The 57,671-nt window shown below is 54.6% G+C and carries 43 protein-coding genes, 3 pseudogenes and 1 CRISPR repeat array; of the genes and pseudogenes, 16 read left to right on the forward strand and 30 right to left on the reverse strand.

Annotated features, from left to right (window positions below):
- From J3350_RS05895 to J3350_RS05920, 6 genes and pseudogenes are all read right to left on the reverse strand, one after another.
- Positions 1-226 (reverse strand): annotated as a pseudogene (locus J3350_RS05895) (hypothetical protein); the annotation flags it as partial.
- 183 nt (positions 227-409) lie between these two features.
- Complete coding sequence (locus J3350_RS05900; RefSeq protein ID WP_080545308.1) at positions 410-628, reverse strand: hypothetical protein; 219 nt, start codon at positions 626-628, stop codon at positions 410-412.
- A gap of 385 nt (positions 629-1,013) precedes the next feature.
- Positions 1,014-1,391, reverse strand: a complete 378-nt coding sequence (locus tag J3350_RS13915; protein ID WP_370569269.1) for a hypothetical protein — start codon at positions 1,389-1,391, stop codon at positions 1,014-1,016.
- A 138-nt stretch (positions 1,392-1,529) separates the two neighbouring features.
- On the reverse strand, positions 1,530-1,886 hold the full coding sequence (locus tag J3350_RS13920; RefSeq protein ID WP_242700159.1) for a hypothetical protein: 357 nt from the start codon (positions 1,884-1,886) through the stop codon (positions 1,530-1,532).
- 305 nt (positions 1,887-2,191) lie between these two features.
- Positions 2,192-3,259 carry a ParA family protein gene (locus J3350_RS05915; protein WP_207686021.1) on the reverse strand — a complete coding sequence of 356 codons (1,068 nt, stop codon included), beginning with the start codon at positions 3,257-3,259 and terminating at the stop codon, positions 2,192-2,194.
- A 945-nt stretch (positions 3,260-4,204) separates the two neighbouring features.
- On the reverse strand, positions 4,205-4,588 hold the full coding sequence (locus tag J3350_RS05920) for a hypothetical protein (RefSeq protein ID WP_242700160.1): 384 nt from the start codon (positions 4,586-4,588) through the stop codon (positions 4,205-4,207).
- Positions 4,589-4,595: 7 nt separating this feature from the next.
- Between J3350_RS05920 and J3350_RS05925 the strand changes: the two genes are divergently transcribed.
- Positions 4,596-5,363 (forward strand): alpha-L-rhamnosidase C-terminal domain-containing protein, encoded by a 768-nt coding sequence (locus J3350_RS05925; protein WP_242700161.1) that lies wholly within the window; start codon positions 4,596-4,598, stop codon positions 5,361-5,363.
- Between the two features lie 180 nt (positions 5,364-5,543).
- On the opposite strand, the gene J3350_RS05930 is transcribed toward J3350_RS05925, so the two are convergent.
- Both J3350_RS05930 and J3350_RS05935 read right to left on the reverse strand, forming a co-directional pair.
- Complete coding sequence (locus tag J3350_RS05930; RefSeq protein WP_207686023.1) at positions 5,544-7,751, reverse strand: glycoside hydrolase family 2 protein; 2,208 nt, start codon at positions 7,749-7,751, stop codon at positions 5,544-5,546.
- Between the two features lie 87 nt (positions 7,752-7,838).
- Positions 7,839-9,329: an MFS transporter gene (locus J3350_RS05935; RefSeq protein WP_207686024.1), complete on the reverse strand. Its 1,491-nt coding sequence runs from the start codon at positions 9,327-9,329 to the stop codon at positions 7,839-7,841.
- A 242-nt stretch (positions 9,330-9,571) separates the two neighbouring features.
- Here J3350_RS05935 and J3350_RS05940 point away from each other — a divergent pair, with 242 nt between their 5' ends.
- From J3350_RS05940 to J3350_RS05960, 4 genes are all read left to right on the forward strand, one after another.
- Positions 9,572-9,988, forward strand: coding sequence for a family 1 glycosylhydrolase (locus J3350_RS05940; RefSeq protein ID WP_370569270.1), 417 nt, complete (start codon positions 9,572-9,574; stop codon positions 9,986-9,988).
- Between the two features lie 79 nt (positions 9,989-10,067).
- On the forward strand, positions 10,068-11,267 hold the full coding sequence (locus J3350_RS05945) for an AraC family transcriptional regulator (RefSeq protein WP_207686025.1): 1,200 nt from the start codon (positions 10,068-10,070) through the stop codon (positions 11,265-11,267).
- Positions 11,268-11,628: 361 nt separating this feature from the next.
- Complete coding sequence (locus tag J3350_RS14070) at positions 11,629-12,021, forward strand: helix-turn-helix domain-containing protein (protein WP_370569272.1); 393 nt, start codon at positions 11,629-11,631, stop codon at positions 12,019-12,021.
- Positions 12,022-12,299: 278 nt separating this feature from the next.
- Positions 12,300-13,910: a recombinase family protein gene (locus tag J3350_RS05960; RefSeq protein ID WP_242700162.1), complete on the forward strand. Its 1,611-nt coding sequence runs from the start codon at positions 12,300-12,302 to the stop codon at positions 13,908-13,910.
- Between the two features lie 306 nt (positions 13,911-14,216).
- On the opposite strand, the pseudogene J3350_RS05965 reads toward J3350_RS05960, so the two are convergent.
- The 8 genes and pseudogenes from J3350_RS05965 to J3350_RS06000 form a co-directional block, all read right to left on the reverse strand.
- A pseudogene (locus J3350_RS05965) lies at positions 14,217-15,331 on the reverse strand (VapE domain-containing protein).
- Positions 15,332-16,154: 823 nt separating this feature from the next.
- Positions 16,155-17,429, reverse strand: coding sequence for an SLC13 family permease (locus tag J3350_RS05970; RefSeq protein ID WP_207686026.1), 1,275 nt, complete (start codon positions 17,427-17,429; stop codon positions 16,155-16,157).
- Between the two features lie 410 nt (positions 17,430-17,839).
- A complete protein-coding gene (ttdB, locus tag J3350_RS05975) occupies positions 17,840-18,466 on the reverse strand; it encodes a L(+)-tartrate dehydratase subunit beta (protein ID WP_097793052.1) in 627 nt (208 codons plus the stop codon).
- Positions 18,466-19,365 (reverse strand): L(+)-tartrate dehydratase subunit alpha, encoded by a 900-nt coding sequence (gene ttdA / locus J3350_RS05980; protein WP_207686027.1) that lies wholly within the window; start codon positions 19,363-19,365, stop codon positions 18,466-18,468. The genes ttdB and ttdA overlap by 1 nt, the downstream gene beginning before the upstream one ends.
- 68 nt (positions 19,366-19,433) lie before the next feature.
- On the reverse strand, positions 19,434-20,702 hold the full coding sequence (locus tag J3350_RS05985; protein ID WP_207686028.1) for an SLC13 family permease: 1,269 nt from the start codon (positions 20,700-20,702) through the stop codon (positions 19,434-19,436).
- 428 nt (positions 20,703-21,130) lie between these two features.
- Positions 21,131-21,751, reverse strand: a complete 621-nt coding sequence (locus J3350_RS05990; RefSeq protein ID WP_207686029.1) for a DUF1847 domain-containing protein — start codon at positions 21,749-21,751, stop codon at positions 21,131-21,133.
- Positions 21,752-21,770: 19 nt separating this feature from the next.
- Positions 21,771-22,415, reverse strand: coding sequence for a GntR family transcriptional regulator (locus J3350_RS05995; protein WP_005940691.1), 645 nt, complete (start codon positions 22,413-22,415; stop codon positions 21,771-21,773).
- 1 nt (position 22,416) lies between these two features.
- Entirely contained in the window at positions 22,417-22,971 is a 555-nt protein-coding gene (locus J3350_RS06000; protein ID WP_207686030.1) for a GntR family transcriptional regulator, read from the reverse strand.
- Positions 22,972-23,301: 330 nt separating this feature from the next.
- Here J3350_RS06000 and J3350_RS06005 point away from each other — a divergent pair.
- Positions 23,302-23,480, forward strand: a pseudogene (locus tag J3350_RS06005) (transposase); the annotation flags it as partial.
- 218 nt (positions 23,481-23,698) lie between these two features.
- On the opposite strand, the gene J3350_RS06010 reads toward J3350_RS06005, so the two are convergent.
- From J3350_RS06010 to J3350_RS06030, 5 genes are read right to left on the reverse strand one after another with little or no spacing between them, the layout of a single operon-like run.
- Positions 23,699-25,528, reverse strand: coding sequence for an amylosucrase (locus tag J3350_RS06010; RefSeq protein ID WP_207686031.1), 1,830 nt, complete (start codon positions 25,526-25,528; stop codon positions 23,699-23,701).
- A 3-nt stretch (positions 25,529-25,531) separates the two neighbouring features.
- Entirely contained in the window at positions 25,532-26,464 is a 933-nt protein-coding gene (locus J3350_RS06015; protein WP_207686032.1) for a carbohydrate kinase, read from the reverse strand.
- A 43-nt stretch (positions 26,465-26,507) separates the two neighbouring features.
- Positions 26,508-27,125, reverse strand: coding sequence for a hypothetical protein (locus J3350_RS06020; protein WP_207686033.1), 618 nt, complete (start codon positions 27,123-27,125; stop codon positions 26,508-26,510).
- Positions 27,112-27,762: a YesL family protein gene (locus J3350_RS06025; protein WP_207686034.1), complete on the reverse strand. Its 651-nt coding sequence runs from the start codon at positions 27,760-27,762 to the stop codon at positions 27,112-27,114. The genes J3350_RS06020 and J3350_RS06025 overlap by 14 nt, the downstream gene beginning before the upstream one ends.
- Before the next feature lie 17 nt (positions 27,763-27,779).
- Complete coding sequence (locus J3350_RS06030; protein WP_207686035.1) at positions 27,780-28,835, reverse strand: LacI family DNA-binding transcriptional regulator; 1,056 nt, start codon at positions 28,833-28,835, stop codon at positions 27,780-27,782.
- A gap of 342 nt (positions 28,836-29,177) precedes the next feature.
- Here J3350_RS06030 and J3350_RS06035 point away from each other — a divergent pair, with 342 nt between their 5' ends.
- The 4 genes from J3350_RS06035 to J3350_RS06050 all read left to right on the forward strand — a co-directional run bounded on the left by J3350_RS06035 (position 29,178) and on the right by J3350_RS06050 (position 34,294).
- A complete protein-coding gene (locus J3350_RS06035) occupies positions 29,178-30,125 on the forward strand; it encodes a sugar ABC transporter permease (protein ID WP_207686036.1) in 948 nt (315 codons plus the stop codon).
- Complete coding sequence (locus J3350_RS06040; RefSeq protein ID WP_097793575.1) at positions 30,109-31,044, forward strand: carbohydrate ABC transporter permease; 936 nt, start codon at positions 30,109-30,111, stop codon at positions 31,042-31,044. The genes J3350_RS06035 and J3350_RS06040 overlap by 17 nt, the downstream gene beginning before the upstream one ends.
- A gap of 76 nt (positions 31,045-31,120) precedes the next feature.
- Positions 31,121-32,794 (forward strand): extracellular solute-binding protein, encoded by a 1,674-nt coding sequence (locus J3350_RS06045; RefSeq protein WP_207686037.1) that lies wholly within the window; start codon positions 31,121-31,123, stop codon positions 32,792-32,794.
- Positions 32,795-32,818: 24 nt separating this feature from the next.
- Positions 32,819-34,294, forward strand: a complete 1,476-nt coding sequence (locus J3350_RS06050) for a glycoside hydrolase family 32 protein (protein WP_207686038.1) — start codon at positions 32,819-32,821, stop codon at positions 34,292-34,294.
- A gap of 97 nt (positions 34,295-34,391) precedes the next feature.
- Here J3350_RS06050 and J3350_RS06055 read toward each other — a convergent pair whose 3' ends face one another.
- Both J3350_RS06055 and J3350_RS06060 read right to left on the reverse strand, forming a co-directional pair.
- Complete coding sequence (locus J3350_RS06055) at positions 34,392-36,446, reverse strand: alkyl/aryl-sulfatase (protein WP_242700163.1); 2,055 nt, start codon at positions 36,444-36,446, stop codon at positions 34,392-34,394.
- Positions 36,447-36,469: 23 nt separating this feature from the next.
- Positions 36,470-37,849, reverse strand: coding sequence for a DUF1254 domain-containing protein (locus J3350_RS06060; protein WP_242700164.1), 1,380 nt, complete (start codon positions 37,847-37,849; stop codon positions 36,470-36,472).
- A 264-nt stretch (positions 37,850-38,113) separates the two neighbouring features.
- On the opposite strand from J3350_RS06060, the gene J3350_RS06065 reads away from it, so the two are divergent.
- Positions 38,114-38,812 (forward strand): LytTR family transcriptional regulator DNA-binding domain-containing protein, encoded by a 699-nt coding sequence (locus J3350_RS06065; RefSeq protein ID WP_207686039.1) that lies wholly within the window; start codon positions 38,114-38,116, stop codon positions 38,810-38,812.
- Between the two features lie 138 nt (positions 38,813-38,950).
- Positions 38,951-44,245: a CRISPR direct-repeat array (repeat unit 20 nt; unit sequence ATTTCTATCCACGCCCTCCG).
- Between the two features lie 182 nt (positions 44,246-44,427).
- On the opposite strand, the gene cas2 is transcribed toward J3350_RS06065, so the two are convergent.
- The 7 genes from cas2 to cas3 are packed head-to-tail and all read right to left on the reverse strand — an operon-like array spanning position 44,428 to position 52,376.
- A complete protein-coding gene (cas2, locus tag J3350_RS06070) occupies positions 44,428-44,718 on the reverse strand; it encodes a CRISPR-associated endonuclease Cas2 (protein ID WP_207686040.1) in 291 nt (96 codons plus the stop codon).
- 9 nt (positions 44,719-44,727) lie between these two features.
- A complete protein-coding gene (gene cas1c, locus J3350_RS06075) occupies positions 44,728-45,759 on the reverse strand; it encodes a type I-C CRISPR-associated endonuclease Cas1c (protein WP_207686041.1) in 1,032 nt (343 codons plus the stop codon).
- Positions 45,756-46,430, reverse strand: coding sequence for a CRISPR-associated protein Cas4 (gene cas4 / locus J3350_RS06080; protein ID WP_370569273.1), 675 nt, complete (start codon positions 46,428-46,430; stop codon positions 45,756-45,758). The genes cas1c and cas4 overlap by 4 nt, the downstream gene beginning before the upstream one ends.
- Complete coding sequence (gene cas7c / locus J3350_RS06085; RefSeq protein ID WP_207686042.1) at positions 46,417-47,265, reverse strand: type I-C CRISPR-associated protein Cas7/Csd2; 849 nt, start codon at positions 47,263-47,265, stop codon at positions 46,417-46,419. The genes cas4 and cas7c overlap by 14 nt, the downstream gene beginning before the upstream one ends.
- Positions 47,266-47,286: 21 nt before the next feature.
- Complete coding sequence (gene cas8c / locus J3350_RS06090) at positions 47,287-49,248, reverse strand: type I-C CRISPR-associated protein Cas8c/Csd1 (protein WP_207686043.1); 1,962 nt, start codon at positions 49,246-49,248, stop codon at positions 47,287-47,289.
- A complete protein-coding gene (gene cas5c / locus J3350_RS06095) occupies positions 49,245-49,967 on the reverse strand; it encodes a type I-C CRISPR-associated protein Cas5c (RefSeq protein WP_207686044.1) in 723 nt (240 codons plus the stop codon). The genes cas8c and cas5c overlap by 4 nt, the downstream gene beginning before the upstream one ends.
- 18 nt (positions 49,968-49,985) lie before the next feature.
- Positions 49,986-52,376 carry a CRISPR-associated helicase Cas3' gene (gene cas3, locus J3350_RS06100; RefSeq protein ID WP_207686045.1) on the reverse strand — a complete coding sequence of 797 codons (2,391 nt, stop codon included), beginning with the start codon at positions 52,374-52,376 and terminating at the stop codon, positions 49,986-49,988.
- Between the two features lie 300 nt (positions 52,377-52,676).
- Here cas3 and J3350_RS06105 point away from each other — a divergent pair, with 300 nt between their 5' ends.
- The 5 genes from J3350_RS06105 to J3350_RS06125 all read left to right on the forward strand — a co-directional run bounded on the left by J3350_RS06105 (position 52,677) and on the right by J3350_RS06125 (position 57,599).
- Positions 52,677-54,161, forward strand: coding sequence for a C69 family dipeptidase (locus J3350_RS06105; protein ID WP_207686046.1), 1,485 nt, complete (start codon positions 52,677-52,679; stop codon positions 54,159-54,161).
- 306 nt (positions 54,162-54,467) lie between these two features.
- Positions 54,468-55,253, forward strand: coding sequence for an LCP family protein (locus J3350_RS06110; RefSeq protein ID WP_207686047.1), 786 nt, complete (start codon positions 54,468-54,470; stop codon positions 55,251-55,253).
- Between the two features lie 75 nt (positions 55,254-55,328).
- Positions 55,329-56,120 (forward strand): YveK family protein, encoded by a 792-nt coding sequence (locus J3350_RS06115; protein WP_207686048.1) that lies wholly within the window; start codon positions 55,329-55,331, stop codon positions 56,118-56,120.
- Positions 56,117-56,848, forward strand: a complete 732-nt coding sequence (locus J3350_RS06120; RefSeq protein ID WP_207686049.1) for a CpsD/CapB family tyrosine-protein kinase — start codon at positions 56,117-56,119, stop codon at positions 56,846-56,848. The genes J3350_RS06115 and J3350_RS06120 overlap by 4 nt, the downstream gene beginning before the upstream one ends.
- A 4-nt stretch (positions 56,849-56,852) precedes the next feature.
- Entirely contained in the window at positions 56,853-57,599 is a 747-nt protein-coding gene (locus J3350_RS06125) for a CpsB/CapC family capsule biosynthesis tyrosine phosphatase (RefSeq protein WP_097793559.1), read from the forward strand.
- Positions 57,600-57,671: the final 72 nt, after the last annotated feature.

Consider the following 57,671-nt stretch of genomic DNA (forward strand, 5'->3'; position numbering starts at 1 on the left):
TCCGCTTGAAATAGATTTCATTTTCGGAGATGTTCACAGTCTCGCTGGTCTGCTCTTTCGGGGCATCATCATACAGCTGTGCGAAAAATGCCAGTGCATCTTCGGGTGGTTCTTCCTCCATGAGCTGCTCGAAAACTCGCTGTTCCTCTGCCGAGAGGTTATTCCATGCGGCTTCCAACTCCTGCTCGTTGGTTGCGTTGACGAAGGCTTCGATCTCTTTTTTCATGGTGCATCCTCCTTTGGCTGCGAAAAGCGGATTTTCAAAAAGTATGGGTTTTCGTGAGAGCAAGAATCGTCCCGTGGCCACAAATTTTCAATTCTTGAAAATTCTTGCCCTTTTGGGACAGCTTCTTGTTGGGGCGTGCCTGCCCCAAACCCTGCTTAGGAGTGAGTGCGATATACTAGGAATTTATTTATTGCTTGCATCGGTTTTGTCGTTTCCCTTTTTCTTACGAGACAAACCTAAACAAAGATGCGTCGAGCCAAGGCAAAGAAATGATGAACCAAGACACAACCATACAACAGCCATAGAATTATCATTTCCACTTATGAAGCTAATAAGTGAAGCCATATATAACAGAGCAGAAGCTGCATAGAATAAGATAGATTTCTTGGTTTCTTTTTTCATAAATAATCGCCTCCACAAATCGATTTGTTGAGTCAATTATACCACGTTCTTTATCGAAATTACACCCTCTACATGGGAGAACTTGGCCGATTTACTGCGTACGTGCGTACCCATCTTCCGTATACACGTATGCGGCGATTTGCCCGAAACGCACTCTATACAGCCGTTCCCCCTCGGAGAGCCCACTACACTTTGCAGACCACAGGGATGAAAGTGTCATAGTGGGTTATTACACTTCCGCAGAAGTGCCTTCTCCTCGCCGCAGACAGCCGGGTGTGCCTTTTGTGAGAGCTTTCTGTGCGGCGAATCTACATCGCCCACAGGCGATGTAAGCAGGGATTCCAAAGGGGCGCAGCACCCTTGGCACACGACTTTGGTACAAAGTCTAGTGTGTTATACCTTTCCAGAGGTGTATACGTTCCTGAAATGCAAAAAGCCCCATACCCAACACCTTAACGGTGCGGACATGGGACTTGATGCTTCCTCGGCCTAGCCGGGTACTCCGTAACCAATCCTGACAGGCAGTTGCCGTGTCATTTTTCGAAAACTGTTTTACGGATACCCAGCAGTCGGGAACGCTCTGTTTCTCTTTGCTGGGGGCATGATGAGCCTGCTCCGCCTGCCATGCAGCAAACTCCCGCTGGCCTTCCTCGCTGTTCCAGCAGGCAAGGATGGCCGGGTAGAATGCCCGTGCCAGACGGTCGATGACTTCATCGGGGTAAGGGGAAGTGTTTGTGGACTTTTTCTTTTTGTTCAAACGCACGCTCCTTTGACTGTCCCACCGTGGCAAAGCCGGGCAAGAAAATCAAAGTTCCAATTTCATGTCAGGCGCAAGGGCGCGGATGCTTTCCGCCCTGCACTTGCGGCTGGTGGCTCGTTGATGGCTTACAAGTGCCTGTCGTTATGCGACTTTTTCATCGTTCAGCATTTCTTCAAACTGTGCCATATACGCCTTGTGCTGCTTCAGGATCTTCGTGGTCTCCACTTTCACATAGGCATCATCAGGCACCTTGGGGAGATACTTCATCAGGAAATCAACATCCTGCTGGATTCGCCGGACGGCAGCTTCCAGCGCAGAATAGTTGATTCCGTAGATGCGTTTCTGCGGAGCAGGGCGCTCCTCCGGGTGCAGAATTTCGTGCACGATCTGCTTGCGGTTCGGAAAATCTGCCCTGGCAAGACGGTGCATATCGGCATCACGGACTTTGAACTGCCCGGACAGAATTTTCTCCTGCATACCGGGTATCATCTGATCCATGATTTGAACGCCCCGCATGAACTTTTCCGAGCGGACAACATAGGATTCGCTAACGTTGTTCCGCTCTGCGATCTGCTTACGAACGCTTGCTTTTGAGGCAGTGGGAGGAATTGTGTCAAATTGACACAATTCCTCCGGGACGGTTTTCTTGGCAGCAGCCGTGTGCTGGTTGTTGCCGTTTCCACCGGGCTTCCGATGCTCCACACTGTACTGCTTTCTAATGAGCAAATTCTTTTCTACTTTTAAATGAAAGTGATATTGCGGAAAATGAGGCTTCTGGATGCTTCTAAGCGAACGCAGATGGATTAAAGACAATTTATAATTGTGTCAATTGCTATAATACATTCAGAAATTTTGTCCGCATTTACTTTTACATTTCGACCATAGATTTCGTAGTAACCCTGTTTCATTGAGGATAGTTTACGTCCAAGATGGGCACATACAACACCAGCAGTATTGAAATCTCGAAGAGGAAGGGAAAATTCGTTAATAAAATCTGACTTATTACAAATTGATTCACTTCGTGTCGTAAAATATTCCGGGTGATTCTGAAAAATCGAAAAAAGAGAAGTAGCTGTGGCATCAGACAAGGCGGCAAAAGCGGTTGCGGGTCCTTCGAATTGCGTCAAACGATTTCCAATAAGCAAATGGATTTTGGGTACGTTGATATTCTGTTCCTGAGCACGTTTAGCATATGTCCAAGAACCATATATCGGATGGGGAGGATTAGTTCCATGTAAGAGTGCAACCATGGCGGATGCTGCTGTTTTTGATGAATCATCTGCGTTGATTGGAACGATTAATCGTTCAGAACCAGAAACCGCTAGCTGAGTATATATGCTAAAACTGGGGTTGGTATCGACAAAGACTATCCAATTTTTTTCATCAGATGATGTAACATGACTGATGAAATTTTTTATAATTTCTTGGGTCCATTTCCAAGGATTTGTAGAAGGGGTTAAAGCTTTCGCTTCAGCTGTTTCGTTTATTGCTGGTGCCATGGGTTCAAGATTTCCATCGCCACAGAGTAAAAAGATGTTTTCGGGAGCGTTAGTATTGTAGCTGCTAACTTTAATGACAAACTCATCTTGCGGAGGAAGTGGAGCCCCTCGTCCGTTTGAAATCACAGTGCTTAAATAACCAACAACAGATTTTGGAGTAGCGGTACTACAAAAATCGATTATCTGATCTTCTCCTGAACTACCGCCGCCCAGAAGCATCATGCTAGAATTTGCCTGTGGACATAAATCAATTACGAGGACGTTTATATCGGGATGAAGTTCGGCGTACCGCATTGCTAGATGGAAGGTGATTGTACTTTTCCCTACACCGCCTTTGTTGTTCCAGATAGCATAGCTGTGAATTAAAGACATGTTAACCCTTCTTTCTGATGTCCGATAAATCCATCGAGTATTTTAGCAGTACTCAAAATAGCTTAATATCCTATGGTCAATAAAAGAATACCACAATTTTTTATGTTGTAAAGGTTTTTGGCATTCTGAGCAGGGTTTGGGGCAGGCACGCCCCAACAAGATCACTTGGAAAACTCGCAAGAGTTTGAGAAGTGAAGTCCCGGATGGACAGGAAATTTTCAAGAATTGAAAATTTGTGGCCACGGGACGGTTCTTGCCCTCTACCGCTACGCTCAAAACCGTTTCTGGGTAATTGTTTCCGAATTGTTAAGGCGCAAAAAATAAGTAAAAGATCCCTGCTCATGTAAGGGAATCACCGTTTGCTCCGAACGAAGTTCCTGCCCCTGTTTTGCAGCGGCGTTGTCCGGCTCGCTCACAGAAAATGTGAGGTCGTGGCACGGTATCACGTTCAGACGGCTTATGTAGGATTCAAGGTACAGTATGAAGAAAGCCGGGCGCAGTGCGGACACTACGTTCTGCTTCTTTCAAACACAAGAATAACACTTTGAGGTTGTGTGGTCAACAACCGAAAACAAATTTTGGAAGATTGAACAACTACATAAGATTTTATTTGTGAAAAAGAAAAATACCGCCCACGCAGCGCAGCGATGATTTTGTCGGGTGAATCGGCGGCAAAATGAATCGGGTGTGTTGCGGGGCGGTAAATTCTTTCGTGGACTTTTCCTCACTGAAGTGGTGGGTCTCACGGTGATAACCAACCACTTTCTGTGGCTGTGTTCAAAATGAACACGACCACATCTTGTAGAGGGTTTCAAACCAATCCACAAGAACGGTGGGATTTAAAAGAAAAATACCACAGTATGTAGAATGCGTCAAGAGGATTTTGAGAGATTTATGCCAGTGAAGTGGAGAGAGTAGGACTTATTTTATCGTGCAATCCCTGCCTTACGCCTGATTGATCTGGCCCAGGATGCCGTTCAGCTGCTCTTCGGTCAGAACGTGGAAATCGATTAGCGTGTTCAGCTGGATTCCCATCATCATGGACAGCGAGGAAGCGTCATCGTCCTTTTTCCCGGTCGCGCCGCCTGCGGCGGAGGCCATGCGCTGCAGGATCGGTCCGATGATCGCAGCACCGACCGGGTGGGTCATGACCTGCTTCAGGGTGGAGGCTGTGGTAAAGTGTACCGGCAGCGGCTGAGCTGCCTGCCATTCCATCCAACCGGTCAGGCGCAGATTCCGGCTGGATGCACCAACACAGATCTGATAAGTGCCGCTTTCTGCATACGGTGCTGAACGGTCTGGACTACGGCGAATGGTGTGAGCGGGCATTACCCCCATGCAGGCGATGATGAACCCCCGCAAAAGCGTGGGTACGGCATATCTGGCTTATTCCGGGCGGCTTCTGGCAGAAATTGCACAGGCTCTGGGCAAGGCAGAGGACGCAGTGCAGTACCGTGACACGGCAGAAAAAGCCCGCCTTGCCTATCGTGCAGCCTTTACGGATAACGGGAAAATCACATCCGACCGGCAGTGTGAATACGTCCGTGCCATTGCCTTTGCGCTGCTGGGCCAGGAGGAGAGCCAGGCTGCTGCGGATACGCTGAACCGGATAGTGGCGGAAAACGGCTATCACCTGAACACCGGCTTCCTTTCCACGCCCTTCCTCTGTGAGGTGCTGGCAAAGTATGGCCATGCGGACACCGCTTACAAGCTGCTGCTGCAGGATACCGCCCCCAGCTGGCTCTATGAGGTCAAACAGGGTGCTACCACCGTCTGGGAGACATGGACGGGCATTGACACCAATGGTCACCCCAGCAAATCCCTGAACCATTACTCCTACGGTGCCATCTGCGGCTGGTTGTTCGGCGGCGTGTGCGGCATCCATCTGGCAGGTCAGACCCTGACCATCGCCCCAACCCCGAACCCTGCACTGGGTTGGGCAAAAGCGGTGTACGATTCCCCGGTGGGGCGTATTGAAAGCGGTTGGCAGTATGCAGGCGATGCCGTGACCTACACTATCACCGTGCCCTGTAATCTGACCGCAGAAGTTGTCCTCCCGGATGGCAGAAACCTGACCTTGCAGCCGGGAACCTATACCCTGTAACGCAAAAATATTCCCCGCAAAACATAACGCCCCGCACCGGAAGGAGTAACCGGTGCGGGGCGTTGTGTTTTATGGGGGACAATGAGGAAGAAAAATGATGAGGAAATGGCAGATCAGAATTTTTGTGCTAGATACTTTGCACTGAGCTGGAAGTTCTTACAATAGGTTCGTTTTATCGAATCACTCCTTGGAAATGCCCTGCAATACACGGTTCAGCTGCTTGATGTCCTCTTCCGAAGTGCCTGCCTGCATCAGCATGGATTGAATGGTCATCCGCTGCATGGCACGCTCCATCATGGCCACCAGAGCCGGATTGTCCTTCACGGCGGCAGCAACGTCTCCGCGGGAAGCAGCGGCCTTTTCCCGGATCTGCTTCAGGATGGGACCGGCTTTCGGGTCTGCCATGGCGACAGCCATGTTGTCCTTCACCGACCAGCAGCTTTCGTCCAGCTCGCCGTCAAACCAGTTGGTCACGTTCTTGCGGTTGTCCATGGCGTAATCCGGGTTGGGGGCGTCCACCTTGTTCACCAGGATCACGCTGCTGTGCTCACCGGAGCGTGCCTCAATGCTGTGCTTGCCGGTAATGGGCAGCTGGAAGGTGAACACTTTGTCGCCCTGCTTGGTCTCCACCAGCTGACCGTCCTTGTACAGCGAGACCTCCGGCAGATTGGAGTAGACCTTGATCTCGGTCACATCCTCGGCGCGGTCCACATAGCGGCTGCCGCACAGGTGCACGAACGGCTCTTTGCTCCAATAGGCCTTGTAGAGATAGAAGGGGTCTTTTTTGATCTTGCGGTCAAAGGTGACAAGTCCCTTCTGGTTCTCGCCGTGCTTGCCGCCCTCATCACGGCCATCGGCGGCAAAATCAAACATATTCCACACATGCGTCGCCCACAGCCAAGGACGGTCGGCAATCATCTTTGCAATGTGCTCGTGGTAAACGCACTGATAACTCTCGGTGTAGTCGCCTTTTTCCGGGTGGCTGCTCTGGTACTGGGGGTTGGCGTCTGCGCCATACTCCGAAAAGCCGATGCAGCGGTCCGGGAAATCGGCATGGTATTTGTCAAAGAACTCGTCGTTCTGCTCCAATTCGCCCAGATACCAGCCGAAGTAGAGGTTGTAGCTGTTCACATCGGGAATTTCCAGAATGGGACTGGTGGTCTCCAGCATAAACACATTTGCCATGGTGGTCTTGCGGGTGGGGTCCAGCTTGTGCGCCAGTTCGTTCAGCAGACGGTGGTTTTCCAGCAGATCCTCGTTGACAGCAGAAGCAGCGGTGATCTCGTTGGACAAGCCCCACACGGCAATGCAGGGGTGGTTGTAGTTCTGGACGATCAGCTCTTCCATCTGGGTCAGGGTGTTGGCACGGCCGTTGGTCATGTGCATGGTGATGTAGGGGATCTCTGCCCAGATAACAAGACCCTTTTCATCACACAGGTCGTAGAAATACGGTGCGTGCTGATAGTGTGCCAGCCGGATGGTGTTGGCGCCCATTTCCAGAATGATGGAGATATCCTCCTCCATCATTTCGTTGGTCAGGGCATTGCCCGCACCCTTACGGTCCTGGTGGCGGGAAACACCACGCAGCGGGTAACTGCGTCCATTCAGATGAAATCCCTTCTGGGGGTCGATCTCAAACTTGCGGCAGCCGAACCGGGCGGAGGTCTCCTCACCATTGTCCAGCTTGGCAGATACGGTGTAGAGGAAGGGGTCGTCCACGCCATCCCACAGATGGGCGTTGTTCAGCGTGAAAACAACCTTTGCGGTGCCCTTTTCCACCGGGGCGGTGAGGGTCTGACCCTCCAGTGCAAAGGTCACGTTCTGTGCGCCCACCACGGCGGCTTCCACGGTGACCTCAGAGGTCTTGGCAGCAAGATCGGTGACGATGGGGGTCACCTTCAGTGCCGGTGCGCCATTAGCGGGCAGGGCAAAGTGCTCTGCCGGGACGATATGCAGGGTCACATCCCGGTAAATACCGCCGTAGAAGGTAAAATCGGCTTTCTGGGGATACACGGTGTCGTTGTCGCGGTTGTCCACGGAAATGGCCAGCAGATTTTCCTCTTTGAGGTGGTCGGTCAGGTCCACCCGGAAGGTGGAGTAGCCGCCCTTGTGCTCGGCCAGCTTTTCACCGTTCAGGTAGACGGCGGCGGTCATGGCTGCGCCATCCAGCTGCAAAACAGCCTTGCCGCCTGCCGGGATGGCGGGCTTTTCCAGTGCCAGCGTATACCAGCAGGTGCCGCGGTAGTAATCGTTGCCGCCGTCCTGACCGTCCACCGCGTTCCATGTGTGGGGCAGGGCAACGGCCTCACCCATAACAGCGGTGGGGATGCCGGGGTTCTCCTTGGTAAAATGCCAGTCGCTCTGATTCAACAGGATGGTCTTGCTCATGGTAAAAACTCCTTTATATTTATAAAAGATGGATAGAATCAGCAAAAACCGAAAGAGAGTATGAGCCCTTTCGGTTTTTGCAGGGTGTTACTGCATATGTTCTGCAATTACTTCATGACGAAGGGCGTCTTTCTTATCAGCGATGCGCTTCTGGACGTTGACCATTTCTTCCTTGGTCAGCGGGCAGCCCGGCATGGCGATCAGGGTGATGACCCAGCCCAGCATCGGCAGACCGTACTTGATGGCAAGGGTCATCCAGAAGATGCCGGAGGTGTAGGCATCCGTGGGCTGGGGCATGGTGGTGGTGTAACCCAGAATGGCCACGGCACCGGTGGCGATGACAGCAGCCACCGAGGTGATGAGCTTGTCGATCAGGCTGTAAGTGCCGGAGACAACCGCCGGGATGTAACGGCCGCTGCGGTCCAGCTCGTAGTCGATGGTATCAGCCATGTAAGAGTTGTTGGAGGTGGTGATGCACATGTTGGAGCCGTTCTGCAGCAGGGTCAGCAGGACGTAAACGATCATGTTCCAGCTGCCGATCACACCGATCTGACGAGTATCGGTAAAGATGAAGAACAGGATCAGCACAGAGGTGATGGCCATGCTGACGCAGGTCCAGGTCACGATGCCCTTCTTGCTGCCTTTTTTGCCTACATACTTTGCACCGAAGGCCGCAAAGAAGATGGAAGGCACCATGCTGATCATGCTAAGGGTGGTAGCAAGACCCATGTTGCCGATGAGGATGCCGTTCAGCATCGTGTTGATGATGGCCTGGCTGCCTACCTGCTGTGCCAGCTTATCGGAAGCGTGGGAGGCAACATAGCACTGCAGGGGCTTGTTGTGTTTGAACACCTCAAGAATATCTGCAACCTTCAGCGGTTCGTGATTTTTGCTGATGCCCTCAAAGTTTTCGGGCTTATCGTAGGCGGAGATGCCGGCGCAGACGATCAGGGTGCCGATGCCGGCAATGATCAGGACGATGGTGCAGACCGTGCTGAGGAAGCCCTGATTGAAGGTGCCGCCGCACTTGGGCAGGATGACGGTGTAGACCAGCATGCTCATGCCCATGGGCACGAAGTAGTTCAGCGCAGTGGTCCAGACACCGATGGTGGGACGCTGGCGGGGATCGTTGGTCATAATAGCCGGCAGGGTCTGGATGGTCATGTTGCTGACGGTATAGCCGATGATGTAAATAATGTAGGTCAAAACGAACACCGGCAGGCCGAAGCCCTTGCTGGAACACAGGTTGAACATACACAGTAGGCCCACCGCTTCGATCAGGTAGCCGCTGATCAGCAGAACGCGCAGCTTGCCGACACGGGTGTTGACGCGGTCGTAGACGAATGCCAGCATCGGATCGGTGAAGGCGTCCAGAATGCGGGCCAGCATCAGGATGATGCCAACGGTTGCAGTGGTGATGCCGTAGCCGATGCTGGCAGAATAACTTGCCATACCGATCAGGGAGTAGACGCTCATGCCCACAAAGGCGTTGCAGGCGTAGCAGATGATCTGCCATGTTTTGGCGCGGCGGTACTGGACGTCGTCTACCTCACTGGCACTGGGTTTCTTTTGGAACATAATGTTTTTCCTCCTTTTTGTGTGAACTGAGTTCTGCTTTTTCTGACACCAGAATAACAGAATGCAATAGGTACTGCCAGACAAAAAATTGGAATTAAGGATAAAAATTCGTGTAGTTCTGACCGCTCAACGAAAAATTTACCAATAACGTGAAAAATTATCCTTTTTGCTCCGCACAGACCTGTTACAATAGGCACAGAGAAAACACGGCTTCTGATAAAAAGGAGAATCATCATGCTGCCATGGAGAATGCACAGGTGTTCGGCATACCCCAGCCGCAGATCTTTGTCAGCGAGCGCACCCCGGAGGGCGCAGAACTGACCCAGATGGAGTATGAGTTCTATCCGCAGGCACTGGAACACGTCATTCGCAAGGTGGCAGAGGAGTTCAAGGGCGACCTGATCGTGACCGAAAACGGCATTGCCACTGCCGATGATGCCCGCCGTGTGGCATTTATCCGGCAGGCACTGGATGGCGTGCAGCACTGCATCGCCGACGGCATCCCGGTGAAGGGCTACTTCCATTGGAGCCTGATGGACAACTTTGAGTGGCAGAAGGGCTATGCCATGCAGTTCGGCCTGATCGCCGTGAACCGTGAAACCATGGAGCGGACCGCAAAGCCCAGCCTTGCGGTGCTGGGGGAGTATTGCGGGGCTTGAGAGGGGGCTCCGGGCATCGGTAGAAAAAACGGCGGAAGTATGATATACTGTTTCTATCAATGAGCCGGAGGGATTACGCATGAATGTTCTCCAGAATATGATGCTGTTTTCCGAGCTTGTCCAGTGCGGCGGAAATGTATATACATGGTGCTATGATGCACAGGGGAAGCTCTTGCGGAGCAACTGCCCGGACGAAGCATTTCTTGCCAGTGCGTTTGAATTGTTCGGCTGCAAACAGCGGATGCTGGAGCATGGGAATCGGAACGATGTACCCGTTACCTTGGGGACGGCATTGGGTCTTTTGTGGGGCACAGCCTTTGAAAAGGAAGAGGGAAAACTGAAGCGTGTCTGGGTCATCGGGCCGGTGTTCCATCGGGATGTGACAATGCGCGGGATCGAGGAAGGGCTGAAATATTACAGCAAGCTGGAGATCAGTGTGGCATGGACGATCCAACTTTACAAAGCCCTTGAAGAAGTTCCTACCCTGCAAAACACCATTATGAACCGCTATCTGCTGATGATGCACTACTGCCTGACCGGGCAGCGGCTGGAGTTGAGCGATGTGAACAGCAGTGCAGCACAGGACGAACGGCTGAAAAGCGATGCGATTCCCCATGACCGGCATAAGATCTGGATGGCGGAGCAGGGAATGCTGCAAATGGTCCGCACCGGAGACCTGAATTACAAGCAGGCGCTTTCCAACAGTATGAGCATGAGTGCAGGCGTGCCGGTGCAGAGCAGCGATGTTCTGCGCCAGAGTAAGACTTCCGTCATCGTGTTCACCTCGCTGGTGTGCCGTGCCGCCATTGAGGGCGGTCTTTCCCCGGAGGAGGCGTACTCGCTGGGGGACAGCTACATTCAGACGGCAGAAGCGGCAAAATCGTTGGATGAGCTGCACCCGCTTGCAATGATGATGTACGATGATTTCATCCGGCGTGTCCACAAGCACCGGACGAACCCGAACCTCAGTATGCAGATCCAGAAATGTGTGGATTATATCGAGATGAATCTGGACAAAAAGATCGTAGCAGAAGATCTTGCTGCCCTGGTGGGCTACACGGAATATTACCTCACCCACAAATTCAAGGAAGAAACGGGTCTGAGCGTCACGAACTATGTGAAGTTTGCAAAGGTCGAACGTGCGAAAGTTCTGCTGAAAAGCACACCGCTCAGCGTCCGGGAAATCTCCGAGCAGCTTGGCTTTGCCACCCGCAATTATTTCAGCGCGGTCTTTCAGCAAGTCACCGGAAAAACGCCCATGGAGTTCCGGGAAACATAAAGCAGAACAGGCATCCTGCGTTACCGTTTGGCGGTATCGGACAGGATGCCTGTTCTGCTATGAAGAAGAAAAATGGGGGAGAATGGCTCAGTTGAGGAACTTCTCGTTCAGGGTCACGCCAAAGTCGTGGGCAATGGCACGGAGGTCGTCGTCGGTGATGGTCTGCCGGATGATGCCGCCGCCCATGGAGAGCACCTTGACGTAAATTTCTGCGCTCTTTTCAATGGTGTGGACCAGACCAAAGGTGATGTCAAAGTCCGGGCCGGAGGCAAACAGACCGTGCTGTGCCCAGATGGCAGCCTGATATCTTCTGTTTTATACCCTGCGTGGTGCGGGGCTCATCGAGCAGGGGGAAAGCCATGTGGTACTCAGCACCGTGGACAGCATGGTGACCACCGGATTGGCTCTCCACGAAATGCTTGCCTTATGTGCACAGAGCATTCTTGCAGAAGCTGAAACCACCAGCGCACGGCAGGTCATTTTGCAGGCAGCGGAGACCCTGCGCAAAAATTACCAGCAGGAACTTTGCCTTGCCGACCTGCTGGCAGAGGCGCACATGAGCAAAAGCTATTTTCTGCGGCTGTTCCGGCGGTATATGGGCACGACACCGTATAATTATCTGGTCAACTTCCACATCACACAGGCAAAGGAACTGCTTGTCCTCACCGACCACAGCGTCAGCGAAATTGCACAGAAGGTAGGCTTTGGGGATGCCAGCAATTTTTCCACCCGCTTTGCAAAAGCCACCGGGTAAAGCCCTCTGCAATACCGCAAAAGTGCGCTGAAGCCGGTGGAGGGGGCACGGTGAGCGGAGGAATTGTGTCAAAATGACACAATTCCTCCGGGTGCTTTCATAGAACCATGGAATGTGAATATTTTGCCTTCAGGGGAGTTCATTTTTTGTGCTGAATCTCGTGAAAAGCGTATAAAAAGCTTGCAATCTTCTGCAAAATGTGATATATAGATTATACGAAACACTGCTTTAAAAGAACACTCCACCGTTCAATGATGTGTAAATGGGAGGTGCCTGCCATGACTGCTGTGATCTATGCCCGCTATTCAACTGACAGCCAGCGCGAGGAATCCATTGAAGGTCAGATCTGGGAATGCACCGCCTATGCGGAAAAGAACGGCTTCACGGTGGTGAAGCATTACATTGACCGTGCCATCTCCGCCAAGACCGATAACCGCCCGCAGTTCCAGCAGATGATCAAGGACAGTGAGCGTGGCATCTTTGACGTCATCATTGTCTGGAAGCTCGACCGCTTTGCCCGAAACCGCTACGACAGTGCCCGGTACAAGACTCAGCTGAAGCGAAACGGCGTGAAACTGGTATCGGCAACGGAAGTCATTTCGGCTGGCCCGGAGGGCATTATTCTGGAATCGGTGCTGAAAGGCTACGCCGAGTATTACTCCGCTGATCTGTCCGAAAAGGTCATTCGCGGCATGACCGAAAATGCTCTCAAGGGCATTTATAATGGTGGCACGATTCCGTTCGGATACATGATCGATGAGACCCGGCATTACCAGCCCGACCCGCTGCTGGCTCCGTATGTAGAGCAGACGTTCCAGAAGTATGCGGACGGTGCGACCATGACTGACCTGCGGGATTGGTTAAAGGCACACAACATCAAAAATTCGATGGGCGGGGAGATGTCCTATAACACCATTGAGCGGATGCTGAGTAATCGACGGTACATCGGCGAATTGCGTTTGCGGGATGTGGTACAGCCCAATGCAATCCCGGCATTGGTATCGGAAGAGCTGTTCAACAAGGTGCAGGAAAAGCTGGCGAAAAATAAAAAGGCCCCTGCCCGTCATAAGGCAGAGGAAAGCTATCTGCTCACCACCAAGCTGTACTGCGGCAAGTGCGGTGCACTGATGTTCGGAGAAAGCGGTGTCAGCCACACCGGGAAAATGTATACCTACTACAAGTGTGCTGCTGCCAAGAAGAAAAAGACCTGCGATAAAAAGGCCGTGCGGAAACAGTGGCTGGAAGATCTGGTGATCAACGAGACCATGAAGCTGGTGGAAGATGACGCTTCCATGAATGCCATCATTGCCAAAGTCATGGAATTGCAAAATCAGGAAAGCACGGATTTGCCCATCTATGAAAAGCAGTTGAAAGAAACGGAGGTTGGCATCACCAATATGCTGAACGCCATTCAGATGGGCATCCTGACCAGCTCCACAAAGGAGCGGCTGGAAGATCTGGAAGAGCAGAGGAAGGAACTGCAAGCCCGCATTGCAGAGGAACGGCTGGCTAAGCCAAAGATGAAAGAGGAGTTCGTCCGGTTTTGGCTGCTTCGCTTCCGCAAGCTGGACATGACCCAGCCGGAGCAGCGGCAGGCACTGGTGGATACCTTCATCAATGCCATCTATCTCTACGATGATAAGGTACTTATTACCTTTAACTATAAGGAAGGTACAGAGACGGTCGCTTTCGGGGAAGCCGTGAAAGCGGAGAAAAGTTCGGATATGAGTGCGCGAGGTGCACCAGATATTGAACGTCAAATCGTAAGATTTGGCGTTCTTTCTTTATGTGAGAAAGCGGCTGCACACTTTCTGCACACCGTTTGCACATTTGCCCGAATCAGGGGCTTTTCTGCGCAAGGTTTGCACAGCCTGCTTTCCTTTGCATAAAAAGAAGAAATTTTAGGCGAACAAGGTTCTCGTCAATTCTCTGCGTTCGTCTGCGTCCATCAGCCGGATGGCTTCAAGGATCTTCTTACCAGAGATTTTTGTTGCCGCCGGCTTTTCGTTTTGCCGGGGCTGAGGTGCTGCCGGGGTCAGGTCTTGGGAATAGAAGTTCGCTTCGATCTTTTCTGCCAGTTCTTATCTTTTTAAGGTTACATGGTTACAGAAAGAGAAAAACGTAGCAGCCATGCGGACTTTTCGGTGCAACTGCAGCGTAACCGAATCTGTAACCAAACGTGTAACCGCCGTTCATCAGAAGGGAAAGCCAATCTGCGGGGCTTCCGCATCCGTTATTTCGGAGAAATTTTCAGCCCCGGTTTCGGGGCTGGTTACGCGCTCCCAGCCTTTCTGAACGCCGTACTTCGGGTAACGCTTGGCGGTTTCGTGAGCCTGCCAGCCTTGGATATCACCGCGCGAAATTCCTGTGTTCATGATCTCGCAGATAGCACGGGTCTCCCACTCTGCCGGGATATTGGTGTTGCTCAGTGCTTCCGCATAGAGCTGCTTGGAACACACCCGGTCACCTGCGTAGTCCTCCAGAAAGGCGTAAATCATGCCAGCCTGTGCATCCTCCTGCATAAAGTCCTGCTGATGGGCTTGCAGGGTTTCCTGCATAGCGGGGCTGAACGCCAGCTTGTAATTACCGCTGTTGTAGATGGTCATGGCTTCTGCCCAAAGCTGGTCGATATAGGTGCGAGATTCCTCCTCATTGTCCAGAATGTGGACTTCAGCCAGTTCCGCATCCACCGGGATGGGAATAAAGCGGCGGTTTCCTGTGCGGTCACGGGGCAAAAAATCCTGCCGGTTGGTCGTGCCAGCAAAGACGCACTGGCGCAGACGGTCGGCAGGATGGGTCTCATAGGGAACTTTATAGGTTTCCTTCTGCTTGCTGAGGAAACTCTTGATTTCCTCGATGCTCTTAGCATTGGCGGTGGCGATCATCTCCGACATTTCAATAATCCAGTGACCTTGCAGCTTGCGGTACACGTTGTCATCGTCCAGCCGCCGCAGGTCATCCGAGAACCACTCGTCCTTAACGGCCAGCAGACGGAAGAAGGTGGACTTCCCCGCACCTGACCGCCCACCAGACAGAGCATGGTTTCAAATTTGCATCCCGGCTGGAATACCCGCTTGATGGCTCCCAGCAGGAATATCTTCATAGCTTCGCAAGTGTACTCGTCCTCCGCAGCACCGAGAAAATGGTGCAGGACGTGGGAAATCTGCTCGTTTCCATCCCATTGCAGGCCGTTCAGGTAGTCTCGGATGGGATGGTAGCGGTTCTCGTTGGCAACGATGCGGATGGCAGATTCAATCTTCTTTTCGCTGGAGATGCCGTATTTCTCCATTCTCCGCAGAATATACTTCATGTCAGTGTCGTTCAGCGTCTTGCCGGAGCGCGGCCAGCCAACAGGCTTTACGATGTCGATACCTCATGTAGACAAATTGTCCACATGAGGTGAGCCGTAACGCAGAAGGTTTTTCTGGTGAATGACGCTTTGTGTCATTCACCACATCAACTGGCCATTTTGACCAGTTGATATTGGGTGCGCCGTTCTCCCTGCATGGCTTTCCTGCCCCCTTCCAGCGGCGTTTTCCGGCTCTCCCTTGCGGGGTCATCGCCGTGTATCCCATGCAGACGGTCATGCGGTTTTCAAGGTGCGGTGCTGGATTTGGCAATAAAAAATCGCCACACAACAACCTGAACCTGACCATCCCTTCCGGGATGGCCTTGGTTCGGGTTTGCTATGTAGCGATAAGAAAGTTAAAAACTTGCTCCGGCTCCTTCGGGAGCCGAGCTGGAACTCTAAGTAAATATGTTATATTAAATCGTTGGAATAGGTTACCACAAAAATCGAGCCATGTCAACGTGAACTTGTCGGGGCGAGGCCCCTCCATCTTGCTACGCAAGACCGTTCTGTCGCTTAAAAGCCCCACTGGGGCTTTCATTGCTGCGCTCCACTGCGCAAACGCGAACTTTTGAGAACACGCTGATTTCGGCAGCATGCAAGAAAACACAAGGGAAACTTTGGCAAAAAAAGAGAGGGCTGGACGGTGCCAGCCCTCTTGACAGAATTATGAGATGCTCAAAAATTTCTGCTGCTTTTATTGCGGTTTTCAAGAATAGCGCCGAACAGAACGGCATATTTGCGATATGCAGTTTGCGGATACTACTGCGGTGGGAAAATAGAATCAGGCAAAAGGATAAAGTGTCGGCAGGAAAAATACGGACACGACAATGAGGATGAGCGCCAGCGGGGTACCACACTTGAGATAATCCTTCAAGGTGTATCCGCCCGGCTCGATGATCATGATCTGGCAGGGAGCTGCCATGGGGGTCATGATGGACACACAGCTGGCTGTGATCACGCCGACCACGGCAGCACGGGGGTCTACGCCCATGCGGATACAGGCGGAAGTGACCAGTGGGATGAAGATGGTCAGGGTAGCCAGATTGGACATGACCTGCGTCAGAATGAAGGGAACAAGGAAGAACACCAGCATAATGATGTACGGATTGGTGGTATCGCCCAGCAGGCGGATCATCCAGTCTGCCACCACATCGCCTGCACCGGTGGTCTGGATGGCGTCCGACAGAGCCAGCACACCGGCAAACAGGAAAATGGTCGGCTGGTGGATGGAGTTGAGGGCTTCCTTCTCGGTCAGCACACCCGTCAGCACCAGAGCGGCAGCGCCGATGCAGGAAGTGAGATACATCTTGACACCAATGACATTTTCCAGCAGCATCATTGCAATGGAGACCAGAACGATCAGGACAGCCAGTTTGCGCTTGAAGGGGCTGAGTTTTTCGCTCTCAGAAGCCGTATGTGCTGCATCTGAAAACTGCTCGTTGGGAATATCTGGCATCAGCTTATAGCCAACAAAGGTCATGTACAGGATGGCAATGGTCAGCATCGGGATGCGCGCAATGGTGAAATCCCAGATGTGCAGCGGTGTCGGTGCGCCGGCCTGCATCATGACATCGTTCCATGCCATGTTGGAAGCACCCTGACCGAGAAAGGTCATCTGGGTGGCAATGTTGGCACAGGCCATGGAAGGATACAGCAGCTTGCTGCGGCTCACGCCGATGTCGTTCGCAATGCCTACCAGCAGAGGGATCATGATAGCGGCAGTTGCGGTGGCACTGGTGATGGCGCCCAGAAACGCACCTGCCACACAGGAAAGAAAAATCAGCATCCGCATATTGTCCTTGTAGCGGATGACCAGACTCTGGGCTTTGTCAATCAGGGGCGTTTTGGTCAGCCCTGCACCGATGACGAACATGGCTACGAACATGACCACGTTCGTGTTGATGAAGCCGCCAAAGGCCTCGGCAGGGGTCTTGATGCCGGTGAGGATCAGCGCCAGAATGATGCCGGTAGAAATGACCGAGAACGGGACTTTACCGGATACAAAGGCGATGATCGTTACAAGCAGGATGACCAGTGTGATCTCCAATGGGCTCATTTGGGTTGTCCTCCTGTGGATTACTTCCACCTTGCAGATGCAAAGCAGTGGCACTTGAATGTTTATATTTGATAATGTATCCAATAAACAAGAAAAGAATACACCGAAAGACCACGCTTGTCAAGGGATTTGTTATACTTTTGTCGAAAAATACAATTTTCCAAAGGAACTTTATATAAGGTGTGTAGAACAAAAAGAACGGGCAAGATCGTCTTTGTTTGCATTTCCTCCCAGGAACAAATAACGCCCCGGAACCCTTTACGCGGAAAAGGGTTCCGGGGCAAATTGCGGAGAACAAATACGTGGCAAATTAAGCTGAGCAAGAAACTTAGGGTAAAAAAACGATTTAGGAGAATCGTATGAAAGGAAATAATGAGTGAAGTCTGTCCCCCGCTGAGAGGATATCCGGATTACTTAATAAAGCCGACGTGCTTGCAGATCTCTTCGATGGCCTTTTCCTTGCGCTCATTGAAGATGACCTTGTTCTCTTCGAACAGGTTGCGGCCTTCGGCGTCAATGGAGACGATCAGGGGGCCGAACTCGTTGACGTGGCAGTGCCACAGAGTTTCCGGCATACCGAGGTCACGCCACTGGGCCTCGACGATCTCCTCCACCTCGGTAGCAGCCACAACGGCGTTACCGGCAGGGAAGACACAGTGGATGGCACCGAACTCCTTGCAGGCGCGCTCGGTGTTGGGGCCCATGCCGCCCTTGCCCACGATGACGCGGACACCGGACTTCTGCACGAACTCATACTCGAACTTCTCCATGCGCATGGAGGTGGTGGGGCCCACAGACACCATCTCGAACTTGTCGTTCTCCAGCGGGCGGATGATGGGGCCGGCGTGGAAGATGGCTGCGTCCTTCACGTCCACAGGCAGCGGGCGGCCCTCTTCCACGAGGCGGCGGTGCGCCACATCGCGGCAGGTGGTCAGGTCGCCGTTCAGGTAAACGACATCACCGATATGGATGTCCTTCAGGTCTTCTGCGGAGACCGGAGTGGTAAGAATTTTCTTTCCGTCTTTGATGGTCAGCATTACAAAGTCACCCCCGAATGAGTATCAATGGTGTAGTTCAGATCTTTATCAAACGTGATGTGGCCGCGGCGATGGCTCCAGCAGCCCACGTTGACGGCAACGCCGATGGTAGAAGGATGGCGGGCAGTGTTCTCAATGTGCACGCCCATGACGGAGTACTTGCCGCCCATGCCCTGAGGGCCAAGGCCGATGGAGTTGATGCCGTCTTCCAGCAGCTTCTCCATATAGGCTGCGCGCTCGTTCTCGTTGTGGCTGCCCAGAGGACGCATCAGAGCCTTCTTGGACAGCAGAGCAGCGGTCTCAACAGAGGTGGCAACGCCCACGCCCACCAGCAGCGGAGGGCAGGCGTTGATGCCGTAGCTGGTCATGACATCCATGACGAACCTGGTCACGCCTTCGTAGCCTGCACCGGGCATCAGCACCATGGCCTTGCCCGGCAGGGTGCAGCCGCCGCCTGCCATGTAGGCGTAGATCTCGCACTTGTCGCTGTTCGGGATGATATCCCACCACACGGTGGGAGTGCCCTTGCCGACATTGCGGCCGGTGTTGAACTCATCGAAGGTCTCAACACTGTTGTGGCGCAGGGGCGCTTCGAAGGTGGCCTTGACCACAGCCTCCTTCAGCAGACCCTCCACCTCACCGATGAGGGGGAAGTCCACGCCGCACTTTACCCAGAACTGCAGCACACCAGTATCCTGGCAGCTGGGGCGGTTCAGCTCCTTGGCCAGCTTCTGGTTCCGCTTCATGGTCTCGTAGATGACCTTGGACAGAGGAGCATCCTCCTGTGCGCCCAGCTCATCGAGCTTGGCAATGATGTCGTCCGGCAGCACCTTGGCGATATGGCTCACAAAGTTGGCCATATAGGTCGTCATCTGCTGCACCTGTTCCTGTTTGTTCATTCCAATGCCTCCTTAGATTTGGTACATTTTGCGCGTTGGTTCACTCATATTCAACGTTCCTGTCCGCTTTACTGCGGGAAGAACGGGAATGCGATGGGAAGAATCACCATGCTGACAACCGTTGCGATGAGGATGAGGGGCAGGCCAGCCTTGGCATAATCCTTGAAGGTGTACCCGCCGGCGGAAACCACCATGGTGTTGGCGGGCATACCGATGGGCGTTGCGTAAGCGCAGGAGCCGCCGATGACACAAGCCATCAGGACGGCGCGGGGGTCGGCACCCATGCCCTGTGCGATGCTCAGGCAGATGGGAACCATCAGGGCGGTGGTTGCGGTGTTGGACATGAAGTTGGTCATGACGCAGCAGAGCAGGAAGACCACCAGAGTCAGGACGTAGGGAGAGGGATTCTCGCCCAGAGCACCAATGACGATGTTTGCAATCTCTGCGCCTGCCCCGGTCTTATCCAGTGCAGAGGCCAGAGACAGCGTGCCGCCGAAGAGGAAGATGGTCTTGAGGTCGATGGACTTCAGGGCGTCTTTCTCGGAGATGACACCGGTGAGGATCAGAGCCAGCGCACCGATACAGCCGGTGATGCAGAGTTTGATGCCGATCTGCTTTTCAAAAATCATGCCCAACAGGGTGAGCACGAGGATAACGAGGGAGAGCACCTGTTTCCACTTGGGAACATTGCTGAAGTCCTGCTCGCCGCCGAAGGAGTCATCATCGGAGACGGGGTGGCTGGGCAGTAGCTTCATGCCAAGGGTGGCGTAGAAGAGGATGCCGGCGGCGAGGATGGGCAGGCCCACGATAGCGTACTCGAAGAAGCCGAAGGACATCCCGATCTCACCCAGAGCACTCTGGGCGATGAGGTTGCCCGGTGCGCCGATGAGGGAAAGGTTGCCGCCCATGGCCGCTGCAAATACCAGCGGCATCAGCAGCTTGGAGCGGGCATAACCGGACTTTGCTGCAATGCCGATGACCACGGGGATCAGGACGGCGGCGGTGCCGGTGTTGGAGAGCACACCGCTCATCAGGCCAACGATGACCATGATGGCCACGATGAGGCTGCGCTCGGATTTGGCAAAGTGGGTAACGATGCCGCCGATCTTGTTGGCCATACCTGTTTCAAACAGGGCACCGCCGACAATGAACATGGCGACGAAGAGGATGACGTTGCTGTCGACGAAGCCCGCAAAAGCGGTCTTGACATCCAGCACGCCGGTAACGACCAGACCGATACAGACGATCATGGACGTTACGCCGAGGGGGATCTTCTCAAACACGAACATGACGACCGCGAAGAGAAGAAAGAGTAGGGTGATAGTTGCTGCTGACATACCGGGGAATCCTCCTTTAATGAAATATAATGTATCCATTTTATCAGAGCAAAACAGCCCTGACTTTCGGAACGCCCCAGCTGCACCTCGTTGTGCAGAGTCTTTGCCGCCGTGCTGTGCCCTCACAGCCCTTTTTCGTTCTGGAAGGATCTGCCCGGAACCTTAGAATTCCGGGAATCTCGGCAGCGTCTTTTTTGAATTTTTATATCTAATCTGTGATAATGTATCCACTTGACGACACGAGAATACACCCGAAACAGAGATTTGTCAATCCCTTTTTTCGAGTTTTGTCGCATTGCACGGATTATGTACCAATTTTTGTGCACGCCAGACAAACAGTAGGATACAAGAAAATCTTCCTCCGCCGCTTTCTGCAAAAAAACGTGCGTTCTCCATCTGCCTTGGAGAACGCACGTTTTTTCCTTCTTTTATTCCAGCCGCTTTTTGAAATACCCCTCGGCACAGTAAATGGCACCGCAGGGATTATGCGCCAGAACGCGATCCTTGGCTACCAGCGTTGTGACCATGGCATCCGAATACTTATAAAACATCGAGTCGTGTCCCACACAAAGTCCGACCTCAATGTTGAAATCGGTGTGCTGTTCGTTCAGAAGCTTTGCCTGTGCGATGGGGTTGCACATGGCCTCAAATTCGCCGGGGCGGATCTTGACCTCTTCCGGGATGCCCACTTCTTCTTTGGAGATGCCGCCGGTCTTGCAGATGACCGACACCACCTCAAACCCCTGCGCACGGAGCAGGTCGGCCACGATGCGGGCTTCCTTCCGCAGACCTTTGCAGAATGCAAGACCCAGCTTGTGGTAGCCCATCCGTTTGCAGAACTCCACCGTCTCCTTCAGGCGGGGCCACTGGCAGTAGCCAAGTCCCTCAATGGCCGAACAGTTGACGTAGAAATCGTGATTCTCAGGCAGATCGTAGCCGGCGCGGGCGGCCTCCATCACCGAAGCATTCCGCATAGGGCAGTTTTTGGGCATCTTTTCCGGCGCGTTGTTGGCGCAGGCCAGAACCGTACAGTTCGCACAGGTATACACTGTCTTGTCCTCCTTGATCTTATAAATAATAGGTCAGCGCATCGTCCATGCTGCGCAGGATGTGCTTTTCCATTTCAGCCCGTGCGGCCATCGCATCCCGTGCTTCCAGCGCCGCATAGATCTTTTTATGCTCGCTCTGGGAGTTGAGGGCATAGTCCAGCTCGCTCATCTCCACGCCAATGGACAGACCGTTCCACAGCTCCGAGAGAAGATTGCGCATTTTTTCATTGCCGGAAGCTTCCCAGATCTCAAAATGGAAGGACTGGTTGTAGTCCGTATAATTTCCGGCCTGCTGAAGAGAAAGAGCCTCCTCAGCAGTATCCACACAGTTTTTGATCTTGGACAGGTCGGCGTTGTTCTGGCAGCAGAGCATACATGCCGTCCCTTCCAAGGCAGCGCGCAGCTGGTAGTGCTCCCGAATCGTTTTTTCCGTTACGCCCAACACAATGGCGCACTTGTTTTGCTTGACTTCCAGCAGACCGTCACGGGCAAGAATCTGAAAGGCCTCCCGCACCGGCGTGACCGACACTCCCAGTTCCTGTGCGGTGTTTTCCAGCGTGAGTTCTGCGCCCTCCGGGATGCTTTTTGAGATAATGGCTTTCCGCAAAGCGGAAGCTACCCGCTCGCGGGCAGGCAGCAGCTTAATGGGTTTCAGTCCCAGCATATTAACTCCTTATCGTTAAAATCAGATGCAGTAGTTCTTCTTCATAGGTGTTCCATGCATCCAGCACATCAGGGGAACCCTGACGGTCCAGCATCAGCAGGCGGGCAAGCCGGTCGTTCACCGGCGCAGGACGTGCGCTCACGGCAAAGGCAATGTAGGTCTCCTGGATGCTCTCCAGCAGCTTGCGATGCAGCGGATAGGGCAGGACGGTCTGCAGGGTACGGTGCTGCAGCATCTCGCCGCCTGCCAACATCGCATCCTGCGGCAGCGTACGCATGGCCTGCCGTTCCAACTGAGCCCCCAATGCCAGAATTTGGCGCAGTGTCTCTTCGGTCAAATCTGCCGCTTTTATCCGATTGTTGGGCAGGCGGATGATAAGACCCTGATATTCAAGGATCATCAAGGCTTCCCGCACCGGCATCCGAGAGACACCGAGACTCTCTGCCAGTTCGTTCTGGGTCATTTCAGTGCCCGCCGGGATCTGCCCAGATAAAATGGCCTGCTGCAGGGCTTCCACCACACCGCCGTTTTTCTTCTGGATGCCGATATATTCCATAGAGTCCTCCGTGCAAATGTCTTTTTTATATTGTATCCAATTTTACAATAAAAAGCAAGACTTCCTTTATGACAAACAAAAATAACCGGCAGATTCTTTATGAAAAATCTGCCGGATATAGACCGGATGCCCTTGGGATGTTCCATTCTGAAAAATTGCAGGGCAAATGCAAGCGGTGTTAACTGTTATGCAACCTAGAGAAAACCACAAGCTATGCTTGTGGAAGAAAAGAGCCGTAGCGTTGAAACGGTAGAGAAAAAACCTCCTTTTGCTATAATTAAAAGCGGGTAACGCGAACCGCATACGAAAGCAAAAGGAGGTTCAATCCATATGGACGAGAAGAGTTTATCACATGCGAGCTGGAATTGCAAATATCATATTGTGCTAGTACCAAAGTATCGTAGAAAAACAATCTATGGAAAACTGAGAAAAGATATCGGTAAGATATCGGTAAGATATTGAGAATGCATTGCGATTATAAGCATGTAGAAATCATAAGAGCGACGTCAGTATGCGGTTGACGTCGCTCATTGTGCGCCTTTAGGCGCGGCTGGTATTGTGGCCCCTATGGGGCCGTTCTGCATACCCCGCGTTTCCACGCGGGGTTATGATTGCTCCACTCCGCTGCGCAAACGCGAACTTTTGAGAATGCGCCGATTTCGGCAGGGTGCAAGAAAAAACAAGGAAAACTTTGGGAAAAAGAGAGAACCAGGTAGGCTCGTTTTACTTATTTGTTTTTTACCAACAGTGCCTGATACGGCTCCAGCTCCACATCCGCCAGCCAGACGGAAGTGCCTTCCGGGGTGTGATACTCGCCGCCCAGAGCGTCCAGACTGGCTCCTGCCGGATACTCGGTAAAGTTGAACAGTCCCACCAGCGTTTCCTCACCGCGCTTGCGCACCAGTGCCAGCACGCCGGGGTTGTGGCTGTCCCATGTGGTCACCCACGCATCCGGGGCAAAGCAAGGGTCTGCACGCATTTGGCGCAGCTGCTCCATGCCCTGCCACAGCTGGTTTTGCAGCGTGCCCTTTCGGGTGCGCTGCTTGGCATCTTCCCAGTTGAATTTGCTGCGGTGCAGGTTGCGGCTGTCCTCCACACGGTCGGGGTCGTTTTTGTAATCCCAGCCATTGAGCTGCGCAATTTCATCGCCGCAGTTCAGCATGGGGAAGCCCTGCAAAAACGCCATGGCAGTGTGCAACAGCAGGTCGCGCTTCACGGCGTAGTCCAGTGCGGTTTTGTCGTTCTTTTCCAGTGCCTGCTCCACGCCGCACAGGCTGGCAGTGGTGCCGCAGCTTCGGGCATCGCCGGTGGCAGGGTCGTAATTGTACAGCTCGCCCTTTGCCCAGCTTCCGGGGAAATTGCCCTCATAGAAGTGGTAGAGATATTCTTTGTGTTTCTGCGGGTCAATGCCGAGCCGGTTTTCCACCGCCTCGTCCAGACCCCAGCCGATGTCATCGTGGCAGCGCAGATAGTTCACGAACCAGCAGTTGTCCGGCAGGGCGTGGAGGGCATCCAGTTGAGCCTTCAGCAGCCGGGTATCCCGGCTGGCAAGGGCACCCCACAGGTTGACCATGGTGGACACGTTGTAGAGCATGTGGCATTCCGGCTTTTCCGGGGTACCGAAATAAGCCGCCAGCTCCTTGGGAGCCATGACCACCTCGCCCTTGAGGATGACCGCCGGGCAGACGCATTCCAGCACCATGCGGAGCATCCGCACGATGGTGTGCACCTGCGGCAGATTGCGGCAGGTGGTGCCCAGCTGCTTCCAGATGTAGGGCACGGCATCAATGCGGAACACCTCTACGCCGAGGTTTGCAAGGTGCAGGATGCTCTTGGTCATGTCCACGAACACCGCCGGGTTTGCATAATTCAGATCCCACTGATAATCGTGGAAGGTGGTCAGCACCCACTTGTGCATTTCCTCACACCATGTAAAGTTGCCGGGGGCAGTGTTGGGGAACACCTGGGGCACAGTCTGCTCGTACTGGTCGGGGATGGTACGGTCCTCGTAGAGGTGGTAATAGGCCTGAAACCACGGGTCGCCAGCCTTTGCCGCCATGGCCCAGCGGTGGGTGCTGGCGGTGTGGTTCATGACAAAATCCAGACACAGGCTGATGCCTGCCTTGCGCAGTTCACGGGTCAGGTTTTCCAGATCCTTGTTGGTGCCAAGGGCCGGGTCTACGGTATCGAAATCCTCCACCGCATAGCCGCCATCGTTGTGGGGATGGGGCATTTGCAAAAGGGGCATCAGGTGCAGATAGGTCAGTTTTTGCTCCTTGAGGTAGGGCAGTTTCTTTGCCAGTTCTTTCAGATTTCCGGCAAAGAGATCGGTGTACATGGTCATGCCGAACATATTGCCCCGCTTGTACCACTCCGGGTCGGCAGAGCGTGCCTTGTCCAGTGCTTTCAGCTCGGCGCTGCGGGCGTTGTAGGCTTCTGCCATCTCCTGTTCCAGAACTTCCAGCCCTTCCCGGTTGTGGTACAGTTCCATGAACAGCCATTCCAGTTCATCTTTATGTTTGGCGAACCGGGACGCAAATTCCTGCTTTGTTGCCATGGTTCAGCCCTCCACTTCCGCAAGGGTGGGCATGGCGGGGATAGCACCATGCCGACTGGTGGTGATGCTGGCGGCCTTGTTGGCAAAAGCCAGAATGCTTTCCAGCTTGTCCACGGTCAGGGTGTCCAGCTCCTCCTTGCAGAGCTTGGACAGGGCAGCCCCAAAGAAGGTATCGCCTGCGCCGTTGGTGTCGCCTACCTTGCAGGGGACGCCAGCCACATGGCCGGTCTTGTCCCCAAAGCGGTAGAATACGCCGTTTGCACCCAAGGTGACAAAAATCAGCCGGATGCCGTTCTGCGCCAGTTGTGCCGTGCCGCTTTCGCAGTCGGTGGTGCCGGTGAGCAGGGGCAGCTCCTCATCGGAAACTTTCAGAATATCCACCAGCGGCAGGGGTGCTTTCATCTGAGCAATGGCGTCCTCTTTGCTCTTCCAGAGGTTGGCACGGTAGTTGGGGTCGTAGGTGATGGTAGCACCCAGCTTTTTGGCACGGGCAGCAGCGTCCAGCGTAGCAGTGCGGGAAGGGTCAGCGGTGAGGCTGACAGAACCGAAGTGGACGATTTTGGCAGCTTTCAGAGCCTCGTCCGAAATATCCTCTTTGCACAGCATCACGTCAGCGTTGGCACTGCGGTAGAAGCTGAAATCCCGCTCGCCGGTGGCATCCACCGAAACCACCGCCATGGTGGTGGGGTGGTCTGCATCCACCGCCATGCCGGAAACGTCTACCTTGTTTTCTGCCAGAACCTCTTTCAGGTAGCGGCCAAAGGCATCCGCACCCACATTGCCGATAAAGGCGGTCTGTGCGCCCAGCCGGGAAGCAGCCACCGCCAGATTTGCCGGGGCCCCGCCGGGGTTTGCGGCAAACTGAGGAATGCCGCGCGCATCCTTGCCGGTCTGGGTCAGGTCGATCAAAACTTCGCCAATCGTTAAAATGTCCATGATACTTCTCCTTATTTTTATCCTATAAGTTAAAACCCAACGATCACCGCTGGAACAGATAATGAATGTAAGCGGCTGCACGCTCCGGGTGCGGTGCATTCTGCACTACCCCAAGATAGACCCTGCCAGAAAAACCTGCCTGTCTGACAAACGGCGTGTCCGAAATATCCAGCACGGTCCCACCGGCGTTCAGACCCGACAGGGCATGGAAAGACGCATCCAGTGTCCGCAGATCGAGAAAATACTCATCTGCCAACAGTCGATCCCGTGCATATTCGTCCATCAGAACAACATCTAACCGCTGGGCACTGACTGCACCCAGCAGCTTCATCTCTGAAGCATATACATACTGCTCCTCTGCGTGTTCGCTTTCGCTGAGCAGCAAGCCGGACAGCAGATCGACCTGTTGCTTTTTGGTCAGACCCTGCGCCTCGGCAAAGCCGGTGGTAAGCTGTTCCGTCAGATCAGACCCGGCAGTGATATTTACCAGACCAAGGTAAAGCACATCCTCTTTTTTCGTCACATGACGGTAGGCTGCATAGCCAAGGATATAGACGACGATGAGCGCGATCGCAATGGGCAGCTTGTAATATGCCCAGATGTGCTCCCACTTTTTACGCCCATGGAGAGAGCGGAGCGTATCCCGGTCAGTTTTTGTCATGGTCGTATTCCTCGTATACTGCATCCGGGTCTCCACCGATCAGATAGAGGATCCGAAGCATCAGAAAGGAGCAGAGCATGGCGCAGAAGCCCATGCCCAGCAGGAATGCAGGCGTGAACACAAACACTATGACGTACCCCATGATGCCATAGATCGCCGCCATCAGCAGGGTGCAAAACAGATACCGGACACCCACGAGAAACGCTGTTTTCAGGATGCCGAAGGTGGTGTTTTCAAACCGTGCCAGCAGAGGAAACGCATACAGCAGAACGATGCCGTACAGAACTGCCGCACCAATAAGCGTTGCAGTGAGCAGTGTCCAGAAAATGTTTTCGCTCCACATTCGGCGCAGCACAAAGCCATCCACAGCCAGGAAACTGCCGACTGCCAGCAGGATAAGCCAGAGTTTTGTGGCAGGCTTAAAATTTTCCCGGAACGCCTTAAAAAACATCCGGGTCAGACCATCGTCCCGATCTTCCGCCATTTTGAGCGTGACGTAGAACAATGCGGTCGTAGAAGCCCCTATGGTAACGATGGGCAGGCTGCACACGAGCCATAAGATGTTCAGGTAAGCACTATAAGTCAATTTCGTCAGCACAGCAAACAGCGGCTTGTCCGTATTGCACAGGTCACGCATGGGGGTTCTCCTTTCGCTCAATCTCCTGTGGATTCGCGCAGGATCAGGTTGGTTTCCGTATAGACGGTGCGATAGTTCAGCGATGGCTCTTCGATGCGGGTCATAAGCAGATTGGCAGCGGTGTAGCCCATGATCTGTTCATGGATATGGATCGAAGTCAGACGGGGGGCAAAGTAGGAAGCCTCCTGACTGTCATCGAAGCCGCAGACCCAGATATCATCGGGAACCGAATACCCCAGCTCATTCAATGCCTTGACCAGATCCATGGCAACAAAGTCATTGGCGCAGACAAAGGCCTCCGGCATCGTTTTGAACCGACGGATGGTTTCGTACAGGGTTACCGGATAGTTCTGCTGTCCAGATGGCATCGCACAGGTGCTCAGGCCTTCTGTCAGACCAAGGTACTCCATTGCATCCTTATAAGCCATATAGCGCTCAAAGAAGGACTGACAGTGGTTTTTATCCCCCGCAAAGCTGATGCGTTTTTTGCCGCGCTGGACCATGTGGGCCACCGCATTCTGGATCTCAATGCGGTTTTCCATATAAAGGCGGTCGGCTTTAAGAGGAGGACGCATCTCCATCACAGGGGTGTCTACAAACAGCAGCGGAACATCCAGATCGCACAGCATCTGTGCGTAGTCATAGTCGAACACTTCAAAGCAGATGATGCCGGCTGTGCGCTGGATGTTGAGAGAAGATGGAAGTTTTTTCTCTTTCAGCTCGATGGGCGAAATGCGATGAATGGTCATGCCGCTGTGCAGATGGTCGATTTCCGACTGGAAACGATCCAGCATCATGGAGGAAAAGTGAGAGCTGCTCAGAAACTGGGTCGTCAGCATGGCGATCTCCCGTTTGTCACTCGGCAGAATGGAAGGCCCTGCTGCTTTTGCAGCGTCTTCCTGAAACAGCGGCAGATAGGCAAACTGCTTATAGCCCATTTCGGCGGCTTTGCGCAGAATCTTCTCCCGTGTGGCATCTGCCAGCACACCGGTGTTGTTGATGGCCTTTGAAACTGTGTTGCGGGAAAGCTGCAGTTCGTTTGCAATATCTTGAATGGTGACCTTGGTTGCCATAAGTCATCCTCTTTCTTTATAATATAGAGGCGGATGCTCTTTCTTTTATCGATAAAGTCTGGTGACGGATCTTATTCTTTATGACTCCAGTATAGTGCAAATGCACAAATTAGTCAAATGCAAAAATGCAAATCATCATTTTGCATATTTGCGCACGTTCGGATTTGTGCATCTGTACGAATCCACAGTAATTGTTGATATATACCATAAATTATCGTTGACATTCGCTTGCTTGAGTGGTATAAATGAATTAAGAAAGTTTACATTTGCACAACCGAAATGAAAAACGTAAAATTCAAAGGTGCAAATGTAAAACACAAATCAAAAGGAGGAGAATGATTCATGAAAGCAAAGACGGCCTCGCCGGAAACGGCTGTGCTGACAGCAGAACGCAAGCTGCACAACACATGGGTCTACATCAAACGGCATTGGCAGCTTTACCTGCTGTTCCTGCTGCCTGCCGTGGCGCTGACGCTGGTGTTCAAGTACGCTCCCATGGGCGGTGTACTGATCGCATTCCAGAAGTACAATCCCTTCAGGGGCATCTGGGGCAGCGAGTGGGTAGGCTTCAAAAACTTTACCCGCTTCATGTCCTCGCCGGACTTCCAGCGTTATCTGATCAACACCTTGAAGCTGAGCGTCTACGGTCTGCTGTGGGGCTTCCCGATCCCCATCCTGCTGGCATTCCTGCTCAACCGTATCGAGAGCAAGAAGATCAAGCAGAAGGTGCAGCTGGTGCTGTATATGCCCAACTTCATCTCGGTCATCGTGCTGTGCGGCATCGTCCGAGTGTTGCTGAGTGTCACCGGCCCGGTGAACGGCCTGCTTCACACCAGCATCAACTTCATGACGCTGCCGGAAGCATTCCGCCCCATCTACATCATCAGCGGCATCTGGCAGGGTGCCGGCTGGGCATCCATCATGTACACCGCATCCCTTTCTAACGCCAGCAAAGATCTGAAGGAAGCTGCGATGATCGACGGCGCAAACCTGATCCAGCAGATCATGACGGTGGAGTGGCCCGCCATTAAGGATATGGTCGTGATTCAGTTCATCCTGCAGGCAGGCAACATCATGAGCATCGGTTTTGAAAAAGCCTATGCCCTGCAAACGGACCTGAACCTGAACACTGCCGAGATCATTGCAACGTATGTTTATAAAAAGGGCCTGTTGGACGGCGATTACAGCTTTTCCACGGCAGTCGGTCTGTTCAACACCGTTGTCAACGTCATCCTGCTGATCGCAGTGAACAAGATCGTTGCCAAAATGAACGATGGCAAGGGCTTGTAAGGAGGGGTTTACCATGGCAAAACAGAAAAAATCAAAAATGGCCCTCTACACCAGACAAGATAAGATCATCCTGTACTGCGGCTACGCACTTCTGGGCTTGTTCCTGCTGGCGATCATCGTTCCGATGATCTACATCGTCATCGCGTCCTTTATGGACCCGGTCACTCTGCAAAACAAGGGCATCTCCTTTGATTTCAGCAAGTGGAGTCTGGATGCTTACCAGCGTGTCGTTTCGGACAAGCAGATCTGGGTCGGCTTCAGGAACGCAATCCTTTACTCGATCATCTTCACCATCATCTCGGTAGCTGTGACGATGCTTGCCGCTTATCCCATGTCGCTGCCGGACTTCAAAGGCAAAACGATCTTCAACACCTTGTTTGTGATCACGATGTTTTTCAGCGGCGGTCTGATCCCCACCTACCTGCTCATCAACAATCTGGGTCTGCTGGATTCCATGTGGGCGGTCATTCTGCCGGGAGCATTCAGCGTGTGGAACATGATCATTGCCCGTACCTATTATCAGGGCATCCCGCGTGAGCTGCGTGAAGCTTCGGATGTGGATGGAGCCAGCGAGATGCTTTACTTCTTCAAGATCCTGCTGCCCGTCTGTATGCCGGTGGTGGCAGTTCTGGCTCTGTGGCAGTTCGTGGCAATGTGGAACAGCTACTTTGACGCCATGATCTACCTGAACAGCGCATCGAAGCAGCCGCTGCAGCTGGTGCTGCGTTCCATCCTGATCCAGAGCCAGCCGGAATCCGGCATGATCGCAGATATCCAAAGTACTGCCGAACGTGCGAAGATGGCAGAGCTGCTCAAATATGCAACCATTATTATTTCCAGTCTGCCGCTGCTGGTGATGTATCCCTTCTTCCAGAAGTATTTTGATGCCGGCATCATGGCTGGTTCCATTAAAGGCTGAGGATATTTCAGAATTTTATGAGCCGGTACGCTCATCTGTCACACGAAAAAAGAAACATGAAAAAGGAGAAAATACCATGAAAAAGCTGATCTCTCGCCGCAACTTCCTCAAGGTCTGCGCTCTGGCGGGTTCTGCCGCTGCTCTGTCTGCCTGCGGCGGCGGCAAATCCACCGGCAGCAGCAATTCTGCTGCCGCAGCTGTGGACACGACCGGTGCCGTTGAATTTCCGCTGTCCGAAAAGGTCACCTTTACCGGTATGACCAGCTTCCCTGTGGGCAGCGAATCCGAGCCGAACAACCGCACCATCTTCAAGCGTCTGGAAGAGCAGACCAATGTGCACATCGACTGGACCGCCATCCAGTCCGACCAGTGGAGCGATAAGATCACCCTGAATATGTCCAACCCCAACACCCTGACGGATTTTGTTTTTACTGCTGATTTTACCGACAGCAATCTGCTGCGCTACGCAGATCAGGGTGTCATCCTCAATCTGGAAGACTACATTGACAACAATATGCCGAATCTCCAGAAGGTCTTTGAGCTGTACCCGGAGTACCGCACCATGTGCACCGACATCGAGGGCCACATCTGGGCACTGCCCTGGATCGAGCAGCTCGGCGCAGAAAAGACCGCCATCCAGACCATTGGCAACATGAGCTTCATCAATACCAAGTGGCTGAACTTCCTCGGTCTGTCGATGCCTACCACAGTGGACGAGTTTGAACAGGTGCTGATGGCATTCCGTGATAACGCCGCTTCTCTCAAGGCAGAGTATGGCATTGACGGCGACATCATCCCCATGTCCTGCATCGTCAACAACGGCGATCAGGACCCCAGCATCCTCATCAATGGCTTTGGCGAAGGCTACGGCGATGCAGACAAAGACCGCCATATTGCCGTTACCAACGACCGGAAAGTCATCTGTGCCGCCACCCAGCAGGGCTACCGCGATGGTCTGGACTGGCTGCACAAGCTGTATGCCGAGAAGCTCATTGACCCGGAGTGCTTCACGCAGGAGTGGTCCACCTATGTTTCCAAGGGCAAGGCTGGCCGCTATGGTGTCTGCTTCAGCTGGGATGTTGCCAACATTGACAACCTGACCGACTGGGAGCCGCTGCCTGCCCTGACCGCCGATACCCGCAATATCACTCCGCAGAACGGTTCTTTCACCAGCGGCTTTGGCCGCGGCAAGTGCGTTGTCACCGCAAAGGCAGCGAATCCTGCACTGGTTTGTGCATGGCTGGATCAGATGTACGCGCCCCTCCAGTCTCCGCAGAACAACTGGGGTACTTACGGCGACGAGGAAGGCTTTAACATTTTTGAACTGTCCACCAACGATAAGGGCGAGCCCATGCTGAAGCACGCTCCTCTGGGCGATGCTTCTCCCGTGGAAGTCCGTGAGGCGCAGTGTGTCGGCGGGCCTCTGGCGGTTCTGGATGATTACTATGGTGTATACGTTACCTGCCCGGACGATGCACAGTACCGTCTGGACTGGATCAAGGATATCTACACCCCGGATATGAACAACGATTATGTCTATCCCAATGTCTTTATGAGCAATGAGGACACCGAGCAGGTCTCGAACCTGCAGGCAGATCTGCAGACCTACATGAATACGCAGAAGGCTGACTGGATCATGAACGGCACTACGGATGCAGAGTGGAACGAATATCTGAGCAAGCTGGAAGACTACGGCCTGTCCGACTATCTGGGCATTATGCAGAAATATCTGGATGCTTACTACGCATAAGAATTCTTTCCTTTGGAGGATTCCATGAACGATTTAACTTTACAAAAAGCCCGTGCCTACGAGGCCGAGCACGGCGCTGCCATTTCCCCGGCGGAACGCCCTGCCTACCACATGACCCCCTATGTGGGCTGGCTGAACGACCCCAACGGCTTCTCTTATTATAAAGGGAAGTATCACCAGTTCTATCAGTATAACCCCTACGATGTGCGGTGGGCGCCCATGCACTGGGGTCACGCGGTCAGCACCGACCTGCTGCACTGGGAGTATCTGCCCTGCGCACTTGCCCCGGATTCCCCGGCGGATAACGGCCCCGGCTGCTTCTCCGGCTCTGCCACCGAGATGGATGACGGCAAGCAGCTGTTGATGTACACCAGCGTGGTGTCAGAAAAGCAGCCCAATGGGGAGATGCGGGACATCCAGACCCAGAGCATTGCCATCGGTGACGGCCTCAACTACGAAAAGCCTGCCTGCAACCCGGTGCTGACCCAGAAAGACCTGCCGGAAGGCTTCAGTAAGTTCGACTTCCGGGACCCCAAGATCTGGCGTGAGGCCGACGGCACCTACTCCGTCGTCACCGTCTGCCTTGCCGAGGATGGCAGCGGCGCAGCGGCACTGTTCCAGAGCAAGGACGGCTTCGACTGGCACTTTGTAACGGTGCTGGAACGCTGCAACAATCAGTACGGCAAAATGTGGGAGTGCCCGGACTTCTTCCCGCTGGACGGCAAGCAGGTCCTGATGCTGGGGCCCATGGAGATGCTGCCCAAGGGCGAGTTCCACAACGGTCACAACGTGATTGCCTTCATCGGCAGCTATGACGAAGCCACCCACACCTTCACCAAGGAAAACGTGCAGCTGATGGACGGCGGCATCGACTTCTACGCTACCCAGACCACCCTTGCCCCGGATGGCCGCCGCATCATGACCGCATGGCTGCAGACCTGGTCGGACACCGAGGATAAGCCCAAGGGCTGCAAGTGGTTCGGGCAGACCATCTGCCCGCGCGAACTGCACATCAAGGACGGGCGCATTGTTCAGACCCCGGTGCGTGAACTGGATGCAGTTCACGGCAAGCGCACCTTCCACGAAAATGTGACGGTGCAAAGCGAAACTTCTCTGGAAGGCATCCAGGGTCGTGTGGCCGACCTGACCGTTACGGTGCAGCCCGGCGAATACCGTTCCTTCACCCTGAAGCTGGCCGCCGATGCAGACCATCACACCAGCCTGACCTACGACCCCTACACCTCCGAGCTGACGCTGGACCGCAGCTATGCCGGTTCCCGTGCCGACATCGTACACCGCCGCAGCTGCAAGGTCCGCAGCCAGAACGGAGCCCTGAAACTCCGCATCCTGCTGGATAAAAACAGCATCGAAGTTTTCGCCAACGATGGCGAGCAGACCATGACCGCATGGATCTACACCCCCCAGTCTGCCGATGGCATCACCTTTGCTGCCGATGGCAAAGCAACTGTTACGGTGGAACAGTTTGAACTGAATCTGTAACCTGATATTCCCTTCATTTCTCCTTCATAAAAGCACAGCCCCGCTTTGGATCCTTCTTCACCAAAGCGGGGCTGTGTTTGTTATTTGCAGTCAGTTTTTACGGTTCGATTACATTGAAAGTCTTCTCGAACTTGGAGGCGTACGCCAGCAGGCGCTTCAGAACGGTGGCATCGCCGCTGATCTGTACCTGACCGGCCTGCTGACCTGTCATCAAGGCAAAGAGCTGCAGACGCTTGCAGGTGACGGAAGCCTGCGCATCCGGGCGGTTCTCGCCCGGATAGGTCAGCAGCACGCCGTTCTTGCGGGTGACATAGAACTGCTCGTTCTCATCCGTTACGGTTAAATTCAAGGTCAGGTCATCGTTCTGCGCAGCGTTGGCATCGGTCAGGATGGCGATATAGTCCAACAGCATGGAGACCGTCATTGCGCGCATACTGTTGGTGAGACCATTCGCCATGCGGGCACGCCCGGACAGATTGCCGTTCCGCAGTTCCGCTGCGCCCATCAGATACGCATTGCGCCACGCACCGGACTCTGCCTGATAACCCAACTGCTCCAGCGCATCGGCGCACAGGTTGCGCGCCTTCTGGTTGGATGGATCTGCAAAGACCAGCTCCTTTGTGATCTGCGCCACCCACTGATACTCGCCCTTGTTGTAGTCCTTTTTTGCCCGAAGCAGAACGGCTTCCGTACTGCCGAGATACTCCACCATCTTTTTTGCTGTTTCGCTGGGCGGGAGCGGGTCCAGATTGACCGGGTTCGCATCGTACCAGCCCAGATATTTCTGGTAGATGGCTTTGGCGTTATGCGGCAGCGTGCCGTAATACTGGCGGGTATACCAGACTTTTTCGAGCGCATCCGGCAACGAGATCATGGCGGCGATCTCGTTGGAGGTGTACCCCATGTTCATATAGTGCAGGGTCTGGTCGTGGATGAACTTGTAGATCGCAGCCGTGTTCAACAGATACTCGTGGATCTCCTCGCCCCAGTGCGGCCAGTTGTGGCTCTGGAACACCACATCGGTCTTGTCACAGAAGCGCTGGTCAGCCTCGATGATGTACTTCGCCCAATCGTTGGCATCCCGCACCTGTGCGCCACGCAGGGTGTAGAGGTTGTGCAGGGTGCCGGTGCAGTTTTCGGCCATCCAGAGGGCACGGTACTTCGGGAAATAGGCGTTCATTTCGGCAGGGGCTTCGGTGCCGGGGGTCAGCTGGAATTCGATCTCCAGCCCGTCGATGGTCAGCTTTGGAACATCTTCCCCGATCTCGTAGGTAGGAGCGATGAGGGTCACCGTACCGGTAGACTGTCCCATGCCGATGCCGATGGAGAGTGCTCCTTTCTCTCCTTTTTCCAGCACTGTACCATACTGATACTGCGCACGCCGGGCCATTGCGATGCCGGCATAGACGTTTTCGCTGATGGCGTGTTTCAAAAATCCTTCCGGTGCAAGGATGACCGTTTTGCCCGAGGCAAGCTGTTTGTCAATGGAAAGGCTGGGGTCCGCTACATCGTTCCGGTCGATCGCACCCTCTGCGCCGCCAAAGTGATCCACATGGCTATGACTGTACAGCACAGCTTTGACATCCAGCGGTCCGAACCGGTTTTCCATCAACGCTTTTGCTGCCTGCATATTTTCTTTGCACATCAGGACATCAAAAATGATCCAGCCGTGGTTGGTGCGGATGAAGGTCGCATTGGCCATATCAAAGCCGCGCACCTGATAGATGCCGTCACATACTTCAAACAGACCGGCTTTGGCGTTGAGTTGGGTATTCCGCCACAGGCTGGGGTTGACCGTATCCGGCGCATCGCAATCCAGATCGCCATAGCTTTGCAGATCCCACGCCGTTGTTCCGTCATCGTTGTAAATGACCCTGCCTTCCTGATCGTCCAGCAGGCCGCGCATTGCATTGTCAAATTCCTGCCGGTCGGAAAAATCCAGTTTGCTGTACCACTCCGCATTTTTTTCTGCGGTACAGCTCGTCGCATCCTGCGTCGTCCCCGGCTTTGAAGGGTCGCTGAAGAAATCAGCGATAAAGTTCAGGCTATTATTTTCGGCTTCGCTTCCGGCTGCATGTGCAGACAAGGATACTCCGCACGCCAGCATTGTAGCAGCCGAAGCTGAAATAAAATTCCGACGGGTCATTTTCATAGCAGGTTCCTCCTTATTACGGATCAGTTTGTGCGGACGACCGGCGGCTGCCAGTCTGTCAGTGCGGCGGCATCCGGTTTATAGATACGAAGGAAGAGGTGGAAATCTCCCTCTCCTACCGGCAGCCAGTTGGTCGTGTCCGCCGGTGCCTCTTTGGAAAGGGTGATATCGATCGAGCCGTCCGGATTACGGTGCAGACCGGAGCGGTCGTTGACGCAGTAGCGGTCAATGGGGTTTTCAATGAGGAAATCGTTCTCCCCGTAGGCGGTCACCGACCAGAAGCCCTTTTCCAGTGTGGGAGGATCTGCCTCGATATGCAGCGTATAGGTCTTTTTGCCGGTCAGGACTGTGCCGGTGCTGTCCACATCTGTTTTAGGGTAGATGGCAATGTCGGTCGTGTTGGCACCAAGTCCCATCAGAGCCACCATTGCACGGTAGGTGTATGCGGTGCCAAAATCTCCGATCGGGTCACCGTAATAAATCCACTGACCCATTTGCTGCGCGTAGTTCTCTGCTTCAGTTTTCAGCTTGTCCTTCAGCTGAAGCAGCATAAGCTTCCACCGCAGTGTTCCGGCGAAACCAAGAGCCTTTTTCTCAAAGGTCTCGTTGGGGCCGACATGGAGCGCAGCGAGCTTCTGAAGCATCGGTGCATCCGCTTCTGAAGGTGGATTTGCTTCCATCAGGTGGTTGGCAGTGGTAAAGAAATCCTCTGCACACATTGCGAGGACATGCTGCACCGGCACAAAATTATAGGCTGGGTCGTATTTTCCGGCAGGGGCAGTCCAACTGTCAATCTGGTATGCCGACAGCGGCATCAACTGCATCCTATCCTGAATGGCCCGGACGTTGGGCAGATCTTCCTGCCCGGAGAGCACGATGCGGGCAATGGTCCAGACCATATTGGTCGGCACATTGATCCGCTGCACCCCTTCCGGCAGTTTGCCCTGCCAGTCCGAGCGGGTGATCGCGTAAAGGCCCGGTGCTTCCAGCACTGTAACGGTATTTGTCCACGCATCCAGCACCTGTACATTGAAAAATCGGTCCGTCTGCGGTACACCGTAAAGCATCGGTTCTGCGCTGACATCGAGAAATGCCTGCGTATAGATGGTATCCACATTCGGCGTGACGACTGCGCGAGATGCGGCGTCTGCCAGCTTTTTCGCATGGATGAACTGGTTGATCGGCGCACGGGTATCGTTCGGTGTTTCTGTGTTGGTTGAAACCTTTCGGGTCGCATCCATCAGAACCAGTGGAAAGGCGTACAGATACGCCTGTTCCAGAAGTTCCTGCGCCGCCATCGTCTGCTGTGCTGCGGCGGCTTTCTCTACGGGCAAAAGTGTAGCTGCGCAGACCACCGCAGCCGCAGTGGAAATGTTCAGAAATTCCCGGCGTGTCAGTTTCATGACGTGAAACCTCCTGTTATGCTTTTTGCTTTATGCGTATGCGCTTTATGGTGAAAACCATTCGGTGTTCTGTGTTCATCATACGAAAAGAATGCTGAAAAGTCAATAGCTTCTATGCGAGACACGCAAAAACGTGAGTTTTAACAAAAAATGCCTCGGATTATTGTTGAAAGCTCCATTGAGCTGCGTTTTTTACGAATCCTCCTTGTCGGCCGCACGGCAGTATGTTATACTAAAGTCATCAACTGACAAAGGAGCACTGCAATGAGCGACCTGAATAGATGGATGCAAAAACACGATCTCTGCCCGGAAAACATTTTATATCTTTACCGCAGCGACCGGAAAACGGTCCTTCACCGCATGGACGGCGTGGAAGCTGCGCTGTATGCGCCGATGCACGGCGTCCTGTCTGTTCTGCCGGAAGATCAGTTCCTGAACATCAGCAAGGGAATCGCAGTGAACCGCAGCCAGATCGTAAACATCGGCAACGATGGTGTTTATACCATGTCGGACGGCCGCACGTTTCAGGGACGTAAGCGCGGCCTGAGCAGCCACCGCCGCCTGCGCATGGAGATCGGGCTGTCCGACACGAAGCCTCGCCCCATGAGCATGAGCCTGCTGGAAAAATGCAGCCTGCTGGACGATATGCCGCTGGCGTTCTGTGTCATCGAACTGGTCTTCAATGAGGACGGACGCGGCGTGGATTTCATCTTCCGCTATTGCAATGCGGAAATGGCCAATATCGAAGGTGTGCCGGTGGAGGAAATGCTGAATCGCTCGTTTTACAAGGTGTTCCCCAATGGGGACAAAAAGTGGCTGGTGTCCTATGCAGATGTGGCGCTGAACGGTACGAAGCATACCCTCCACGATTACAGCCCGGAGGTGGACAAATACCTGACCATCCACTGCTATCAGCCCGAACCGGGGTATTGTGCCTGTGTACTGCAGGCAAACGAGCCTTGAAGCAAAAGGCGGTGTGGCCCATACAACGGGTCATGCCGCCTTTTGCTTTTGTTTTGTACCGCGCACGATGAGGCCAATGGGGGAAAGGTTGGCGATGCCGGGATGCAGGGCAGAATACGCTGTTAGCTGGGGCAAGGAATTTCTATCCACGCCCTCCGCGAGGAGGGCGACCAAGCGGCTGGAAGGCTTGACCTCCATCCAGAAAATTTCTATCCACGCCCTCCGCGAGGAGGGCGACCTCCAGTACCCAAAGCTGGACGACCCGGAGCTGATATTTCTATCCACGCCCTCCGTGAGGAGGGCGACACTGCGCACCGCCCGCCGTCCAGTTGTCCTTGTCATTTCTATCCATGCCCTCCGCGAGGAGGGCGACCCGCGCTTGCAACGCTGCTGCTTCAGGATGGAGCCATTTCTATCCACGCCCTCCGCGAGGAGGGCGACGATCCCACAACAAAGGAACTGGGCCTCCCTCAGCTATTTCTATCCACGCCCTCCGCGAGGAGGGCGACGTTGCCTTTGAATCCATGAGGCCGTTCCTTGATGAATTTCTATCCACGCCCTCCGCGAGGAGGGCGACGGGACGGCAGGAGAGACGCCGCCCACGATTACGCGATTTCTATCCACGCCCTCCGCGAGGAGGGCGACCCGCTGGATCTGGCGCTTCATTTCGGCCTCGTCTATTTCTATCCACGCCCTCCGCGAGGAGGGCGACACCCGACGCGCCATAGGACGCGGCAGGCCGTCTGATTTCTATCCACGCCCTCCGCGAGGAGGGCGACCATCAACGATGGGCCCCAAGAGCAACGCGGGGGAGATTTCTATCCACGCCCTCCGCGAGGAGGGCGACTGCCATCGCCAAGTCCTACGTCAAAGGCACAATGATTTCTATCCACGCCCTCCGCGAGGAGGGCGACGGACTGCGGCTGGGCTGGCCCGGCCTTCGTCAAGAATTTCTATCCACGCCCTCCGCGAGGAGGGCGACGGACTGCGGCTGGGCTGGCCCGGCCTTCGTCAAGAATTTCTATCCACGCCCTCCGCGAGGAGGGCGACGCCCGGTACAATACGTCCGATGCGTCGTCCATGCATTTCTATCCACGCCCTCCGCGAGGAGGGCGACCCATCGTGTCTGCCGTGTCCGAAAACCGCTTGAAATTTCTATCCACGCCCTCCGCGAGGAGGGCGACCCTGACCCATCCCCACCACTGGCGGCAGGTGGCAATTTCTATCCACGCCCTCCGCGAGGAGGGCGACTAGGTCTGAATGAACGTGTTGTCGTCCCAGCTCATATTTCTATCCACGCCCTCCGCGAGGAGGGCGACCGTTTTAAGGGTTCGGATTCCCAATATGATTACCATTTCTATCCACGCCCTCCGCGAGGAGGGCGACCGCAGGAGGTTGAGGCCTGATGGACTACAAGGACATTTCTATCCACGCCCTCCGCGAGGAGGGCGACTGCAGGAATGCCAGTCTTTCCCTTTGTCGTTTCGTATTTCTATCCACGCCCTCCGCGAGGAGGGCGACATTTCCATCGGCTGTCTCTCCATCGCAATGAGGTATTTCTATCCACGCCCTCCGCGAGGAGGGCGACTGCCCAGGCGGGTGCATTCCGAATAGTTCCGCTCATTTCTATCCACGCCCTCCGCGAGGAGGGCGACCTTCTTCAAGCCTGGGAAACGCAATAAGGTTAGAAATTTCTATCCACGCCCTCCGCGAGGAGGGCGACCTTTGCGTTCACCATTTTCATAATTTCGTCCTCCTATTTCTATCCACGCCCTCCGTGAGGAGGGCGACGTGCGAGGTTTGCTGCGGCCGTCGTTGCACAGGAGTATTTCTATCCACGCCCTCCGCGAGGAGGGCGACTTGGAGTGGGCCATGGCGTAGGCCATCACATCGACATTTCTATCCACGCCCTCCGTGAGGAGGGCGACGCGGGGGTGTTCAGCCAGATCGTAGACCTCGGCGTATTTCTATCCACGCCCTCCGTGAGGAGGGCGACCCGCCCAGCGTTCCGCACTTCAGAATCGAATGGTACATTTCTATCCACGCCCTCCGTGAGGAGGGCGACCCCTGGCGCTTGATCTCGGTGCGCAGATCGTCGAAATTTCTATCCACGCCCTCCGTGAGGAGGGCGACGGCGTACAGCTTCATCTGCGGATTTTCAACAGGAATTTCTATCCACGCCCTCCGCGAGGAGGGCGACCTGCAAGGCTCTGGCTTATGCAGCCAAGCTGGACAAATTTCTATCCACGCCCTCCGCGAGGAGGGCGACAACCGCATTATGAGTATGCTGGAATCCCCCCGATTATTTCTATCCACGCCCTCCGCGAGGAGGGCGACGTCAGCTTATCAGGCTTCAGCGGGCAGCTCAACAATTTCTATCCACGCCCTCCGCGAGGAGGGCGACTGTCGGACATTGATACCGATTATCAGATTCTCAAATTTCTATCCACGCCCTCCGCGAGGAGGGCGACGCGGTCCAAAAGCAAAAAATCGTCGTCCTCCAAATTTCTATCCACGCCCTCCGCGAGGAGGGCGACACGATCAGAACACAGAACTGGGACGTGGACAACATCATTTCTATCCACGCCCTCCGTGAGGAGGGCGACACCCCCTGCCCACTGGGCAGGGGGTCTATTGCTATTTCTATCTACGCCCTCCGTGAGGAGGGCGACGAGAACAGCCGATTTTGCAAGGCGTGGCCTACAAATTTCTATCTACGCCCTCCGTGAGGAGGGCGACCGTTTCATCCCCATTTGCACCTTCTTTTGTGCGTATTTCTATCCACGCCCTCCGCAAGGAGGGCGACTTGCTGGTAACTTGCCAGCAGGTCCGAAATATCATATTTCTACCCACGCCCTCCGCGAGGAGGGCGACGCTTGACCCGAACAAGGCAACGCACACCACGGAATTTCTACCCACGCCCTCCGCGAGGAGGGCGACGCAACGCCACGGACGTCACGATCCAGATGCCGAACATTTCTACCCACGCCCTCCGCGAGGAGGGCGACCTCCACGTCATCTGGCTGTGCCTCCGGGAGTTCAAATTTCTACCCACGCCCTCCGCGAGGAGGGCGACCTCCACGTCATCTGGCTGTGCCTCCGGGAGTTCAAATTTCTACCCACGCCCTCCGCGAGGAGGGCGACGCTGCGACGGTGTCTATTACCATGCCGAAGGCACATTTCTACCCACGCCCTCCGCGAGGAGGGCGACGCACAATCCCGTGCGGGATGCAAAAATTCCAAAGCATTTCTACCCACGCCCTCCGCGAGGAGGGCGACCGTATAACTGGAGTGTCGGTGTGTCCGACTATCTGATTTCTACCCACGCCCTCCGCGAGGAGGGCGACCTTCGGCTCCAAGACGTACCAGAGCTTTATGCTATTTCTACCCACGCCCTCCGCGAGGAGGGCGACGTCATGTCTATGCCGTCTTGTGTGGAGATCGGAAATTTCTACCCACGCCCTCCGCGAGGAGGGCGACAGATGGACAAGGAAAGAGGGTTCGAATGACAAAAATTTCTACCCACGCCCTCCGCGAGGAGGGCGACACTACGCAAATCCGGGCAATACGTCCATCTTCCGTATTTCTACCCACGCCCTCCGCGAGGAGGGCGACGATTCGTAATTATCTAACGTCTGAAACGTGCATTATTTCTACCCACGCCCTCCGCGAGGAGGGCGACAGACGTTCCAGACCCGGAGCATCATCCTCTCGGCCATTTCTACCCACGCCCTCCGCGAGGAGGGCGACTCAAAGCGGCGTACCCTGACGCATTCGTTCGGAATTTCTACCCACGCCCTCCGCGAGGAGGGCGACGCCCTGACCCCGGAGGACCCGGAGTATCAGGACATATTTCTACCCACGCCCTCCGCGAGGAGGGCGACTTGGAAATTGCAAATGTAGTTTTTGTTTCTATCATATTTCTACCCACGCCCTCCGCGAGGAGGGCGACGTACAGCAGGCTATTGATAATTCCGTTATTGCGTGATTTCTATCCACGCCCTCCGTGAGGAGGGCGACATTATCACAACGACTCCGAGTTGTCAATTTTAGATTTCTATCCACGCCCTCCGTGAGGAGGGCGACCAAAGCTCCGGAAATCCCAAACCGGCAAAAAGATATTTCTATCCACGCCCTCCGTGAGGAGGGCGACCCCCCCAACGAGCCGAAAAGCTAGGCCACACCAACAATTTCTATCCACGCCCTCCGTGAGGAGGGCGACGTGATGGCTGCTGCAGCCCGCTGTTGTGCGTTGGTATTTCTATCCACGCCCTCCGTGAGGAGGGCGACTCGAAGAATATTTGGGACTTTTGGAGAACAAATATTTCTATCCACGCCCTCCGTGAGGAGGGCGACCTTTCGGAGTGCCTCTTGTCGGGCTACGTCATCCATTTCTATCCACGCCCTCCGTGAGGAGGGCGACCCCGCCACATCGGCATCGCCTTGCAGCTCCAAGAAATTTCTATCCACGCCCTCCGTGAGGAGGGCGACCGCTTGCTCTTGGGCCTGCATCGTTGATGCAGCCAATTTCTATCCACGCCCTCCGTGAGGAGGGCGACAGCGACCCCGCCCCACTGCCCCGCCGGGCAAATCATTTCTATCCACGCCCTCCGTGAGGAGGGCGACCTCCGGCCGCACCCCTGCTGACCGCGCAGCGGAATTTCTATCCACGCCCTCCGTGAGGAGGGCGACGCCTGCTGCCAGATGGGTTCAAGGTGGCTTTTCACATTTCTATCCACGCCCTCCGTGAGGAGGGCGACCTCGGGGGACAGCTTGCTCTTGTCGATTTCCATGTCATTTCTATCCACGCCCTCCGCAAGGAGGGCGACATAACATGTTCACCGCCAAGCTGGAAAGCCGTGTATTTCTATCCACGCCCTCCGCAAGGAGGGCGACCCAAAATTGTTGTTCAGGACAATATCCGAAATCACATTTCTATCCACGCCCTCCGCAAGGAGGGCGACGTGGGGCTTCTACGCTCTGCTGTACACCGGTCTCATTTCTATCCACGCCCTCCGCAAGGAGGGCGACGATGATATAGCCGTGTTCTGTGAACGACTTCGTATTTCTATCCACGCCCTCCGCAAGGAGGGCGACGACGTGTACGGCAAGCTGACGAATCAGTGCATTATTTCTATCCACGCCCTCCGCAAGGAGGGCGACTGCCAATGGTAAGTTATCTGACGTATGAGCGATATATTTCTATCCACGCCCTCCGCAAGGAGGGCGACAAGGCCCGCTCTTATGCCGTCATGACCTACGGCATTTCTATCCACGCCCTCCGCAAGGAGGGCGACCGGCCGCGCAGGGCGATTTTAAGCGGGCACTGAACATTTCTATCCACGCCCTCCGCAAGGAGGGCGACCGACGGTTTCGTCGGTGCTGCGGTGCGCTTGGAGTATTTCTATCCACGCCCTCCGCAAGGAGGGCGACAGCAAAAACGGAGAAAAACATCTCCGCTTTTGTTTCATTATAAAACGATCTGCACAGATTTGGAAGAGCTTGTCCAAAAACATCCGAAAAAACAGCTGCGATCTGCACAGAACGGCTTGAAAACATGGTGCGAAGGAGACGGAAAAGGGGTGAGTGCTTTCCATTCGCACCGAGGGAGAGGGCTAGAAAATCAGCACGTCTCCGGATTCAAACAGGGGATGCACCCCGATGTGCTCGACCTTGGTCTTATAGTTGTTGCCCAGTTGATAAAACCGCAGACTGTCCAGATCGGGGTCGATGAGGGCGGAAAGCTCGGACTTCAGAACAGCAAACTGCGCGGCGTCCAGCAGGCACTCGAAGACAGAATTCTGCACCCGCTGCCCGTGGTCCACGCACTTTTTGGCGACTTTGCGCAGGCGTTTGCGCCCAGCAGCGGTCTCGGTGTTGACATCATAGGTGATCAGGACCAGCATAGACGAACCTCACTTCCAGAAGAATGGCGGATACAGTTCCAGATCACCGCGCAGAGTCCGCGCCAGAAGGAGCGCCTGCACGTAAGGCACCAGTCCCCAGGGCAGTTTCTCTTTCAGGAAGGGATGGGTGATCTGCTCCTGCTTTTTGGTCTGCCAGGCTTTGAGAAACGCGCGGCGGCCATCGTCGGTCAGGAGGACAGCACCATTCTCCTGTTTCTGGAAGTGCTTCGCTGTCAGCAGTTTCTGGTTGATGCAGGACAGCACGAACCGGTCTGCGGAAACGGCGCGAAGCTCTTCCATAAGGTCCAGCGCCAGACTGCGGCGTCCGGGACGGGCGCGGTGCAGGAAGCCGACATACGGGTCCAGCCCGACGCTGCTCAGTGCGGAAGCGCAGTCGCGGGCCAGCAGAGAATAGGCAAAGGAGAGCAGCGCGTTCACATTGTCCAGCGGTGGCCGACGGTTTCGGGACACGAACGGAAACGCTTCATGCTGCTGTAAAATGAGGGAGTCGAAGCAGTCAAAGTAGCGCTGCGCTGCTTCCCCTTCCAGACCGCGCAGCTGGTCGAGATCGTCGCACTGCTCAATGAGCGGGAGCGCCGCCGCAAGCTGGGCACTCGTGCGTTTGAGTTCCTCTATGGGTACGCGCTGCGGGTGGTCGCGGGTGGCGCGTTCCAGTACCCAGCGGGCGTTGTAAACTTTGCCAAGGATGAAGTACCGCGCATAGCGGCAGCTCAGCGCTTCGCTGTCGGAGATGCGGTACTGGGTCTGCCGCAGCAGGACATTGCCGCGCTCTTCGCCGACGGTGCGGGCCAAAAACTGGCCGTAGGGGCTGAAAAAGCAGAGGTCGATGCCCTTGGCCGCGCATTTGCCCATGAGTGCCGGGCTGGCACCGGAGCGGCTGAAGCAGACGATCCCTTCCAGCGTGTGGAGCGGGACCCGCCCGATCTCGGTCTTCTGGCGGCTGACCACGACATTTTCGTCGTCGAGCGAAAGATAGGCGTCTTCCGAAGTGACGTAAAGCTGGGTCAAAAGCTGTCTCATGGCGTGTCCTCCGCTTGCACTTCGTCCAGATAGGCTTTCAGGTAGGCCCTGGGGTCGGCGCGTTTGTACAGTGCGGGCAGGCAAAGCTCTTTGAGGGAGCAGGCGTTGCAGAAGGTTCCCGGCTTGACTTTTGGAGTGTAGCCGCGGGCGAAATACTGGTTCATCTCGTCGGCCATGGCCTGCGTTTTTTGGCGCAGCGCGTCCGTCAGCGGGACGAGTTCCCGCCGCCGCGTCTCCTCGTAGAAGAGCGCGGCCTGCGGGATATCACAGGCCAGCATCTCTTCCAGAGCCATGGCCTGCGCACAGAGCTGCAGCCGGTCGGCGTCGTTCTCCTTGGCGCGGCCATGTTTGTACTCCACCGGCATGGGCCGCCAGCGGCCTTCGGTGTGCTGCAGCGGGATGCCCTCCGGGTCTGCCCGGAATTCCACAACGTCGCAGTCTCCGCTGAGCCGCAGCCGGTGGCTGACGACCTTCATCCCCCGCGTGATGAGCAGATCGCCCCGCCGTTCGGTCTGCGCGGTGTCATGGCAGCGGGTATGTTCCAGCCTCCCCTCTGCAGTGCGAAGGTTCTCAGACCATTGCTGTTCGAGGTAGGCCAACGCCCATTGTCTTCTACAAAAGGCAAAGTGTTGAATACCGGACATTTGCAGATATTCGTCAGTGTTCATCATACACTTCCGGCGTCAGACCGTCCAATTTGTCGCAGGTGATCTCGTAATCCTCTGCGCTGTGAGGTGTCTCGCAGGTTGACTTCACATGCAGGCAGCGGTGGACCTTGGCGGAGGAATACTGTCCGCTCTTGCAGTTGTGCTCCCACCAGTACAGGCGGATCACCTCCATGCTGCCGTCCGGCCGGGCAGAAGACGTGTCGTTCTCAAATAATGTGAGGAGAGCCTGCTTGATCAGGTCGGCATCTTCCTGCGTGAAGCCGGTCTTTTCGGCAAGCTGGCAGTTGATGCTGCCAAAGGTAGTATAGACGCCGAAGTCCACACGGTGCTTCATGCCCATGGTATCGCTGGATTTTTTTGCACCGGATACGCCGTTGACGCTTTTGGTGATCTGCAGGCTGCTGATCTCGACGGGGTCAACGCTGAACGCCGGGTGGATGGATACGGGCCCACGCACACCGATCGAGACACCGTCGGCCTCGCCGCCATTCTTGAAGGCGAACACCTGGCCGAAGCTGCGCACATCCAGCCAGGTCTGGCAGGCGACTTTTGCGTAAACATCGGCGTCTTTTTCTTTTTTCAGTGCAGGAATAGAGTCAGCACGGTCTTTCAGGCTTTTGCAGCCGTCGATGCAGCGGTCATTGGACTGCACAAAAACCGGAGCGCCGAGGTCCATCATGCGGTTGCGGATCTTTCGTTTCAGGCAGACATCCGAGATCTCGCCGTAGCCTTCGTAGGTCTCACGGGGGCGGTTGCCATTGAGCGGGTCCCCATTGGGGTTTGCGTGGCGGACGGAAAGAACAAGGGCAAAGTCGATCTTATGGTTCAAAGTACTCATAATAGTAGATCCTCCTGTTATTTATTCTTCACTCGGATTGGAATTCTTTTTCGATTCTTCGTTTTCACGGCGGAAGGCCATCAGCTGGCTGGAATAGCCAAGGAGATAAAGTTCGCTCAAGGGTTTGTTGGTGAAGTTTTCTTCACCGAGCTGATCGATCAGATCCAGCATGAGCTGATAACGGCGTCGGCTGCCGTTTTTGGACTGGATGCGGCTCAGATAGGGCGTGAGCTTGTTTTGCAGCAGAACGGTCGTTTTGGCGGGTCGCTGTACGAACATGACCTGTGCCCGTTCGGCATTCGTTGTACGTTTTTCATCGGTGGTCAGGTTTTGTGCATAGCGTTCGACCTGCTCTGCGCAGGCGAGGATGCGGCCGAACAGATAGCTGCGGTCGCGGCAGGTTTCATCCAATGCCATAGAATAAGATTCTCCTTTCGATCGGTTGTAATAACCGCAGATCAGCGCACAGGCGATGCTGCGGGTCTTACGGGCTTCCCAGGGCTCCAGCGTGACGCCTGCCGTAGCACGGCGTACAGCGCTTCGCACAAGGTCATAAGGCAGCGGCCTTCGTTCTACCAGACAGGGAACAAGGCGCTCCAAAGTCTGTTGCTTGAGTTTCTGATCGACCTTTTCTCCGTAAGCAGCTTTCGCGATGTCCTCCGGAGCGGGTGCTCCGACAAACGAAAAATGTTCCAGCTTGGGTTTCGTTCCGGGCTGTGCCGGTGCGGGGCGGGAACGGTATTCCAAAAGCCACACAAAGGTCTTGTGCCAGTCAACGATGTTTTCCAGCAGCCGGGAGCCGCTGAGTTCCTGATAATACCGGACTGAAAGGCGGCCTTTGGCACCAGAAGGAGAGTCCAGGATCAGAACGGAAAGCTGGGAGGTGTCGGTCAGCTTCAAGCGGTATCCATGGATCGCCCGATTGAACTGCCGCGCAATGGTCTCGGCGGTGGAAGCTTCCTGTGAGGGCATCAAAGCAAATTCTGGAATCTCCATGTCATCGAGATCATCAGCAGGGGCATTCTGCGCAAGATCATAGGTATCATCGCAAAGCGAGGGAACCGGTTCATCCTGTGTGCCCCAGACCAGGATGGATTCATCACCAAGATTTGTGCCCTGACGGCTGATGAGCCAGCGCAGTGCACTGTGGGCTTCTTGCGTGGTGCGATAGCCGATAGAAAGCGCCTGTCGTGGGTTAAAGAAACGCCCGCGAAAGGTGAAATTCGTTTCGTCGTTGCTGGAAATCAATTTTGCACCATCTCCGGCATTGCGGATCTTTTGTGGGCTGAGCATGGAAATCGCGGTTTTCTCACCAAGAACAGTGCAGTAGTCCTGATCGGTCAACTGTGATTCATAAAAATGCAGGAAACTGTCCCAGAGTTCGGGTGTGCAGGACAAATCAATGTTGTTGACACGAAAACGGATGAACGATTCAGTCTGGTCTCCAGAAGGAATGGCGCGAACGATTTGGGGCGAAGCATCTTTTTCACCTGTATATTTTGCGGGAAGTCTGCCAGTTTCATCTGTGAACAGGATGCCTTTTGCAAGAAGATCGGGAATCAGGCAGCCTTTTTCGAGGTAGTGGAGTACAGCGCAGACCAATGGGTGGGAAAATGGGGAAGAACACCAGCTGAGAAGCTGTTCGTGATATTTCTCCCAGCCGGGCTCCTTTCGCCCACCGTAATCGGAATAATTGGAAGCGATGTATTGAAGTTTGTCGGCAAGTGGGTGAGGTACAATGCCGGAAGTTCGTGCGGATGAGCGTTCAGTGCAGGGGATAATCGTGGTTTGTTCATCCTTACGCAGGACAAAAGCGTTCAGAAAATTGCCGTCGAGGTCGAGCTCTACCTGAATCTGTGCCTGCTGGGTGGTGTGACCGACGGGCAGGAGGGTGGCACGATTGGGTTCCTGCCTGCCGATGAGGTCAGGTTCTGCCCGGCGGATGTGCTCATAGGTCTGATAACAGCGTTCCAGCCAGCTCATTCGGAGAACACCTCCTGATAAAGATCATCGCAGCCTTGGAGCGTTTCATTCAGGATGAAATGCTTGGCCGACTGCTTCCGGATATCGCGGACGACGGGGCACTCTTCCGGGCGGCAGAAGTGGATGATGCCGTTTTCCATCACCGGATACCAGAAACGCTCCTGCATGGTGCCAGTGGTGGTCTCGTCTGCGTAGGTCAGACCATGCAGCATCAGGCCAAGCGGAACAGAGGGAGTGTTGTCGTAAGCACCGGGGCCCTCGCCAAAGGTGCAGGGTTCTACGTAACCCTGACATTCCCGTGTACCGAGGAAGATGTCCCGCCGCCCGCCGCGTTCCAGCATTCGCTTGGCGATGGCGTAGTGCTTGTTTTCGTTCCGGTCCTGCGCAAGGTCCGGGCGGTGCTCGTTCCACTCAAAGTGGGCGCGCACCTGATATGCAACATCAGACAGATACGTATAGATGGAAAGGTCGTTTTTGCCATTGCTGTAGTTGATGGGACGGATGCCCTTGGATTGCGTTTCGATCCGATTCAGGATGCGGACATCGGTAGAGACCCAAATAAATGTGGGCTTCCAATATACGCTTTCCAGAATGCCTTTGAGCGCTTGGTACGTCGGGACGGGGTAACTGCACTTCTCGCCGCCCACACGGGTGATGGGGTCGCTGAAAAGTGCATAGCGTCCGGATACAAGCAGAGTGATGGTGTTGGGATATTGCAAAGAAATTCCTCCTTTTTATCAGAAGATCAGAACCTCCGGTGCAGAGGGCTCGGTCTGGATGCCCTTGATGGAGTCATAACAATTGGACTGCAAAAGATAGACGGCTCCTTTTGCTCCGGGTAGGATCGCATGGGCTTGGTCAAGGCGTCGGAACTCGCTGCTATTGAGCTCTACGGTATAATGCTGTGCCTCACGGAACAGTTCTGGACTCGGATGTTCGGTGGACAAAAATAATGAAACGAGTTTCTGCCCCTGTTCCTGGTACGGCACAATGACGGAGATCGTGTCACTTTCCAGTGCATGAAATTGCGATTCGGCTGTATCAAATGCTTGAAAAAGCATGACAGGGGAAAGCGGCGGTGCCGAACGGTGGGTTTCCCGATATGCTTTGACACCGGATTTGTTGTCGCTCAGAAGGTCGAGGAGCGTCTGTCCGTCCTGCCCGGTCGGGGCAAGCATCTGGTTCTTCTGACGACCTTCTGAATAATAGGCATCGTAGTAGGCCTGAATGGAGGCCGGAGAGAGCAGGTCTGTATGAGCAGGCAGGCTGGAAAGCAGACGTTCTGTGGAACGACGCCCCTCATCCAGATCCGGCAGGGAGTCCAGATGTTCTTCGTTCTGTGCGCAGGGGAGCAGATAGACCGGGCGGCAGGACGTTTTACCGTGACGATTGCAGCGTCCGGCGGCCTGTGCGACGCTGGGCAGGCCGGCCATGCCGCGAATGACGCAGTCAAAGCTCAGATCTACACCTGCTTCAATGAGCTGAGTGCTGACACAGATCAGCTTTTGTGCCGGGTGTGGTGGATCCAGATGGGCTTTGATGGCGTCGATCACATCCATGCGGTGCTGCGGGCAAAGATGTGTAGTAAGGCAGAAAAGCTGAACATCCGAACCCAGAAGCGGTTTTAGATGATCGAATACGGCTTCGACCATCCGGCGGGTGTTGAGGATCACGAGCAGAGAATCATTGGTTTGGAGCTTGTCCAAGGCAAAATCGGCCAGTGATTCAGCAGAAAAACCGGAATGGTCGAGAATGGGGACGATTTCGGTTCGCTTGAACTGCTCAAAGCGTTTTGCATAATCTGGAACGATGTCCTTGGGAGTAGAAAACAAAAGTGGATAAGCAAGTTGCTCCAGAGGAGGCTGCGTGGCGGTGCAGAGGACGATCGTGCAGCCCATCGCCTGCGAAAGCAGGTTGAGTGCAATATTGAATAAGTAGGTGTGCTGCAAGGGAAGCGACTGGATCTCATCAAAAAGCAAGACAGCGTTGGCCAGTGAGGGCATTCTGCGGGCATTGCGGCGAGGCGCAGCGAACAGGGTGTTGAGAAATTGAACCATGGTCGTTGCAACGAGGGGCACACCCTGCCAATTCTGCGTTTGTGCCAGAATGGATTCCTGCAGAGTCTCGTCCTGGATGGCGTCCGCGTGATGTTCCAGAACAAGAGCGGAATTGCCGAGCGCCTTCCGGAAATGCCTGGTGTTCTGCCCGATGATCGAGCGATAGGGTGCAAAATAGAAGATCCGGCTGGCATGGGTGTGCTCTGCTGCGTGAATACAGAAACGGAGGCCGGAGTAAGTCTTGCCGCCTCCGGTGGGAACATAGAGCCGGTAAATGCCGGGAGCAGCGTTCTGTCCGGCAGAACGACACTGGTCGGAGATTTCCTGCCGCAGAAAGTCAATCGTGCGGGTTTGCTTCAGGTCCGCAAGAAAATGCTCCACGGTGTTCGCCAGTGCGGGCCAGTCGGTTGCCTCAGCGGATGGCAAGGGCGTGTTTTCCTCAAAATGGGCGGTGTCGGTCCAATCGGCATCGACCAATGCACCAAATAGATAGCGCTGAACAAGACCGAGCATCATCCGAAACGAAACGCTGTTGGAGTTGTTGTTGCTGAGTTGTTTCCAGAAAGAGGCCATCTCCTTGGCGGCAAGGGCCATTTCATGCTCAATCTCCTCCTGTGGGATGCACTCGGTGAAAAATGTTTCACAGCTTTGGGCATAAAATGGGTCTGCTTTCTCGGAATACATTCGTTCCAGCCAGGGTTCACTGCCGTTTTCCGGGTCAAAAATATCACAGCGCGTTCCGTGATGGCAGCCGATGGCGATGGCGGCAAACTGTGCAGCCAGACGGTAACTTTTCCGCGTTTCGTTTTTTCCAAAGGCTTCCCAGACCCACCGCATCCCGGCACTGGAATGATTGAGCTTTCCGACGATCGGGGCTCCATAAAGATAGTCTTGAACCTCGTGAGCAGCTTTTCCGAGATCGTGCAGAAGTCCGGTCAGGCGGCCAAGATGTTCCATGCCAATCTGCTGACAGGCAGCACCGCAGCGTTCACCGACGTTGCGACTGTGTGTTTCCAGAAGCTGGGTGCGTGTTCTGTCGGGTGTCTGATGGGCAATGAGAGGACGTTTCATCCGACATTCCTCCTTTGGGTGATTTTACCATAATGATAGGACGTGGTGCGAACGGTGTCAATCCAATACAAACAACAGAAAAGGATTTTAGCAAAGTGCCTAATTTTACGAAGAAAAAACCGTCTGATTGACGATGTGGGAGGGAAATCTTGTTGCCTGCATTCATAATATGTTTCATGATGTCCCATAAATCGTACTTCCACGCTCCCTTCTCAAAAAATCTTGCCTTTTCCCCAAAAAAGGCTTACAATAGCCTCGGCAAACCGAAAAGAAAAGGAAACAATTTCGGAGGACAGAACAATGGCTTGTACTACAATTTTAGTCGGCAAAAACGCATCATACGATGGCTCCACCATGGTCGCCCGCAACGACGATTCGGGTTCGGGGCATTTCACGGCCAAAAAGTTCGTGGTCGTGCAGCCGGAGGAGCACCCGGCCGTCTATCGGTCGGTGATCTCCCATGTGGAGGTGCCGCTGCCCGGCCATGCGCTGCGGATGACGGCCATGCCCAACGCAGTGGAAGGCGAGGGCATCTGGGCGGCAGCGGGCGTCAATGCGGCCCATGTGGGCATGACGGCCACCGAGACCATCACGTCCAACCCGCGCGTTTTGGGTGCAGACCCGTTGGTGGTGTATCAGCCCGCCAAAGGGGAACGGCCGGAAGTGCCCGGCGGCATTGGCGAGGAGGACATCGTCTGCCTCGTGCTGCCCTATATCCGCTCGGCCCGCGAGGGCGTGGTGCGCCTGGGCGAGCTGCTCCGGACGTACGGCACCTATGAGATGAACGGCATCGCGTTTCAGGATGTGAACGAGATCTGGTGGCTGGAGACCATCGGCGGCCACCACTGGATGGCCCGCCGTGTGCCGGACGACAGCTATGTCGTGATGCCCAACCAGCTCGGCATCGACAGCTTCGACTTTGCCGACGCCTGCGGCGCACAGGAAAACTACATGTGCTCGGATGACCTGAAGGCCTTTGTGGACAAGCACCACCTCGACCTCTCGCTGGACGGCAGCTTCAACCCACGCGATGCCTTCGGCAGCCACGACGACGCCGATCATGTGTATAACACACCGCGCGCCTGGTTCATGCTGCGGCATCTGAACCCCAACACCTGGGTCTGGGAAGGCCCCGATGCAGACTATACCCCGCATTCGGACGACCTGCCCTGGTGCATGGTCCCAGAGCGGAAGATCACACCGGAAGACGTGAAATACCTGCTGTCTTCGCACTATCAGGGCACTCCATATGACCCGTATGCCGCCTATGGCGACCCGAAGAGCAAGGGCGCCTACCGTACGATCGGCATCAACCGCAACAGCTTCATGGCGCTGACCCAGATGCGCCCGGATCTGCCGGAGGAGTTCCGCACGGTGGAGTGGATCGCCTATGCGTCCAATGCCTTCAACACGATGGTGCCGTTCTATGCCAATGTGGACACCACCCCGGCCTACCTCGCCTGCACCACCGGCGAAGTCTCCACCGAGAGCTTTTACTGGGTCAGCCGGATGATCGCCGCCATGGCCGATGCCGCTTACGGCAAGTCCATCTTCCATGTCGAGCGCTACGAGGAGGGCGTCCTCTCCGCTACACGCGCTCTGTTGAACGCCTACGACGAAAAACAGGCCCAGGAGGCCGACCCGGCCCGCCGTGCCGCCCTGCGCACGGAGGCCAACGAGGCCATCGCCAGAGAGCTGAAGGCCCGCGCCGCCGATACGCTGAACAAGGTCCTCTTTGAACTGAGCTGCAATATGAAGAATGCCTTCTCCCGCTCGGATGCCTGAGCAGACAAATGAAATAAGAAAATAAAAAGGGAGCGCCCCCGCACAGAAACTGTTTTGTGCGGGGGCGCTCCTCGTTGTGCCGGGAACAGCATTTCATATGAAACTCCAATGCAGAAAACGCAGAATGACGGATATAAATCATAAAGAAAATGATTTTTTGTATGCGTTTCATATTTTCGGGGGGGGGGTAGGAAAAAATGAAAAAACATGGAGGAAAACATTGACAAATAGCTAAAAAAGGTGATATTCTATAAATGAGGCTTTATACCTCGGATGTCATTGTGCCCTGAGGAGGGGAAAAACTTTTTGAAACGATATGACCAGGCAGGAAAAGCAAAGTGGCTGATCCTGGTCATTGCGGCAGGTATCCTTCTGCTGGGTGTGATCCTGTATGCAGGGGGACGCTGGCTGGAGACCAGGAGCGTTGAAGAAGTACGCGGGGATCTGACCCAGACGGAAGCGGTGGAAACGCAGGAATACAACGGCGTCACCTACCAGCGCCGGGAGGGGCTGACCTCCATCCTCGTGATGGGCGTGGACCATGACAGTGCTGTGGAGAGCGAGGGCGCTTACCAGGGCGGCCAGGGAGATTTCCAGCGGCTGATCGTCATCGATCCGGAACGTCAGGTCATCCGTCAGTTGAAGATCGACCGGGATACCATGACAGAATGCACTGTGCTGGGCTACCTTGGCAGCCCCATCGGCACCAAAGAAATGCAGATCAGCCTTGCGCATGGCTTCGGCGATGGCAAGGAGGAAAGCTGCGAGTATGCCCGTGAGGCAGTAGAAGGTCTTCTGCTGGGAGAATCCATTGATTTTTACGTGGCCATGAACATGGATGGCATCTCGGAGCTGAACGATCTGGCAGGCGGTGTCACTGTGACATTGGAGGATGATTTCTCCTCCATAGACCCTGCAATGACCAAGGGCACGACCCTGACGCTGCATGGAGATCAGGCAGAGACCTTTGTCCGCAGCCGGATGACGGTCGGAGATGGGACCAATGCCAGCCGCATGGAACGTCAGGAGGCGTTCCGTGGTCGCGACCAAGAAGACTGCAAAGGTCTGAGTTTGAGAAAGTACCTTTTGTAGGTTTACAGAAGGCAGTGGCATTTGCTGCCACTGCTTTCTTTCTGCTTCAGAATAAATCAAAGGGAGAACAAAACTATGTCAGAATACCAAATGCCACCCCCCAATAAGGTGAATTCGCCCCAGCCCGGCAATGGAGACGAGGAGACCATTGACCTCCTGGAGCTGCTTTATGCGCTGCTGGGAAAGTGGCGGGAGATCGCAGCAGCAACCGTGGCCTGCGCCCTGATCGCAGCCATTGGGGTGCTGTTTTTTGTGACGCCCAAGTATCAGGCGTCGTCCACCATTTACGCCATCAGCCAGAAAGACTCGGACATCAACATGTCCGATCTCCGGATCGGCACGGCCCTGACCGATGACTATATCCAGGTCTTTCATATGTGGGAGGTGCAGGATAAGGTGATCTCCAACCTGGACCTGCCCTATACCTACAGCCAGCTGGATAAGATGCTCTCTGTGACCAATGCCTCCAACACCCGGATGGTGGAGATCACCGTGACGTCGGAGTCTGCGCAGGAAGCAGCAGACATCGCCAATGAGTATGTTACCGTGGTGCAGGACTACATTGCCAAAAAGATGGCAACGGACAAGATCTCTATCATGTCCACAGCACTGGTTCCTACGGAGCCGGTCAGCCCGAACAAGACCAAAAGCATCCTGCTGGGAGCATTGCTGGGCTTTGTGGTCAGTGCGGGTGTCATTGTTGTGATCACATTGCTGGACGATACCTACAAGACGACGGAGGACATCAAGAAATACACCGGCCTGGTGACGATGGCGGTGATCCCGCTGGAAAAGGGCGATGAGCCAAAACACCAGAGGGCAGACAAGCAGATCGGCCTGAAGCTGCCGGGAGGGAAAACGCTGTGAACAGACTTGAATTTCGAAAACTTCCCCAGTTGAGCTACCCGGTCAATGAGGCCTTCAACACCCTTTCCACCAATGTCTCCTTTTTGGGTCGGGATATCAAAAAGATCATGCTTACCAGTTCCCACGCATCCGAGGGCAAGAGCTTTACCAGCATTACGCTGTGCCGGAAGCTGGCAGAGCGAGGCAAGCGGGTGGTCCTGGTGGATACGGACCTGCGGCGGAGCATGATCACCACTGTTTATGGGGTGCAGTTTGCGCCGGGTTCCAAAAAGCAGGGCCTGTCTCACTATCTGGCCGGCATTGCCGAAAAGGAGGAAGTCCTGTTCCACACCAACGTTCCGGGCATGGACTTTATCCCTATGGGCCACGAACTGCTGAATCCCATCCCGCTGCTGAGCTCTGAGCGGTTTCAGAACCTGCTGGATGGACTGGCAGAGGAGTACGATTACGTGATTGTAGATGCGGCTCCGGTGGGCGTGGTCATTGATGCTGCGGAGATCGCCAAGGTCTGCGATGGTATTCTGCTGGTGGTGAGCTACAATCAGGTCCACCGGCAGGAGCTGATCGACGCCAAAAACCAGTTGGAACAAACGGGCTGCCCCATCCTCGGCACCATCCTCAATCAGGTGGAGTACGAGGGCTTTGCCAACAAGAAGTATTATTACAAATCGCATTATTCCAGTTATTACAAAGCCTACGAAAAAGAGGCAGAAGAAAAGAAGAGCTGAGCCCATGACAGAACAGTTTTTGGATCTGCATACGCATGTGGTCTATGGAGTGGACGATGGTGCCCGCACGGAAGAACAGATGCGGGCAATGCTGGACGCAGCTGCCGCCAACGGCATCACCACATTGGTGGCCACCACTCATGCAACACCGGGCCTGGAGGAGTTTCCACAGGAGCGCTACCAGCGCCACCTGGATGCAGCGCAGGCCTATTGTCAACAGCAGGGGTATGGATTGCGGCTGTACCCCGGTGCGGAGCTGCTGTACAACCCCATGCTGCGGGATGCGGCCAGAGAAAACGGCCTGCCCACGCTGGCCGGTACGGATTGGGTGCTGATGGAGTTTTTACCGCAGACTTCCGCCAAAGAGCTGGAAAACGGGCTGGAAGAAGTGGCTGTGTGCGGCTACTCCATTCTGATGGCCCATGTGGAGCGTTACCGCTGCCTGGAATCGCGGGGCCTGCTGGAAAAGCTGAAGGCCCGGTATCCTGTGGCCTGCCAGATGAACGGTTCCACGGTGCTGGAGCCGGGCAGCTTTTGGAAGCGGCGGCGGGTGGAACGCTGGCTGAGCAGCGGTGTCATTGATGTGGTAGCATCGGATGCACATAACACTACGTCCCGGCCGGTCAATCTGCGGGAAGCCTATCAAAAGCTGAAACTCACCTTCGGCGAGGAAACAGCGGACCGTTTGACCGGGCGCAGCGGCCTATGGAAGGAATTCCGGGACGCCTTAGCACAACAAAAAACGACTTGACGATCCAGCAAAGTGCTGGGGACCGCTTCCTTCTGCAAAATGCGTAGCATGTTGGGAGCGGGTGTGCAAGAC

Origin of the sequence: Faecalibacterium sp. Marseille-Q3530 (assembly GCF_017377625.1) — a bacterium.
GTDB classification, from domain to species: domain Bacteria; phylum Bacillota; class Clostridia; order Oscillospirales; family Ruminococcaceae; genus Faecalibacterium; species Faecalibacterium prausnitzii_E.

Bases quoted from the DNA above. Each gene is read 5' to 3' on its own strand.
- J3350_RS05900 (WP_080545308.1), bottom strand. From the start codon at position 628: ATGAAAAAAGAAACCAAGAAATCTATCTTATTCTATGCAGCTTCTGCT.
- J3350_RS13920 (WP_242700159.1), bottom strand. From the start codon at position 1,886: ATGGATCAGATGATACCCGGTATGCAGGAGAAAATTCTGTCCGGGCAG.
- J3350_RS05915 (WP_207686021.1), bottom strand. From the start codon at position 3,259: ATGTCTTTAATTCACAGCTATGCTATCTGGAACAACAAAGGCGGTGTA.
- J3350_RS05920 (WP_242700160.1), bottom strand. From the start codon at position 4,588: ATGCCCGCTCACACCATTCGCCGTAGTCCAGACCGTTCAGCACCGTAT.
- J3350_RS05925 (WP_242700161.1), top strand. From the start codon at position 4,596: ATGCAGGCGATGATGAACCCCCGCAAAAGCGTGGGTACGGCATATCTG.
- J3350_RS05930 (WP_207686023.1), bottom strand. From the start codon at position 7,751: ATGAGCAAGACCATCCTGTTGAATCAGAGCGACTGGCATTTTACCAAG.
- J3350_RS05935 (WP_207686024.1), bottom strand. From the start codon at position 9,329: ATGTTCCAAAAGAAACCCAGTGCCAGTGAGGTAGACGACGTCCAGTAC.
- J3350_RS05940 (WP_370569270.1), top strand. From the start codon at position 9,572: ATGGAGAATGCACAGGTGTTCGGCATACCCCAGCCGCAGATCTTTGTC.
- J3350_RS05945 (WP_207686025.1), top strand. From the start codon at position 10,068: ATGAATGTTCTCCAGAATATGATGCTGTTTTCCGAGCTTGTCCAGTGC.
- J3350_RS05960 (WP_242700162.1), top strand. From the start codon at position 12,300: ATGACTGCTGTGATCTATGCCCGCTATTCAACTGACAGCCAGCGCGAG.
- J3350_RS05970 (WP_207686026.1), bottom strand. From the start codon at position 17,429: ATGAGCCCATTGGAGATCACACTGGTCATCCTGCTTGTAACGATCATC.
- ttdB (WP_097793052.1), bottom strand. From the start codon at position 18,466: ATGCTGACCATCAAAGACGGAAAGAAAATTCTTACCACTCCGGTCTCC.
- ttdA (WP_207686027.1), bottom strand. From the start codon at position 19,365: ATGAACAAACAGGAACAGGTGCAGCAGATGACGACCTATATGGCCAAC.
- J3350_RS05985 (WP_207686028.1), bottom strand. From the start codon at position 20,702: ATGTCAGCAGCAACTATCACCCTACTCTTTCTTCTCTTCGCGGTCGTC.
- J3350_RS05995 (WP_005940691.1), bottom strand. From the start codon at position 22,415: ATGCTGGGACTGAAACCCATTAAGCTGCTGCCTGCCCGCGAGCGGGTA.
- J3350_RS06000 (WP_207686030.1), bottom strand. From the start codon at position 22,971: ATGGAATATATCGGCATCCAGAAGAAAAACGGCGGTGTGGTGGAAGCC.
- J3350_RS06010 (WP_207686031.1), bottom strand. From the start codon at position 25,528: ATGGCAACAAAGCAGGAATTTGCGTCCCGGTTCGCCAAACATAAAGAT.
- J3350_RS06015 (WP_207686032.1), bottom strand. From the start codon at position 26,464: ATGGACATTTTAACGATTGGCGAAGTTTTGATCGACCTGACCCAGACC.
- J3350_RS06020 (WP_207686033.1), bottom strand. From the start codon at position 27,125: ATGACAAAAACTGACCGGGATACGCTCCGCTCTCTCCATGGGCGTAAA.
- J3350_RS06025 (WP_207686034.1), bottom strand. From the start codon at position 27,762: ATGCGTGACCTGTGCAATACGGACAAGCCGCTGTTTGCTGTGCTGACG.
- J3350_RS06030 (WP_207686035.1), bottom strand. From the start codon at position 28,835: ATGGCAACCAAGGTCACCATTCAAGATATTGCAAACGAACTGCAGCTT.
- J3350_RS06035 (WP_207686036.1), top strand. From the start codon at position 29,178: ATGAAAGCAAAGACGGCCTCGCCGGAAACGGCTGTGCTGACAGCAGAA.
- J3350_RS06040 (WP_097793575.1), top strand. From the start codon at position 30,109: ATGGCAAGGGCTTGTAAGGAGGGGTTTACCATGGCAAAACAGAAAAAA.
- J3350_RS06045 (WP_207686037.1), top strand. From the start codon at position 31,121: ATGAAAAAGCTGATCTCTCGCCGCAACTTCCTCAAGGTCTGCGCTCTG.
- J3350_RS06050 (WP_207686038.1), top strand. From the start codon at position 32,819: ATGAACGATTTAACTTTACAAAAAGCCCGTGCCTACGAGGCCGAGCAC.
- J3350_RS06055 (WP_242700163.1), bottom strand. From the start codon at position 36,446: ATGAAAATGACCCGTCGGAATTTTATTTCAGCTTCGGCTGCTACAATG.
- J3350_RS06060 (WP_242700164.1), bottom strand. From the start codon at position 37,849: ATGAAACTGACACGCCGGGAATTTCTGAACATTTCCACTGCGGCTGCG.
- J3350_RS06065 (WP_207686039.1), top strand. From the start codon at position 38,114: ATGAGCGACCTGAATAGATGGATGCAAAAACACGATCTCTGCCCGGAA.
- cas2 (WP_207686040.1), bottom strand. From the start codon at position 44,718: ATGCTGGTCCTGATCACCTATGATGTCAACACCGAGACCGCTGCTGGG.
- cas1c (WP_207686041.1), bottom strand. From the start codon at position 45,759: ATGAGACAGCTTTTGACCCAGCTTTACGTCACTTCGGAAGACGCCTAT.
- cas4 (WP_370569273.1), bottom strand. From the start codon at position 46,430: ATGATGAACACTGACGAATATCTGCAAATGTCCGGTATTCAACACTTT.
- cas7c (WP_207686042.1), bottom strand. From the start codon at position 47,265: ATGAGTACTTTGAACCATAAGATCGACTTTGCCCTTGTTCTTTCCGTC.
- cas8c (WP_207686043.1), bottom strand. From the start codon at position 49,248: ATGAGCTGGCTGGAACGCTGTTATCAGACCTATGAGCACATCCGCCGG.
- cas3 (WP_207686045.1), bottom strand. From the start codon at position 52,376: ATGAAACGTCCTCTCATTGCCCATCAGACACCCGACAGAACACGCACC.
- J3350_RS06105 (WP_207686046.1), top strand. From the start codon at position 52,677: ATGGCTTGTACTACAATTTTAGTCGGCAAAAACGCATCATACGATGGC.
- J3350_RS06115 (WP_207686048.1), top strand. From the start codon at position 55,329: ATGTCAGAATACCAAATGCCACCCCCCAATAAGGTGAATTCGCCCCAG.
- J3350_RS06125 (WP_097793559.1), top strand. From the start codon at position 56,853: ATGACAGAACAGTTTTTGGATCTGCATACGCATGTGGTCTATGGAGTG.